General features: G+C 71.9%; 48 protein-coding genes, 1 tRNA gene and 1 pseudogene (2 of these 50 cut by a window edge). 36 read left to right on the plus strand and 14 right to left on the minus strand.

The window, feature by feature from the left end; all coding sequences use genetic code 11:
• On the minus strand, positions 1–433 hold the 5' portion of the coding sequence (locus tag BIV03_RS14755; protein WP_071296225.1) for an ABC transporter substrate-binding protein. It extends 1,103 nt beyond the left edge of the window; the window shows 433 of its 1,536 coding nt (coding positions 1–433); the start codon lies at positions 431–433; the stop codon falls past the left edge of the window.
• 57 nt (positions 434–490) lie between these two features.
• Positions 491–1,438: an alpha/beta fold hydrolase gene (locus BIV03_RS14760; protein ID WP_071296226.1), complete on the minus strand. Its 948-nt coding sequence runs from the start codon at positions 1,436–1,438 to the stop codon at positions 491–493.
• Positions 1,439–1,502: 64 nt separating this feature from the next.
• On the opposite strand from BIV03_RS14760, the gene BIV03_RS14765 reads away from it, so the two are divergent.
• Positions 1,503–2,399, plus strand: a complete 897-nt coding sequence (locus tag BIV03_RS14765; RefSeq protein ID WP_071296227.1) for a siderophore-interacting protein — start codon at positions 1,503–1,505, stop codon at positions 2,397–2,399.
• Positions 2,396–3,223, plus strand: coding sequence for an ABC transporter ATP-binding protein (locus BIV03_RS14770; protein WP_217637400.1), 828 nt, complete (start codon positions 2,396–2,398; stop codon positions 3,221–3,223). Before BIV03_RS14765 ends, BIV03_RS14770 begins: the two co-directional genes overlap by 4 nt.
• Before the next feature lie 366 nt (positions 3,224–3,589).
• Here BIV03_RS14770 and BIV03_RS14775 read toward each other — a convergent pair whose 3' ends face one another.
• The 5 genes from BIV03_RS14775 to BIV03_RS20260 all read right to left on the minus strand — a co-directional run bounded on the left by BIV03_RS14775 (position 3,590) and on the right by BIV03_RS20260 (position 9,042).
• Positions 3,590–3,946, minus strand: a complete 357-nt coding sequence (locus tag BIV03_RS14775; protein WP_175475885.1) for a Fe-S oxidoreductase — start codon at positions 3,944–3,946, stop codon at positions 3,590–3,592.
• 2 nt (positions 3,947–3,948) lie between these two features.
• The gene (locus BIV03_RS14780; protein ID WP_071296229.1) at positions 3,949–5,352 is read right to left on the minus strand and encodes an NAD(P)/FAD-dependent oxidoreductase; all 1,404 of its coding nucleotides are present in this window, start codon (positions 5,350–5,352) and stop codon (positions 3,949–3,951) included.
• 88 nt (positions 5,353–5,440) lie between these two features.
• Positions 5,441–6,262: an arginase family protein gene (locus BIV03_RS14785; protein ID WP_071296230.1), complete on the minus strand. Its 822-nt coding sequence runs from the start codon at positions 6,260–6,262 to the stop codon at positions 5,441–5,443.
• Between the two features lie 45 nt (positions 6,263–6,307).
• Positions 6,308–7,033 (minus strand): PspA/IM30 family protein, encoded by a 726-nt coding sequence (locus tag BIV03_RS14790; RefSeq protein ID WP_070416310.1) that lies wholly within the window; start codon positions 7,031–7,033, stop codon positions 6,308–6,310.
• 56 nt (positions 7,034–7,089) lie between these two features.
• The gene (locus BIV03_RS20260; protein WP_175475887.1) at positions 7,090–9,042 is read right to left on the minus strand and encodes a YgcG family protein; all 1,953 of its coding nucleotides are present in this window, start codon (positions 9,040–9,042) and stop codon (positions 7,090–7,092) included.
• 274 nt (positions 9,043–9,316) lie between these two features.
• On the opposite strand from BIV03_RS20260, the gene BIV03_RS14800 reads away from it, so the two are divergent.
• Positions 9,317–9,520 carry a hypothetical protein gene (locus BIV03_RS14800; protein ID WP_022905704.1) on the plus strand — a complete coding sequence of 68 codons (204 nt, stop codon included), beginning with the start codon at positions 9,317–9,319 and terminating at the stop codon, positions 9,518–9,520.
• A gap of 24 nt (positions 9,521–9,544) precedes the next feature.
• The gene (locus BIV03_RS14805; protein ID WP_071296231.1) at positions 9,545–10,108 is read left to right on the plus strand and encodes a 4'-phosphopantetheinyl transferase superfamily protein; all 564 of its coding nucleotides are present in this window, start codon (positions 9,545–9,547) and stop codon (positions 10,106–10,108) included.
• Here the strand turns inward: BIV03_RS14805 and map are convergent.
• Positions 10,092–10,859, minus strand: a complete 768-nt coding sequence (gene map / locus BIV03_RS14810) for a type I methionyl aminopeptidase (protein WP_071296232.1) — start codon at positions 10,857–10,859, stop codon at positions 10,092–10,094. The two genes, BIV03_RS14805 and map, sit on opposite strands and share 17 nt — an antisense overlap.
• 45 nt (positions 10,860–10,904) lie before the next feature.
• On the opposite strand from map, the gene BIV03_RS14815 reads away from it, so the two are divergent.
• A complete protein-coding gene (locus tag BIV03_RS14815; protein WP_071296233.1) occupies positions 10,905–11,201 on the plus strand; it encodes a helix-turn-helix domain-containing protein in 297 nt (98 codons plus the stop codon).
• A gap of 25 nt (positions 11,202–11,226) precedes the next feature.
• Here BIV03_RS14815 and BIV03_RS14820 read toward each other — a convergent pair whose 3' ends face one another.
• The 5 genes from BIV03_RS14820 to BIV03_RS14840 form a co-directional block, all read right to left on the minus strand.
• Entirely contained in the window at positions 11,227–12,618 is a 1,392-nt protein-coding gene (locus BIV03_RS14820; RefSeq protein WP_254790916.1) for a M1 family metallopeptidase, read from the minus strand.
• A complete protein-coding gene (locus BIV03_RS14825) occupies positions 12,543–16,469 on the minus strand; it encodes a Pls/PosA family non-ribosomal peptide synthetase (RefSeq protein WP_071296234.1) in 3,927 nt (1,308 codons plus the stop codon). The genes BIV03_RS14820 and BIV03_RS14825 overlap by 76 nt, the downstream gene beginning before the upstream one ends.
• Positions 16,470–16,514: 45 nt before the next feature.
• Positions 16,515–17,576 carry a Gfo/Idh/MocA family protein gene (locus BIV03_RS14830; protein WP_071296235.1) on the minus strand — a complete coding sequence of 354 codons (1,062 nt, stop codon included), beginning with the start codon at positions 17,574–17,576 and terminating at the stop codon, positions 16,515–16,517.
• Positions 17,577–17,712: 136 nt separating this feature from the next.
• Positions 17,713–17,784 (minus strand) — tRNA-Arg (locus BIV03_RS14835).
• A 299-nt stretch (positions 17,785–18,083) separates the two neighbouring features.
• Positions 18,084–18,659, minus strand: coding sequence for a hypothetical protein (locus tag BIV03_RS14840; protein WP_071296236.1), 576 nt, complete (start codon positions 18,657–18,659; stop codon positions 18,084–18,086).
• A gap of 59 nt (positions 18,660–18,718) precedes the next feature.
• Here BIV03_RS14840 and argS point away from each other — a divergent pair, with 59 nt between their 5' ends.
• The 9 genes from argS (at position 18,719) to prmC (ending at position 30,648) form a co-directional block, all read left to right on the plus strand.
• Positions 18,719–20,389, plus strand: a complete 1,671-nt coding sequence (gene argS / locus BIV03_RS14845) for an arginine--tRNA ligase (protein WP_070416303.1) — start codon at positions 18,719–18,721, stop codon at positions 20,387–20,389.
• 210 nt (positions 20,390–20,599) lie between these two features.
• Positions 20,600–21,355: an LmeA family phospholipid-binding protein gene (locus BIV03_RS14850; RefSeq protein ID WP_071296237.1), complete on the plus strand. Its 756-nt coding sequence runs from the start codon at positions 20,600–20,602 to the stop codon at positions 21,353–21,355.
• A gap of 58 nt (positions 21,356–21,413) precedes the next feature.
• Positions 21,414–22,817 (plus strand): diaminopimelate decarboxylase, encoded by a 1,404-nt coding sequence (gene lysA, locus BIV03_RS14855; RefSeq protein WP_071296238.1) that lies wholly within the window; start codon positions 21,414–21,416, stop codon positions 22,815–22,817.
• A gap of 44 nt (positions 22,818–22,861) precedes the next feature.
• Positions 22,862–24,169 carry a homoserine dehydrogenase gene (locus BIV03_RS14860; RefSeq protein WP_071296239.1) on the plus strand — a complete coding sequence of 436 codons (1,308 nt, stop codon included), beginning with the start codon at positions 22,862–22,864 and terminating at the stop codon, positions 24,167–24,169.
• Between the two features lie 44 nt (positions 24,170–24,213).
• Positions 24,214–25,293 carry a threonine synthase gene (thrC, locus tag BIV03_RS14865; protein ID WP_070416299.1) on the plus strand — a complete coding sequence of 360 codons (1,080 nt, stop codon included), beginning with the start codon at positions 24,214–24,216 and terminating at the stop codon, positions 25,291–25,293.
• 32 nt (positions 25,294–25,325) lie between these two features.
• Positions 25,326–26,285: a homoserine kinase gene (gene thrB / locus BIV03_RS14870; RefSeq protein WP_071296240.1), complete on the plus strand. Its 960-nt coding sequence runs from the start codon at positions 25,326–25,328 to the stop codon at positions 26,283–26,285.
• Between the two features lie 161 nt (positions 26,286–26,446).
• Positions 26,447–28,654: a transcription termination factor Rho gene (gene rho, locus BIV03_RS14875; protein WP_071296241.1), complete on the plus strand. Its 2,208-nt coding sequence runs from the start codon at positions 26,447–26,449 to the stop codon at positions 28,652–28,654.
• 3 nt (positions 28,655–28,657) lie between these two features.
• The gene (gene prfA, locus BIV03_RS14880; protein ID WP_070416296.1) at positions 28,658–29,740 is read left to right on the plus strand and encodes a peptide chain release factor 1; all 1,083 of its coding nucleotides are present in this window, start codon (positions 28,658–28,660) and stop codon (positions 29,738–29,740) included.
• A 74-nt stretch (positions 29,741–29,814) separates the two neighbouring features.
• Positions 29,815–30,648: a peptide chain release factor N(5)-glutamine methyltransferase gene (gene prmC, locus BIV03_RS14885; RefSeq protein WP_254790924.1), complete on the plus strand. Its 834-nt coding sequence runs from the start codon at positions 29,815–29,817 to the stop codon at positions 30,646–30,648.
• A gap of 33 nt (positions 30,649–30,681) precedes the next feature.
• On the opposite strand, the gene BIV03_RS14890 is transcribed toward prmC, so the two are convergent.
• Positions 30,682–31,329, minus strand: a complete 648-nt coding sequence (locus BIV03_RS14890; protein ID WP_254790918.1) for an HAD family phosphatase — start codon at positions 31,327–31,329, stop codon at positions 30,682–30,684.
• A gap of 37 nt (positions 31,330–31,366) precedes the next feature.
• Between BIV03_RS14890 and BIV03_RS14895 the strand changes: the two genes are divergently transcribed.
• The 22 genes and pseudogenes from BIV03_RS14895 to BIV03_RS14995 all read left to right on the plus strand — a co-directional run.
• Positions 31,367–32,041: an L-threonylcarbamoyladenylate synthase gene (locus tag BIV03_RS14895; RefSeq protein ID WP_070416294.1), complete on the plus strand. Its 675-nt coding sequence runs from the start codon at positions 31,367–31,369 to the stop codon at positions 32,039–32,041.
• A complete protein-coding gene (locus tag BIV03_RS14900) occupies positions 32,038–33,264 on the plus strand; it encodes an MraY family glycosyltransferase (protein ID WP_070416293.1) in 1,227 nt (408 codons plus the stop codon). Before BIV03_RS14895 ends, BIV03_RS14900 begins: the two co-directional genes overlap by 4 nt.
• On the plus strand, positions 33,261–33,740 hold the full coding sequence (locus tag BIV03_RS14905; RefSeq protein WP_229085036.1) for a hypothetical protein: 480 nt from the start codon (positions 33,261–33,263) through the stop codon (positions 33,738–33,740). The genes BIV03_RS14900 and BIV03_RS14905 overlap by 4 nt, the downstream gene beginning before the upstream one ends.
• A 152-nt stretch (positions 33,741–33,892) precedes the next feature.
• On the plus strand, positions 33,893–34,705 hold the full coding sequence (atpB, locus tag BIV03_RS14910) for a F0F1 ATP synthase subunit A (protein ID WP_070419070.1): 813 nt from the start codon (positions 33,893–33,895) through the stop codon (positions 34,703–34,705).
• A 67-nt stretch (positions 34,706–34,772) separates the two neighbouring features.
• Positions 34,773–35,009 carry an ATP synthase F0 subunit C gene (gene atpE, locus BIV03_RS14915; protein WP_070416292.1) on the plus strand — a complete coding sequence of 79 codons (237 nt, stop codon included), beginning with the start codon at positions 34,773–34,775 and terminating at the stop codon, positions 35,007–35,009.
• 9 nt (positions 35,010–35,018) lie between these two features.
• The gene (locus BIV03_RS14920) at positions 35,019–35,582 is read left to right on the plus strand and encodes a F0F1 ATP synthase subunit B (protein WP_070416291.1); all 564 of its coding nucleotides are present in this window, start codon (positions 35,019–35,021) and stop codon (positions 35,580–35,582) included.
• A 2-nt stretch (positions 35,583–35,584) separates the two neighbouring features.
• Entirely contained in the window at positions 35,585–36,379 is a 795-nt protein-coding gene (locus tag BIV03_RS14925) for a F0F1 ATP synthase subunit delta (protein ID WP_070416290.1), read from the plus strand.
• Positions 36,380–36,486: 107 nt separating this feature from the next.
• Entirely contained in the window at positions 36,487–38,115 is a 1,629-nt protein-coding gene (gene atpA, locus BIV03_RS14930) for a F0F1 ATP synthase subunit alpha (RefSeq protein WP_070416289.1), read from the plus strand.
• On the plus strand, positions 38,116–39,018 hold the full coding sequence (locus BIV03_RS14935; protein ID WP_071296243.1) for a F0F1 ATP synthase subunit gamma: 903 nt from the start codon (positions 38,116–38,118) through the stop codon (positions 39,016–39,018).
• 47 nt (positions 39,019–39,065) lie between these two features.
• A complete protein-coding gene (gene atpD, locus BIV03_RS14940) occupies positions 39,066–40,520 on the plus strand; it encodes a F0F1 ATP synthase subunit beta (RefSeq protein WP_022905457.1) in 1,455 nt (484 codons plus the stop codon).
• Position 40,521: 1 nt separating this feature from the next.
• Entirely contained in the window at positions 40,522–40,785 is a 264-nt protein-coding gene (locus BIV03_RS14945; protein ID WP_022905458.1) for a F0F1 ATP synthase subunit epsilon, read from the plus strand.
• Positions 40,786–40,790: 5 nt separating this feature from the next.
• Entirely contained in the window at positions 40,791–41,555 is a 765-nt protein-coding gene (locus BIV03_RS14950; RefSeq protein WP_071296244.1) for a YaaA family protein, read from the plus strand.
• A 109-nt stretch (positions 41,556–41,664) separates the two neighbouring features.
• Positions 41,665–42,222 (plus strand): hypothetical protein, encoded by a 558-nt coding sequence (locus BIV03_RS14955; RefSeq protein ID WP_139202004.1) that lies wholly within the window; start codon positions 41,665–41,667, stop codon positions 42,220–42,222.
• A 54-nt stretch (positions 42,223–42,276) separates the two neighbouring features.
• Complete coding sequence (locus tag BIV03_RS14960; RefSeq protein ID WP_071296245.1) at positions 42,277–43,185, plus strand: hypothetical protein; 909 nt, start codon at positions 42,277–42,279, stop codon at positions 43,183–43,185.
• Between the two features lie 3 nt (positions 43,186–43,188).
• A complete protein-coding gene (locus BIV03_RS14965) occupies positions 43,189–44,010 on the plus strand; it encodes a PP2C family serine/threonine-protein phosphatase (protein WP_070416284.1) in 822 nt (273 codons plus the stop codon).
• 129 nt (positions 44,011–44,139) lie between these two features.
• Entirely contained in the window at positions 44,140–45,552 is a 1,413-nt protein-coding gene (locus tag BIV03_RS14970; RefSeq protein WP_071296246.1) for a serine/threonine-protein kinase, read from the plus strand.
• Positions 45,549–51,401: an Ig-like domain-containing protein gene (locus BIV03_RS14975; protein ID WP_071296247.1), complete on the plus strand. Its 5,853-nt coding sequence runs from the start codon at positions 45,549–45,551 to the stop codon at positions 51,399–51,401. Before BIV03_RS14970 ends, BIV03_RS14975 begins: the two co-directional genes overlap by 4 nt.
• 98 nt (positions 51,402–51,499) lie before the next feature.
• On the plus strand, positions 51,500–52,471 hold the full coding sequence (locus BIV03_RS14980) for a MoxR family ATPase (RefSeq protein ID WP_070416281.1): 972 nt from the start codon (positions 51,500–51,502) through the stop codon (positions 52,469–52,471).
• Positions 52,468–53,883 (plus strand): DUF58 domain-containing protein, encoded by a 1,416-nt coding sequence (locus tag BIV03_RS14985; RefSeq protein ID WP_083403467.1) that lies wholly within the window; start codon positions 52,468–52,470, stop codon positions 53,881–53,883. The genes BIV03_RS14980 and BIV03_RS14985 overlap by 4 nt, the downstream gene beginning before the upstream one ends.
• Positions 53,880–56,378, plus strand: a complete 2,499-nt coding sequence (locus BIV03_RS14990) for a transglutaminaseTgpA domain-containing protein (protein ID WP_071296248.1) — start codon at positions 53,880–53,882, stop codon at positions 56,376–56,378. Before BIV03_RS14985 ends, BIV03_RS14990 begins: the two co-directional genes overlap by 4 nt.
• Positions 56,375–56,443, plus strand: a pseudogene (locus tag BIV03_RS20310) (zinc-ribbon domain-containing protein); the annotation flags it as partial. The gene BIV03_RS14990 and the pseudogene BIV03_RS20310, both read left to right, overlap by 4 nt.
• 3 nt (positions 56,444–56,446) lie before the next feature.
• On the plus strand, positions 56,447–57,671 hold the 5' portion of the coding sequence (locus BIV03_RS14995; RefSeq protein WP_071296249.1) for an FHA domain-containing protein. The gene runs 560 nt beyond the window's last position; the window shows 1,225 of its 1,785 coding nt (coding positions 1–1,225); it begins with the start codon at positions 56,447–56,449; its stop codon lies beyond the right edge, outside the window.

Genomic DNA, 57,671 nt, shown 5'->3' on the forward strand with positions numbered 1-57,671 from the left:
GCGCGGAGTCGACGTACGAATCGTTCGACTTGACCTGCTGCAGCGACCAGACGACGTCGGCCGCGGTGACGTCCTTGCCGTCCTGGAACGTGGTGCCGTCGCGCAGCGTGAACGTGTACGTCAGGCCGTCGTCCGACACCGCGTGCTTCGACGCCAGCACGTCGCGGACGTCACCGTCCGCCGTACGGCCGACGAGCCCCTGGTAGACGTTGTCGATGAGCACCTGGTCGAGTGCGGCACCGGACTGCGTGCGGATGTCGAGGCTCGTCGGTTCGAGGACGAGACCGACGCGGACGGTGGCGTCGGTGCCGCCGTCCTCGTTCGAGGATCCGGAGCAGCCGGTCAGCACGAGGGCCGAGGCGACGGCCACCGCGGTGGCGGCGAGGGCCGCGCGGCCGAGGCGGGAGGTGCTGCGGGCGGGGAGCGGACTCATGGGTGGTGGGTTCCTTCCGGCGCGGTGGCGACGGTCGTCGCGCGCGCTTGCACGAGGTTAGCGGCGGCCGGGGTGCTCCGGCGACGGTTCTTCGATCCGGTGCAACAAACCGTTACGTTCCGCCCATGCCCGGATCGCCGTGGCCAGTTCGAGGGGCGCCTGGTTCTGCACCGCGTGCCGGGCCTCGACCGTGACGATCTCGGCGTCGGGCAGGCGCTCGGCGAACTGCGCGTGCAGCTTCGGTGACACGTAGCCGCGGTCGCCGCGGACGAGCAGGATCGGGACGTCGAGGGCCTCGAGGTCCGGCCACGCGTCCGCGAACCGCCCCACCGACGAGGTGCGTCCGGCGGGGAGGTGCGGGAAGTGGTGGCGTCGCACGAGCCGCCCGTCGGCCCCGAGCCGTGTGGTGTGCCGGGCCTCGCGCAGGAGCACCGCGCGGTCGTCGCCGACGCGGGCCTCCACGGCGCGGTCGACGACCTGTTCGAGCGACGTGAACGGCTCCTCGGCCTCGAGCGCGCGGGCGATCCGGTCGACGGCCCGCTGGGCGAAGTCCGGTGACATGTCGACGAGCACGAGTCCGGTGACGCGTTCCGGCGCGGTCGCTGCGAGCCGGGCGGCGAGGATCGCGCCGAGGGAGTGCCCCACGACGATCCCCGGCCGGACCCCGAGCGCGTCGAGGGCCGCGAGCACGCTCGGTGCCGTCGCGCCGGCCCCGTAGTCCGCGTCGTCGCGCCACCCGGACCGGCCGTGGCCGGGCAGGTCCACGGCGACCGCCGGCTCGCCGACGGCGAGCGCGGTCTGGTCGAAGCTGTGGGCGTCGATGCCGAGCCCGTGCAGGTAGGTGATCCGCGCCTCCTGGCCGTCCGCCGTGTCCCAGCGGATCGCGGCGAGCTCCTGTCCGTCGGTGGTGCGGACCACCTGCCTGGAGGCGCGCATCGGCGCCGTCACGCCGCTCGCGTGGGCGAGGTCGGCCAGGTCTGCGAATTCGTCGTCGGCATCGGGCACGGGGACGATCCTCGCACCGTGCGGACCCTTGGGTCTCTTAGGTAAGGCATGCCATACTTGCCGCGTGGCAGCCCGGTACCGTGTCTTCTCCGTCCGCGTGGCAGCCGTCACGTCCCTCACCCCGCACTTCGTCCGGGTGACCCTGACGGGCGACGCCCTCGCCGAGTTCTCGTCCGTCGGCCTCGACCAGCGCATCAAGATCGTGCTGCCGATCCCCGGGCACGGCTTCACGGACCTGCCCGACGGCGAGGACTGGTACGGCGCCTGGCGTGCCCTGCCCGACGCGGTCCGGAACCCGCTCCGCACCTACACGGTCCGCTCCTTCCGACCGGACGCCCGTGAGCTCGACATCGACTTCGTCGCGCACGGCGACACCGGACCCGCCTCGCGCTGGGTCTCGGAGTGCCGGGTCGGCGACGAACTGCGCATCGTCGGGCCGGCGGTGCCGTCGTCGCCCGCGGAGCTCCCGACCGGTGCGGCCGAGTTCGACCCCGGTGCCGCGAACCGGATCCTGCTCGCCGGCGACGAGACCGCCGCCCCGGCCATCTGCGCCATCCTCGAGGCGCTCGACGTCGCCACCGTCGGCCACGTCTTCATCGAGGTGCCGACCGACGCCGACCGGCTGCCCGTGTCCGCGCCCGCCGGGGTCGAGGTCCGCTGGATCGCCCGGAACGGCGCCTCGCACGGCGTCCGGATGACCGACCAGGTGCACGCCTGGGCGTCGACCGTCGCGGCGGGGCCGTCGTGCGGCGACGCGGGGGAGCTCGTCGACGTCGACGTCGACGAGCAGGTGCTCTGGGACATCCCGGCCGGCGACGAGCCGCGACCCGTCTACGCCTGGATCGCGGGCGAGGCCGGGTGCGTCAAGGAACTCCGCCGGCACCTCGTGCGCGGTGTCGGGCTCGACCGGAAGCAGGTCGCGTTCATGGGGTACTGGCGGCACGGCAAGGCCGAGAATTGAGCGCTTCCGTCGACGGTGCCGGCGCTGCGTCGTCTGTGCCGGCGACCGCGCTCGGGGCCCGGGGGCTGACGCTCGCGTACGACGACCGGGTCGTGGTGTCCGCGCTCGACGTCGACATCCCGGACGGTGAACTCACCGTCATCGTCGGGCCGAACGCGTGCGGCAAGTCGACGCTGCTGAAGTCGTTCGCGCGGACGCTCAAGCCGACCGCCGGCACCGTGTACCTGGACGGGTCGCCGATCTCGTCCCTCCGCCCGAAGGCCGTCGCGCGCCGCGTCGGGATGCTCCCGCAGACCCCGATCGCGCCGGACGGCATCACCGTGCGCGACCTGGTGTCCCGGGGGCGGTTCCCGCACCAGGACCTGCTGCACCCCTCGTCGGGGTCGGACCGGCGGGCCGTGCAGGCCGCGCTCGAGCAGACGTCGACCGTGTCGCTCGCCGACCGCAGCGTGGACGAGCTGTCCGGCGGGCAGCGACAGCGGGTGTGGATCGCGATGGTGCTCGCGCAGGAGACCGACATCGTCCTGCTCGACGAGCCCACCACGTTCCTGGACATCGCGCACCAGTACGACGTGCTCGAGCTGGCCTCGGCGTTGCACGCGGCCGGTCGGACCGTCGTCGCGGTGCTGCACGACCTCAACCAGGCGGCGCGGTACGCCACGCACGTGATCGCGATGCGTGACGGGTCGATCGTGGCGTCGGGGCCGCCGGCGTCGGTCGTGACGGCCGACCTCGTCGAGGACGTGTTCGGGCTGCCGTGCGTGGTCGTCGCCGACCCCGAGACGGGCACGCCCCTCGTGGTGCCGCGGCGCCCCGCCGCCTGACGCGCGGCGCGCCGCGCGGCGCGCTGCGCGGCCGCGGGCGCGCCCGTGCCCGGTCAGGTCGCACGAAGTGCCGCTCGCGCGCCGCGGGCGGCACTTCGTGCGACCCGGGCGTCACGCCCGCGGCGTGTCGTGCGACTTCGAGACGGACGTGACCCGTCGCGGTGGGCGCGCACCGTTCCGGACGGGAGGCACGGTGCGGGACCGTCCCGCGCCTCCCGTCGGGGTGTCGGCCAGCTCCACCCCCGCGAGGTCGCGAGAACTGCCGCTCGCGCGCCCGGCGCGCGGCACTTCGTGCGACCTCGACGCCACGCGCGCGGCGTGTCGTGCGACCTCGGGGCGGGCGCGCGGGCGGGCGGGCGCCGCGCGTCAGCGGTAGTTGCCGTCCTCGAGGCCGGCCTCGATCTCGAACCGGTTCCGCAGCGGATCCTGCCCGGCCAACGCGTACACGATCGGCATGAGCATCCCGTACCGCCGCCACTGGTCGACGTGCACCCGCTCGTGCCGGAGCACCCGGTCGCCGTCGTTGTCCCGCGTGAGGTAGACCGACCCCACGCACGTGCCACCGCGGCGGAACACCCACCGCGGCAGCCCGGTGCACACGATCAGCCCGTCGACGACCCGCACCTTCCCGGTGGAGAGCGGGACGCCGACGGCGATGCCGACCGCGGTCGCGAACGCCCACCCCGCCCGGGACACGGGGGAGTCGAGCAGGGGGTTCCGCACCGCTACTCCGGGCGGCCGTAGGTCTCGAGCAGTCGCAGCCAGATCTCGTTCATCGTCGGGTAGGCGGGGACGGCGTGCCAGAGGCGGTCGACCGGGACCTCGCCCACGACGGCGATCGTCGCGGCGTGCAGCATCTCGGCGACGTCCTGGCCGACGAAGGTCACGCCGACGACGACCCCGCGGTCCTCGTCGACGACCATCTTCGCCCGCCCGGTGTAGCCGTCCGCCTGCAGCGAGGCGCCGGCGACGTTGCCGAGCTCGTACTCGACCGCCCGGACGTTCAGCCCCTGCTCGCGGGCCTTGGCCTCGGTCAGGCCGACGCTTGCGACCTCGGGATCGGTGAAGGTGACCTGCGGGACCGCAGCGTGGTCGGCGGTGGCGACGTGCGCACCCCACGGTTCGGTGTGCAGCGGCGTGCCCTGGTGCCGGGCGGCGATCGCTTCGCCCGCGGCACGCGCCTGGTACTTGCCCTGGTGGGTGAGGAGCACGCGGTGGTTGACGTCGCCGACGGCGTAGAGCCAGTCGGTGCCCTGTACGAGCATCGTGTCGTCGACCTGCAGCCAGTCGCCCGCGGTCAGCCCGACGGACTCGAGGCCGAGGTCCTTCGTGGTCGCGGCGCGTCCGGTCGCGGCGAGGACCTCGCTCGTGATGACCGTCGAGCCGTCGTCGAGCGTCGTCGTGACGAGGCCGTGCTCGTCGCGGTCGACGCGGGTGGGGTTCACGCCGGTGCGGACGTCGACGCCCAGTTCGCGGAGGGAGTCGGCGACGAGCTCTCCCGCGAACGGCTCCATGCCGCCGAGCAGGCCGTGCCGTGCGACGAGCGTGACCTTCGCCCCGAGGGACGCCCACGCGGTCGCGAGCTCCGAGCCGGAGACACCGCCGCCGATGACGAGCAGGCTCTCGGGCACGGTCTGCGCGCTGGTGGCCTCACGCGTGCCCCACGGCGTCGCGTCGGCCAGCCCCGGGACGTCGGGGAGGGTGTGCAGCGAGCCCGTGACGACCGCGATCGCCGCGGCTGCCGTGTACGTCGTGCCGTCGACCTCGATCGTCTTCTCGCCGGTGATCCGGGCGTGGCCGCGGATGAGGTCGATGTCGGCGGACTCGAGCCACGAGACCTGGCCGTCGTCCTTCCAGTCCGAGGTGAAGGAGTTCCGTCGGGCGAGCACGTGCGCCGCGTCGAGGTCGCCCGTGACCGCCTGCTTCGCACCGTCGAGTCGCTTCGCCGCTGCGAGCGCGTGCCCGCTGCGCAGCAGGGCCTTGGACGGCATGCACGCCCAGTAGGAGCACTCGCCGCCGACGAGCTCGGCCTCCACGATGGCGACCGACAGGCCGCGCTTCTTGGCGTAGTCCGCCACGTTCTCGCCGACTGCGCCGGCGCCGATCACGATGAGGTCGTAGTCCGTCATGTCGCCGAGCGTACGCGGATCGGCATGGGTCATGCCGGGCGCGGTGCGTACCCGTGGAGAACGGGTCCGCGGGGGAGCGCGGGGACCATCAGACGGTGCGGGACGCGCTCGTCAGTGCGCCGACCGCACGCAGGATGACGCCGAGGTCGTCGACCGCGCGGTCCGGGTCGACCGGCGCGAACCCGGTGAGGGCCGCCCCCGCCAGCCGTCGTCCGCGCGTGGCGGCCTGGATGCGTTCGACGAGTCCGGCGCCGTCCAACCCGAACGGGACGGGCTCGAGCAGCCCGTCGACCTCTGACGGGTCGAGGACGTCCAGGTCGACGTGCACGAACACCGCCTGGGCACCGGTGGCGTCCACCGCTGCCGCGATCGCGTCCGGGGTGGCGGCGTCGACGTCGAGGTGGACGATGCCGGCACGGTCGAGGGCACCTGCCTCGGCGTCCTCGACCCCACGCACGCCGGCGACGACGACGGACGACGCCGCCAGGGTCGGAAGGGCCGGGAACAGGTCGTCGGGGCGGTCCACGAGGATGCGGAGCACGGCGGTCTCGGCGGCGACGGGCTGGGCGCGGTTGAGAGCCCGGAAGCCGCTCGACCCCGCGATCCGCACGAAGGCGGTGTCCGGTCCGAGCCCGACCGTGGCACCGAGCACGCTCGCACCGTCACCGCCGACGACGAGGACCGGCTCGCTCGACACCGTGGTCTCCTCGGCGACGCGTTCGGCCACCGACAGCACCGAGGTGTACCGGGCGACGGCCGTCTCGAGACGATCGCCGGCGCCCGCCGGGACGTCGACCACGGTGGTCGACGCGCGCGGGAGGTCGGCCGCGATCGCCGCGGCTCCGTCCCCGAGGCGCATCGCACGGGACGACGCCGAACCCTGCCACTGACCGACCACGAGGAACTGCATCGTGCCAGTCTGTCAGGCGGGGTCCGGCGTCGTCCGAGGAGCGCGTCAGATGCTCGACGAACCGCCGGACTTCAGGGCGGCGAGCCGTGCCTCGACCTCGGCGTCCTTGCCCACGTCCTCGAGGCTCTCGAACTGCGAGTCGAGGCTCGACGACTGCAGCTCCTGCTGGCCGAGGACCTTCGCCTCTTCGCGGCGCACCTTCTCCTCGAAGCGGCCGAGGTCGCTCGTCGGGTCGAGCACGTCGATGTTGCCGAGCGCGTCGTTGACCTTGGACTGCGCCTCGGCCGTCTTCGACCGGGCGACGAGGTTGTCGCGCTTCGAGCGGAGCTCCTCGAGCTTCTGCTCCATGCCGGCGAGGCCCGACTTGAGCTTCTCCACCGCCTCGTTCTGCGAGGCGAGGTTCGGCTCGGCGTCCTTGACCTCCTGCTCGGCCGCGATCTGCTTGCCGATCGCGATCTTGGCGAGGTTGTCGAACTTGTCCGCCTCGGCCGTCTTGCCCTCGGTGCGGTACTTGTCTGCAGCGGAGGAGGCGTTGGCGGCCTTCTGGCCCCACTCCACCGCTGCCCGCTTGTCCTCTTCGTGGTCCTGCTCGAGCAGTCGGACGTTGCCGATCGTCTGCGCGATCGCCGTCTTGGCGTCCGCGATGTTGTTCGTGTAGTCCCGCACGAGCTGGTCGAGCATCTTCTGGGGATCCTCGGCGTCGTCGATGAGCTGGTTGATGTTCGCCCGGACGAGGGTCGAGATCCGCCCGAAGATCGTCTGCTTTGCCATTGCTGTTCCCTTTCGTGGAAGGACTGGTGTGGTGCTGTTGGTCTGTGGTGCCTGGTCTAGAAGCGGCCGCCGCCGGAGAAACCGCCCCCGCCGCCTCCGCCGCCCCCGCCGCCCCCGCCGAAGCCGCCGCCGCCCCCGAAGCCGCCGCCTCCGCCGAAGCCGCCACCCCCGAAGGAGCCGCCGCCGTAGCTGCCGCCGCGACCGCCGAGCAGGCCACCGAGCACGATGCCGGTGACGAGGCCGCCGAGCTGCGCGCCGTTGCCGCCACCGCCGCCGAAGCCGCCGCCACCGCCCCAGCCGCCCATGTCGTCGTTCGCGGCGTCCATCGCGGCCGCCGCGTACTGCTCGGCCGCACGCGCTGCCTGGAGCGCCTGCCCCGGGTCCGTCGTGGCGAGCTGGACGGCGTCGTCGAGTGCTCGTTGCGCCTCGGACAGCCGCGTCCGCGCCGTCGGTCCGACCCCGCCACGGTGCAGGGAGATGAACTCCCGCGCCTGGCTGATCCGGTTCCGGGCGTCGCGGAGCGCGTCGTCGAGCGCACGGGACGCCCGACGCTGCTGTTCCTCGGCGCCACGGGCCGCGGCGATGGCCTGGTCGATCTCGGTGTTCGCCTTGGTGAGGGCGTCGACCGCGGTGATCGGGTCCTTCGGGTCGAAGCCCTGCCGCAGCACGGTCTCGGCACGGGTGACCGCGGCGGCGAGTTCCGGCCCGCCGACGGTGAGGGTGCGCGCCGCGGCGACGTCGCCCTCGATGTCGACGCGCATCGCCTCGGCGCGTGCGGTGGCCTCGGCGAAGCTCGCCTCGGCAGCGCTCGCGCTCGACGTGAGCTGCTGCACCTGCGCGAGGGCGTGCTGGGCGTCGCGCACGGCGACGACCGCCTCGCCCTTGTCGCCCGCGGCGATCGCTGCGGTGGCCGCCTGGGACCGTTCGGTCGCGTAGGCGAGGACCTGCTCGGCCTGGTCGACGCTGTCCGACACGGTCGCGAGGGTCCGGCCGGTGTACGCCGAGCGGACCCGGTCCAACGAGGCGCTCGCCTGCTGGACCGATGCCGGGGCGGCGGCGACGGCCTGCGCGAGCGCGGCAGCGGCTTCCTCGACGCCGTCCTCGAGCGAGCGGAGCTTGTCGAACGACTCCGTCTGCTCCTCGATCGAGGCGTGCGCCTGCTCGCAGATGGCGATGATCTGGTTCGCCCAGTCGGCGCGCTGCTGCGGGGAGTCCGGGATCTCGTCGTCGAGCTGCTGCTGGAACGTGAAGGCCTTGCGCACGGCCTGCTGCGCCGCGGCGACCGCCTCGGCGAAGGGCTTCGCGGCGTCGGCCCCGAACTGCGCGGTGGCGAACCCGACCTCTTGCTCGGCGGTGCGCAGCTCGTCGTCGATCGTCACGAGGGCGCCACCGGCGGTCCGCTCGAGGTCGGCGAGGGACGCTTCCTGCGCCTTCGTCGCGGCGGCCGTCCGGCGCTTGTTCCGCGTCCGGATGACGAGCACCACGACGACGACCGCGACGACCACGACGGCGAGGAGGATCCACAGCCAGGTGAGGTCCGGCGGCGCCTGGGTGTCGGCGAGGCCGTTCGCGAAGGCCAGCGCGGCACCGGACCAGTCGCTCTGCTTGAGGGCCGGCAGCAGGTCGTCGTCCACAGCGGTCTTGACGTCGGACTTCGAGATGCTCGTCTCGTTCGTCTGCTGGACGTCGTAGTTCCGGTCGTCGACGGCGACCGACAGCAGGATGCCGTCGGAGTCGATCTGGTTCGCCGACATCGTCGCGGCGCCCCACTCGGTGTGGTCCGACGGGTTCGTGAACGTCGGGACGAAGACGACGTAGAGCTGGGTCTTCGTGTCCGTGTAGAGCTGTTGCACGGCGTTCTCGATCCGGGACTGCTGCGAGGAGCTGAGCACGTCGGCTTCGTCGAGGACGTACGCGCCACCGAGGTCGACCGGCGCGGTCGCTCGCGCCGTCGCCGCCGGCGCCAGCACGAGGAACACGGCCAGGAGTGCCGCAGCGATGCGTCCCACCAGCCCCGGCGTCCCCCTGTCGGTCCTCGTCCTGCCCGTGGCCGATCCGCCCTGGACCGCTCGCATCCGTCCTCCGTCCGTCGCCGTGGTCACGGTCCGAGTACCCCCGGAACCGCGCCCCGGAGCGCTGTTGCCCGGAGTCTATCCACGCCGCGCAGCGCTCGGACAGACTCCGGGCGAACCCTCGTGGAACCCCGGGCCTGTGCAGGTGTTGTACCCCGGACCGGGGTATGCTCGGGGAGCGTTCGACGACGAACGAGACAGGGGAACTGCAATGGAGCGAACAACCAGCACCGAGGTCGTCCCACTCGAGGACGGCTACCACCGTGTGTCGACGCCGGCGAGCGGTGTCATCGGCTTCGTGCGCGAGCACGACGGTCGCTACGAGGTCCTCCGCGGACGGGTGCGCCAGGCGACCCGGTCCGAAGGGCTCTACAGCACGATGAACGTCGCGCTCATCGCGCTCACCCACGCCTGAACCACCCGACGTAGGCTCGCCTGCGTGAGTCTCCCGCGCCTCCAGACCGTCGTGGTGACGATCCGGCGGTCCGGCGGCAGTCCCGACGCGGACCGGGAGGCGCTGATCACCGCCGTCGCGTCGGCGGCGGGTGTCGACGTCTCCGCCGTGCGCGCGGGGCGCGTCTGCCCGCACTGCGCCGCGACGGACCACGGCCGCCCCTGGGCCGAGGTCGACGGCTCCGCCGTCGGCGTGAGCCTCGCACGGACCACCGACCTCGTCGCACTGGCCGTCGGACCACCCGGGATCGGCGTCGACCTCGAGCGCGTGTCGCGGGTCGCGGCAGCCCCGCTCGACGCCTTCACGCCCGGTGAGCTCGCCCGGTCCGTGGACGACACTGCCCGGGCGGCCTGCTGGGCGGTGAAGGAAGCCGTCCTCAAACGTGACGGCCGAGGACTCCGGGTGGACCCGACCCGCGTCGACGTCGACCTGGGCCGGGGCACGGCGGTCCTCGACGGGGTGGTGCAGCCGGTCACGGTGCTGTTCCCCGCGGTCGACGTGGTGCTCGCGGTCGCGGCGGGAGGGGCTCCGGTCAGCGTGGGAGCGTGAGGACCTCGACGCCATCCTCGGTGATCGCCACCGTGTGCTCGGTGTGCGCGGTGCGTGCTCCCGTGGCGCTGCGGAGCGTCCAGCCGTCCGGGTCGGTGACGAGCACGTCGGTGTCCGCCATCACCCACGGCTCGAGCGCGAGGAGCAGCCCGGGGCGGAGGGTGTAGCCGCGTCCGGGGCGCCCGGTGTTCGACACGTGCGGGTCCTGGTGCATCGTCGAGCCGATGCCGTGGCCGCCGAACTCGACGTTGACGGGGTAGCCGGCGCCCTCGAGCACCGTGCCGATGGCGTGCGACAGGTCGCCCGTGCGGACCCCGGGGCCGGCGGTCTCGATCGCTGCGGCGAGAGCGCGCTCGGTGGCGTCGATGAGGGCCAGGTCGGCAGGGTCCGGTGTGCCGACCACGAAGCTGACGGCGGCGTCGGCGGCGATGCCGTCGAGCGAGACGGCCAGGTCGAGCGTCAGCAGGTCGCCGTCCTGCAGGGTCCGGTCGTGGGGGAGTCCGTGCAGGACGGCGTCGTTGACGGCGGTGCACACGTGGTGGCCGAACGGCCCGCGTCCGAACGACGGGGCGTAGTCGACGTAGCAGGACTCGGCGCCGGCGTCCTCGATCATCGCCTTCGTCCACCGGTCGATCTCGAGCAGGTTCGTGCCGACGCGGGTGCGGTCGCGCAGGGTCTGCAGGATCGTGCCGACGAGGGCTCCGGTGGCGCGGGCCCGGTCGACCTCGGCCGGGGTGAGGATCTCGATCATGGGATGATCATACCGGTACTGGAAGACCGGTATTAGTGTAGGCACATGGTCCGTCTCCCGCTCAGCCCCGCCGAGGTCGCCCGTGGTCGGCGGCTCGGAGCGCTGCTCCGTCGTGCCCGCGGGGAGCGCTCGATGCTCGACACGGCGCTGCGGGCCGGGATCTCGCCGGAGACGCTGCGGAAGATCGAGACCGGGCGCATCGCGACGCCGGCGTTCTCGACGATCGCGTCCGTCGCCGGGGTCGTCGGGCTGTCCCTCGACGCGGTGTGGGCCGAGGTGAACGGTACCCCGGAGACGCCCGACGTCGGCGGCGCTCCGGACCTGGTCGAGACCGCGAGCTGACGCGCGCGACGCCGCCGACGGTTCCCTAGAGCGCGGGGACGGTGGGCTCGTCGAGCCAGGGAGTCGTCACGGCCCGGACGGCGTCGACGTCGGTCCCGGCTGCGTCGGCGAACGCGGCGTGCACGTCCTCCGGTGCGACCGACCCGTACCGGTGTCGCTCGGTGATCGTCCGGAGCCCGGCGAAGAACGCGTCGTCGCCGACCGACCGGCGGACGGCGTGCAGGGCCAGAGCGCCGCGCTTGTAGACCCGGTCGTCGAACATGTCCTTCGGACCCGGGTCGGCCACGACGAGGTCCTCGGGCTGCTCCAGGAGCCCGTTGCGGTACGTCGCCGCGAGGGTGTCCGCCGAGTCGCCGCCGCGGTGCTCCGACCAGAGCCACTCGGCGTAGCAGGCGAAGCCCTCGTGCAACCAGATGTCCTTCCACCTGGTGACCGTCACGGAGTTGCCGAACCACTGGTGCGCGAGCTCGTGTGCGATGAGCCGGTCGGTGCCGTGCTCGCCGTCGACGTGGTTCCGCCCGAAGACCGCCAGGCCGTGTGCCTCGAGCGGGATCTCGAGCTCGTCGTCGGTCACCACGACGCCGTACGACGCGAACGGGTACGGCCCGAACCGGTCCGCGTACAGGTCGAGCATGTCCGGCACCCGTCCGAAGTCCGTCTTCGCGGCCGTACCGAGGTCGGCGGGGTGGTGCAGCGTGACGGGGGTGTCCGAGCCGCGGAGCCTCGTCGTGCGGTAGCGCCCGATCTGCACCGTCGCGAGGTAGGTCGCCATCGGCTCGGTCGTGGCGTACGTCCACGTCGTGCCGGCGCGGGCGCGCTCCTTGCCGAGCAGCTCGCCGTTCGCGACGACGTCGTAGGCGGCCTCGGCGGTGATCTCGAACCGGTAGGTGGCCTTGTCGTCCGGTCGGTCGTTGCACGGGAACCACGACGGGGCGCCGGTGGGCTGCGCGGCGACGATGACGCCGTCGGTGAGCTCTTCCCAGCCGATCTGGCCCCACGGGCTGCGGAGCGGGTGCGGTGTGCCGCGGTACCGCACGTGGACGGTGAAGTCCGTGCCGGCGGCGACCGGCTCGGCCGGGGTCACGGTGAGCTTGTGCGTCGCGGCCGTGTGCTTCTTCGCCCGCTTGCCGTCGACGTCCACCCGGTCGACCGTCATGCCGTGCAGGTCGAGGACGACACGGTCGAGGTCCTCGTGCGCCCGGCCGGTGATCGTCGCGCTGCCCTCGAGGCGGTTCGTCGCGACGCGGTACTCCAGACGGAGCTCGTAGTGGTGGGCGCTCCAGCGTCGGTCGCCGCTGTGCGGGGTGTACGGGTCGGCGTCTGGGTTCGTCGAGGCGGGCTTCACGGTGCCGTCGAGTCTGCCACGGCGACGTGCTCGACGGACGACCGCGCCGGCACCGGCGGCGCCGATGTCCACGGAGCGATCGGGTTGCCGGACCAGTGCGTCCCGCCGGGCACCTGCTCGCCGCGCATCACGAGGGACGCCGGCCCGACGGTGGCGCCCGGTCCGATGCCCGCCGCCGGCAGCACCACGCTGTGCGGCCCGAGCGTCGCACCCGGGTCGAGGCGGACCTCGTCGAGCTGCATCACCCGGTCGTGGAACAGGTGCGTCTGCACGACCGTGCCGCGGGCCACGGCGGCTCCGGACCCGATCGTCACGAGGTCGGCCTCCGGGAGCCAGTACGTCTCGAGCCAGGTGCCGCGGCCGATCGTCGCCCCGAGACTGCGGAGCCACGCCGCGAGGGCCGGCGTCCCCGTCGCCTGCTCGGCGAACCACGGCCGCGCCACGGTCTCGACGAACGTGTCCTGCACCTCGTTCCGCCACACGAACGACGACCAGAGCGGGTGCTCGCGGGCGGCGATCCGGCCGACGAAGGACCACTTCGCGATCGTCGACACCACGGCCGCGACGGCACCGGCGACGATGAGCACCGGCCCGGCGAGCAGCACCGTCCACCCGATGCCGACTGCCGTCCAGAGCGCGAGCAGCGTGCCGACGACCCCGAGCGCGATCCCCGCGGACACCATCGGGGCGACCAGGCGCAGGAGTTCCCAGCAGCCTCGAGCGACCTTGAGGGACCGCGGCGGCCGGAACGTGCGCTCCTCGTCGAACTCCGCCGTGGCGCGACGGAGCCGCACCGGGGGAGAGCCGAGCCACGACGATCCGCGCTTCGCCTTCTTCGGGACGGCGGACAGCACCGCGACCAGGGCCTCGCGCGGCACCGAACGTCCGGCGCCGGTCATCCCGCTGTTGCCGAGGAACGCCCGCCGCCCCACCTTCGACCGACCGATCCGCACCCGACCGCCGCCGAGCTCGTACGTCGCCACCATCGTGTCGTCGGCGAGGAACGCCCCCGAGGCGATCTGCGTGAGCGCCGGGATGAGCAGGACCGTCGAGATCTCGGTGTTCCGTCCCACCCGCGCCCCGAGCAGTCGGAGCCAGAGCGGGGTCACGAGCGACGCGTACACCGGGAACAGCAGCGTCCGTGCGCCGTCGAGGATCCGCTCGGTCGTCCACACCTGCCAGCCGATCCGGGAGCGCACCGGGTGCCGACCCTCGTGCAGACCGATCCCGAGCAACCGCACCGCTGCCACGACGAGTGCCGCGTACACGAGCCCCGCGACGACCGTCCCCACCGGTACCCACGCCAGCGCGAGCAGCACGGCCCGCTGGAGGGACGCGACCGGTCCGACGAGGAGCCACACCAGCGCCACACCCGCGGCGACACCGATCACCGGCAACCCGGCCACGGCCAGGGACCCGGCCCCGTACGCCAACAGCCACCGGCGTCGGGACGGGGGCCGCGCCTCCCGGTCGTGCCGAGCCGACCCGACGCGTTCCGCCGGCGACCCCGCCCACCGCTCCCCGTCGGGGACCCGGTCGGCGACCGCGGAACCGGCCTCCACCTCGGCACCGACGCCCACGTGCGCACCCGGCAGCAGCGTCGTCCGGCTGTGCACCACGGCGTCCGCGTCGATCCGGACCCGGCCGAGCCGGAACACGTCGCCGTCCACCCAGTGTCCGGCGAGGTCGACCTCGGGCTCGATCGACGCCCGCTTGCCGACCGTCAGCATCCCGGTCACCGGCGGCAGCGCGTGCAGGTCCACGTCCTTGCCGATCGTCGCGCCCAGGGCCCTGGCGTAGTAGCTGATCCACGGCGCACCGGCCGTCGAGGGGCCGTCCACCGCCTCGGCGATCCGCTCCGCGAGCCAGACCCGCACGTGCACCGACCCGCCACGGGGGTGGTCACCCGGACGCACCCCGACGAGCAGGGCCCGGACGAGGACGACCGTCACGGCCATCTTCCCCGCCGGGGTGACGAACAGGACGAGCGCCACGACGAGCGCCGGCCAGGGCAGCACCGGGACGGACGGCAGCGTCGTCGCGTGCAGCACCGCCGCCACGAGCGCCGTCCACGTCAGCACCCGCAGACCACGGAGCACCTGCAGCGGCAGCCCGAGCACCGTCATCACCACACCCGTCGCCGGCGGGACCGGCCGGACGTCGCGTGGCAACGACGTCACCGGGCCGGAGTCGTCGAGCGCGTCCGCCAGCGCCCCGATCCGCGGGTGGTCGTACACGTCGGCCACCGTCGTCGTCGGGAAGCGATCACGGATCGCCGACACGAGCTGCGCCGCCGTCAGCGACCCGCCGCCGTGCGCGAAGAAGTCGTCGTCGACGCTCGCCACCGGCACCCCGAGGATCGCGGACCACCGCTCGGCGATCCACGCCACCGTGTCCGGGAGCATCGCCGTGTCCGACGACCCCGGCAACGGCCACGGGAGCGCGGCACGGTCGACCTTGCCCGAGGTCCGCGTCGGCAGCGAGTCCACCACCGCGAGCAGCGGCACGAGCGCCGCCGGGAGCTCCTCGCGCAGCCGAGCGTTCGCCGCCGCCACGTCCACCGTCGCACCCGCGACCGGCGCGACGTACCCGACCAGCACCTGGTTGCCCGCCGGCGTCCGCTGCACCACGGCAGCACCCCCGGCCACGTCCGGCAGCCCCTGCAGCGCCGCGTCGATCTCCCCGAGCTCGATGCGACGACCGCCGAGCTTCACCTGGTCGTCCGCACGACCCTGGAACACGAGTCCCTCGGGGTCGTACCGCACCAGGTCACCGCTCCTGTACGCCCGCTCCCACCCGAGCTCCGGGAACGGCGCGTACTTCTCGGCGTCCTTCGCCGGGTCCAGGTACCGCCCGAGCCCGACGCCGCCGATGACGAGCTCCCCGACGCCCCCGGGCTCCACCCGGGCACCCGCCGCGTCCACGACCGCGAGGTCCCAGCCGTCCAACGGCAACCCGATCCGGATCGGCGTGCTCCCGTCGAGCAGGGCACCGCACGCCACCACCGTCGCCTCGGTCGGACCGTACGTGTTCCACACCTCACGCTCGCGGCTCGCGATCCGCGCAGCGAGCTCCGGCGGGCAGGCCTCACCACCGAAGATGACCAACCGCACCTGCTCCAGCGCGTCGTCCGGCCACAGCGCCGCGAGCGTCGGCACCGTCGACACCACCGTGATCCCGTGCGCGATGAGCCACGGCCCCAGGTCCACACCCGTGCGCACGAGCGACCGCGGCGCCGGCACCAGACACGCACCGTGGCCCCACGCCAACCACATCTCCTCGCACGACGCGTCGAACGCCACGCTCAGACCCGCCAGCACCCGGTCGCCCGGACCGATCGGCGCGGCCTGCAGGAACATCCGCGCCTCGGCGTCCACGAACGCCGCAGCGGACCGGTGCGTCACGGCGACGCCCTTGGGCACACCGGTCGACCCGGACGTGAAGATGATCCACGCGTCGTCGTCCTGCCGGGGGAGCTCGGCGCTCGCCGCGGGGTCGGTCACCGGGAGTTCCGCGCCGTCGCGGTCACGCAGGACGCCGCCCACTCCGATCACGCCGACGACGCCGGCCTCGCCGAACACGAGCGTGGCGCGTTCCTCGGGGTCATCGGCGTCCACCGGGACGTACGCCGCACCGGCCGCGAGGACCGCGAGGATCGACACGTACAGGGCGCGCCCGCCGGACGGGATCCGGACGCCCACCCGGTCGCCCCGTCGGACCCCGCGTCGCGCGAGGTCGTCGGCCTGCTCGCGCACCAGTCGCACGAGCGTCGCGTAGTCGATCGTGCCGGCCGGGTCCTCGAGCGCGGTGGCGTCGGGGTGCTCGGCGGCGGTCGCGGTGAGGACGTCGAGCAGGGTCCGTGGTGCCGGGGCATCGGCGCCCCGGGCGAGTTCGTGCTGCGGGTTCCCGGTGGCTGCGGTCATCGAGTCCTCTTCCCGGTCGCGTGCGGGGTCGACCGGCCCGTGATCCTAGGGGGTGGACGTGTCGCGTTCGGAAACACCGGTGGCATCCGCCCGGGGACCGAGCGCGGACCGCGCCGCGTCGAGCGTCGCAGCGAGCCCGATCGAGTCGTCGAGCGAGTGCAGCGGCGACTCCGTGCGCCCCTCGGCGACGTACTGCGCGAGCGCCGCGGTCTGCCAGACGAGGCCCTGTCTGCCACGGAGGCCGCTCTCGTCCTCCCAGTGCGCCGCCTCCGCGCCGTGGTGCAGCGCGAAGGACGCGGGGAACACGAAGTGGTCGGTGTACCGCACGGTGGCCGCGCTCCCCGCGATGACCGCGAGTCCGGGCGTCCACGCCGTCATCGTCGTGGTCACCACGGCCTGCGCGCCGCCGGCCGACGTCGACACGGTGACGGACTGGAGGTCCACCCCGCGTCCGGAGACCGCTCCCGTCGTGCTGCTGGTCACCGGGGCGCCGGTGGCGAACCGTGCGAACCAGTGCCCGTAGACACCGGCATCGAGGAGGGCGCCGCCGCCGGCGGCGGGGTCGAACATGCGGTCGGCGGGGTCGGGGTCGTGCGGCCAGCCGACGTCGACGGACGCGAGCCGGACGTCGCCGAGGGCGCCGTCCGCGAGGAGTCGTGCGACGACGGTGGTCCCCGGGAGGTACCGGGTCCACATCGCCTCCATCGTGAACACCCCGGCACGTCGGGCGGCCTCGGCGAGGGTGCGGGTGTCCGCCTCGGACGTGGTCATCGGCTTCTCGACGAGGACGTGCTTGCCCGCGGCGATCGCGAGGAGCGCGTGGCCGAGGTGCTGCGGGTGCGGTGAGGCGACGTAGACGACGTCGACGGCGGGGTCCGCGACGAGGGCCTCGTACGAGCCGTGCACGCCGGGGATCCCGTGTCGCCGGGCGAAGGCGGCGGCGCGTTCGGGGGAGCGGGAGCCGACGGCGACGACGCGCTGGTCGGAGTTCGCGTGGAGCGTCGACGTGAAGTCGCCCGCGATCTCGCCGGGCCCGATCACGCCCCACCCGAGCCTCGGCCCGCCTCGCAGCGGCGCAACACCAGGTTCCGGGAACACGAGGCTCATGCCCCCGACGCTACCGCGTTGTGCACCCCTGATGGCCCCTGCCCTGACCGCCCCCGGAGGGAAGGTCGGCGAAGCCGACATCGCGGGCAGCCGCCTGAGCGAAGCGAAGTCGCCTGCTTCCGCGGGGATGTCACTGTGCCCCCAGGAGGATTCGAACCTCCGCCCCTGCCTCCGGAGGGCAGTGCTCTATCCCCTGAGCTATGGGGGCCCTGGGTGGAACCAACCGTAGCAGGTCCGCACGGCTGTCCGAGACCACGCGTGTCGACCCCGGTCCTTCCCAGAACGTGCGCGATGGGAAGCGGGATCGGGCGTACTCGGTCGAAAGAATCGACCAGGTATGCCCGTTCCCGCCAGGGTACGCGGGTGACTAGCTGACGGACAGGAGGCGCGGGGCAGGGCCGCACTGCGCCTCCCGTCCGTCTGGTGGGTACGGCGGGCGCGGGGCGCGCTCGGTGCCGGTCTTTCCCAGAACGCGCGCGATGGCAAGCGAGATCGACCCGTGTCGGGTCAGCCGGCCGGCGTCGCGGACGCGCTCGGCTGCACGACGCTCCGCACCGCGTCGACGACCGGCTGCGCGCCGCCGGGCTCGGTGAAGAGGGTGGAGGTCGCGGTGATCCAGTACGGGTCGGCGAAGGCGTCCGCGCGCCCGACGCCGTCGGTGAGCGAGAAGTACCCCTCGACCCGGTAGGTCGGCACGGATCCGCCCCGTTCGTAGAGCGCGTCCTTGAGGTTCGTGAGCGACTTCTCAGGCAGGTCGGCGACGGCGACCGTGATCGTCGTCGAGGCGTCGTCGGTCGCGCTCCAGTGGCACACGCGGCCGCGCTGCTCGGCGATGCGCGCCGCCGGGGTCCCCTTCTCCGGCGTGAAGTCGTCGTCGAGGGTGAACGTCTTCCCGTAGACGGACAGGGCGTCGGCGGGCAGGAGCTCGGCGCACGTCTGTGCGACCCGTTTCCCGATCGGACCCGCCGTGGCGCTCGGCGTGGCGCCGTCCGAGCCGCCGCCGGAGCACGCCACCAGGGCGACGGACGCGGACACGGTGAGGAGGGCGACGCTGATCGCCCGGACGCGGCTGCGGGTGGTCATCCCGACATGATGGTGCATCGACCGGGGAGGACCTGTGCGTCCCGGTAGACTCGACCCTCGTGACTCCTGCCGAACTCTCCGCCGCGTACCTGTCGATCCTGACCGGGATCGTCGAGCGACGAGGCGCGTCCGATACCGTGACCATCGAGGAGTCCCACGCGGCACTCGAACGTCCGAAGAACCGCGCGCACGGCGACTGGGCCTCGAACGCGGCGATGCAGCTCGCGAAGCGGCTCGGCACGAACCCGCGCGAGCTCGCGACGGAGATCGCCGGCGAGCTGACCGAGCTCGACGGCGTGGACTCGGTCGACGTCGCCGGCCCCGGCTTCATCAACATCACGCTCGAGGCCGCCGCTGCCGGCGAGATCGCGCGCACGATCGTCGAGGGCGGCGAGTCCTTCGGGCACGGCGACCTGTACGACGGCGTGCGGATCAACCTCGAGTTCGTGTCCGCGAACCCGACCGGGCCGATCCACATGGGCGGCGTGCGCTGGGCCGCGGTGGGTGACAGCCTCGCGCGGGTGTTCCAGGCGCAGGGCGGCCTCGTCACCCGCGAGTACTACTTCAACGACCACGGCGCGCAGATCGACCGCTTCGCCCGCTCCCTCGTGGCGTCGGCGCTCGGTGAGCCCACGCCAGAGGACGGCTACGGCGGCGCGTACATCGCCGAGATCGCGGCGCGTGTGATCGCGACGCTCGACCCGTCGGTCGACGTCAAGGACCTGCCGCGCGACGAGGCGCAGGAGCTCTTCCGGCGCGAGGGCGTCGACTTCATGTTCGCCGACATCAAGTCGTCGCTGCACGACTTCGGCGTCGACTTCGACGTGTACTTCCACGAGAACGCCCTGCACGAGTCGAAGGCCGTCGAGCGCGCCATCGAGCGACTCCGCTCGGCGGGCGTGATGTACGAGGCCGAGGGTGCCGAGTGGCTCCGGACCACCGACTTCGGCGACGACCGCGACCGCGTCGTCATCAAGTCGGACGGCGAGCCCGCCTACATCGCCGGCGACCTGGCGTACTACCTCGACAAGCGCGAGCGCGGCTTCGAGCGGAACCTCATCATGCTCGGCGCGGACCACCACGGCTACGTCGGCCGGATGATGGCGATGTGCGCCGCGTTCGGGGACGAGCCGGGCAAGAACCTCGAGATCCTCATCGGGCAGATGGTCAACCTGCTCAAGGACGGCGAGCCGATGCGCATGTCGAAGCGCAACGGAACGATCGTCACGATGGAGGACCTCGTCGACGCCGTGGGCGTGGACGCCGGCCGGTACTCGCTCGTCCGGTTCGCCAGTGACACCGCGATCGACATCGACCTCGACCTGCTCACGAAGCGCACGAACGACAACCCCGTCTTCTACGTGCAGTACGCCCACGCCCGCACGCAGTCCGTGGCCCGCAACGCCGCGAACGCCGGGGTGGACCGGTCGGCCTTCGACGCCTCGCTCCTGACGCACGACACCGAGGGGGCCCTGCTCGGCGCCCTGGCGGAGTACCCGCGCGTGGTGCGCCAGGCTGCCGAGCTGCGCGAGCCGCACCGTGTGGCGCGGTACATCGAGCAGCTCGCCGGGCTCTACCACCGCTGGTACGACGCCTGCCGGGTCACGCCCCTCGGCGACGAGGCCGTGACGGACCTGCACCGCACGCGCCTCTGGCTGAACGACGCCACCGGCCAGGTCGTCCGCAACGGGCTGGGCCTGCTCGGCGTGACGGCGCCGGAGCGCATGTAGCGGTCATCGTGCGGCCGGCGCGGAGCGCTGCGCACAACCAAAGTCGCCCCGAACTGCGGAATGCCGTGGTTCGGGGCGACTTCCGTTGTGCGGCGGGCGCTGGGCGCACGCGGCCGGCGCGACCGCGACCGCGCGCCCGTCCGGCCGACGCGCCGGGCGCACGCCGCGCCTCCAGGCTCGCTGCCGGGGCCACCTGGCAAGGTGGGACGCATGTCCGCCGCCACCGTGACCCCCCGGAAGCGCCGTCGCTGGCCCGTCGTGCTGATCGTCGTCGTGGTCGTCCTCGCCGCGCTCGTCGTGATCGCCGAGTTCGTCCTCCGCGGGGTCGTCGACCGCATCATCGCCCAGCAGGTCGAGCAGTCGCTGCCGTCCGGCGCCACCGGTGAGGTCGAGGCGCACGCGAAGGGCATCGTCATCCCGCAGCTGATCAGCGGGCAGCTCGACGAGGTCGAGATCTCCTCCGAGAAGCTCACGATCGACGGCATCCCGCTCGCCGCCGACGTCACCGCGCGTGACGTGCCCGTCGACGGCAAGGGCGACGTGCGCGACGTCGACGGCCACGTCCGGCTCGCGGCCTCGTCCGTGAAGGACCTGTCGAAGTACAGCCCGCTGTTCGACCGGCTCAGCCTGGCCGACGGTGGCGTGGAGCTCTCCGGCAAGACCGCGGTCCTCGGCTACGACATCACCTACGCGGCGAAGGGCGACGTCGCCGCGCAGGACGACGGTAAGGGCATCACGATCACGCCGAAGACGGTGCGGATCACGAACTCGTCGCTCGGCCTCAAGGTGGACTCGATCCCGGGCGTCACGAACGTCCCCGTCGAGGTCTGCACGGCGCAGTTCCTGCCGTCGGGGCTCCTGGTGCGGTCGCTCGACGTCACCGCCTCCGAGGCGACGGTGCGCGTCACGGCCGACTCGCTGCCGCTCAACGAGGCGGGGCTGCAGACGGTCGGTTCGTGCGGTTGAGCACGTGGCTGCGTCACACGGCCAGGAGGCGCGGCTCGGCTCGGTAGGATCGGGTCCCGTGAGCGAGAACCCCCTTGCCCCGCAGCACCTGCGGTTCCCGACGGACGCCTCCGCGCTGACCGCGCGGATCTGGCCCGCCTCCGCGACCCGGACCGACGACGGCGAGCTCGTCGTCGGCGGGATCGCCGCGTCCGACCTGGTCGCGCAGTTCGGCACGCCGCTGTACGTGGTCGACGAACGCGACGTGCAGTCCCGGGCGGTGCGGGTGCGGAACGCCTTCACCGAGGCGTTCGAGCGGATCGGCACCCGGGCGCACGTCTACTACGCCGGCAAAGCGTTCCTGACGACGCAGGTCGCGGCGTGGATGGTCGAGGCCGACCTCCGCGTCGACGTGTGCACCGGCGGCGAGCTCGCGGTGGCCCTGGCCGGGGGAGTCGACCCGGCGCTGCTCGGCTTCCACGGCAACGACAAGTCGGACGCCGAGATCGCCCGCGCGGTCGAGGTCGGCGTCGGCACCATCGTCCTCGACAGCCACGAGGAAGTGCAGCGCGTCGCCCGTGCCGCGGCCGATGCCGGGGTCGTGCAGCGCGTGCGCATCCGGATCAACAGCGGGGTGCACGCGTCGACGCACGAGTACCTCGCCACCGCGCGCGAGGACCAGAAGTTCGGCATCCCCCTGACCGAGGCCGTCACCGCTGCCGAGGCCGTCCGCGCCGAGCCCTCGCTCGCCTTCGTCGGCCTGCACTCGCACATCGGCTCGCAGATCTTCGACGAGTCCGGCTTCCGCGAGGCCGCGCGTCGCCTGATGGACGTGCACGCCACGCTCGTGGCGACCGGTCCGGTGCCGGAGCTCAACCTCGGCGGCGGCTGGGGCATCGACTACACCGAGGCCGACTCGGCGTTCGAGCCGGAGGACGTCGCCGACGCGCTCGCGACCATCGTGGCCGAGGCCTGCGCCGAGCGGGACATCCCGGTCCCCGAGATGGCGGTCGAGCCCGGCCGGTACATCGTCGGGCCCGCGGGCATCACGCTCTACCGCGTCGGCACCATCAAGCCCGTGACGCTCTCGGACGACGAGCAGGAGCCCGCCACCCGGACGTACGTGTCGGTCGACGGCGGCATGAGCGACAACGCCCGACCCGCGCTCTACGGCGCCGACTACACGGCCCGGCTCGCCCGGACGTCCGACGCCCCCGCGGTCCTCACCCGCGTGGTCGGGAAGCACTGCGAGTCCGGCGACATCGTGGTGAACGACGAGTACCTGCCCGGTGACGTGCACCGCGGGGACCTCCTCGCCGTGGCCGCCACCGGTGCGTACTGCTGGAGCCTGGCGAGCAACTACAACCACGTCGGACGCCCGCCGGTCGTGGCGGTCGCCGACGGCGTACCCCGTATCCTCGTGCGTGGCGAGTCGATCGACGACCTCCTCGCCCGCGACACCGGGGTGGTCCCGGGGGCCTGAGCCCCTCGGACGACCCGACTCCCCACGAACAGGACCCGCACCAGATGATCGAATACCGCAACGTCCGCGTCGCGCTGCTCGGAGCCGGCTCGGTCGGTTCCCAGGTGGCGCGGCTGCTCCTCGAACACGGCGACGAGCTCGCCTCGCGCGCCGGGGCCGGTCTCGAGCTCGTCGGGATCGCGGTGCGCGACCTCGAGGCTCCGCGCGACGTCGACCTGCCGAAGGAGCTCTTCACGACGGACGCGGCGTCGCTCATCCTCGGCGCGGACATCGTCGTCGAGCTGATCGGTGGCATCGAGCCGGCGCGGACGCTCGTGCTCCAGGCGCTGCAGTCCGGCGCCGACGTCGTCACCGGCAACAAGGCCCTCCTGGCGACCCACGGCCCGGAGCTCTTCGCGGTCGCCGAGCAGGTGGGCGCGCAGCTCTACTACGAGGCAGCCGTCGCCGGCGCGATCCCGATCATCCGACCGCTGCACGACTCCCTCGCCGGTGACCGCATCGAGCGCATCATGGGCATCGTCAACGGCACGACCAACTTCATCCTCGACCTGATGGACCGCGAGGGCTCGACGTTCGAGGACGCCCTCGCGACCGCCACCGAGCTCGGGTACGCCGAGGCCGACCCGACCGCCGACATCGAGGGCTACGACGCCGCGCAGAAAGCCGCGATCCTGGCGTCGCTCGCGTTCCACACCTCGGTGCCGCTCGCCGCCGTCCACCGCGAGGGCATCACCTCGGTGACGATCGAGCAGGTCCGGGCCGCGCGCAAGGCCGGGTACGTCGTGAAGATCCTCGCGACGGCCGAGCGCCTGACCGACGAGCAGGGCACCGAGGGCGTCAGCGCCCGCGTGTACCCGGCCCTCGTGCCGGAGTCGCACCCGCTCGCGAGCGTGCACGGGGCGAAGAACGCCGTGTTCGTCGAGGCCGAGGCCGCCGGCGACCTGATGTTCTACGGCGCCGGTGCCGGCGGGGTCGAGACCGCCTCGGCCGTCCTCGGCGACCTGGTGTCCGCCGCGCGCCGACACGTCATCGGTGGCCCCGGCATCGCCGAGTCGACCCAGTCCGCGCTGCCGGTGTTCCCGATCGGCACCGTCCGCACGCGCTACCAGATCACGCTGCACGTCACGGATGCCCCGGGTGTCCTGTCGACCGTCGCCGGCGTCCTCGCGAAGCACGGCGTCAGCGTCGAGACCGTCGAGCAGACCGTCGCCACCGGGTCCGACGCGACCGCGACCCTCGTCATCGGCACGCACTTGGCGCGCGAGTCCGACCTCGCCGCGACCGTGGTCGCCCTCCGCAACGAGGACGTCGTCGCCGAGGTCACGAGCGTCCTCCGCGTCGTCGGCGCCTGAGCCGCGCCCGACCGAACTCCAGAACCGACAAGAAGGGGAGCCTCATGGCCCACCAGTGGCAGGGTGTCCTGCGCGAGTACGCCGACCGTCTCGACGTCACCGAGGCGACGCCCGTCGTCACGCTCGGTGAGGGCGGGACCCCGCTCATCCCGGCGCGCCGCCTGTCCGAGCGCACGGGGGCCGAGGTCTACGTGAAGTTCGAGGGCATGAACCCGACCGGGTCGTTCAAGGACCGCGGCATGACCATGGCGATCTCGAAGGCCGTCGAGCACGGTGCGAAGGCCGTCATCTGCGCCTCGACCGGCAACACGAGCGCCTCCGCCGCCGCGTACGCCACGCACGCCGGCATCACCGCCGCGGTGCTCGTGCCCGAGGGCAAGATCGCCATGGGCAAGCTCAGCCAGGCCGTCGCCCACGACGCCCAGCTGCTGCAGGTGCAGGGCAACTTCGACGACTGCCTCGACATCGCGCGCGACCTCGCCGCGAACTACCCGGTGCACCTGGTGAACTCGGTCAACAACGACCGCATCGAGGGGCAGAAGACCGCCGCGTTCGAGGTCGTCGACGTCCTCGGTGACGCGCCCGACTTCCACTTCCTGCCGGTCGGCAACGCGGGCAACTACACGGCGTACTCCCGCGGCTACCGCGAGGACGTGGCCGCCGGTCGGTCGTCCAGGCTGCCGCGCATGTTCGGCTTCCAGGCCGCGGGCTCGGCCCCGATCGTCCGCGGCGAGGTCGTCCGCAACCCGGACACCATCGCGTCCGCGATCCGCATCGGCAACCCGGCCTCGTGGGAGTTCGCGCTCGAGGCCCGTGACGAGACCGACGGCTACTTCGGTGCCATCACCGACGAGGCGATCCTCGCCGCGCACCGCATCCTCTCCGCCGAGGTCGGCGTCTTCGTCGAGCCCGCCTCGGCCATCGGCGTCGCCGGGCTCCTCGAGCGTGCCGACGCCGGCGTCGTGCCGAAGGGCGCGAAGGTCGTCATCACGGTGACCGGCCACGGCCTCAAGGACCCGCAGTGGGCCCTCCGCACGCAGGACGGCGGCGAGGTCACCCCGACGAGCGTCCCGGTCGACACCAAGTCGGTCGCCGACGTGCTCGGACTGGTCGGCGCCGAGTGAGCCCCGACCGCTCGTCCGGACCGGGGGAGGGCATGACCGCCCAGATCGCTGTACCGGCCGGACGGGCGGTCCGCGTACGAGTCCCGGCGACCTCCGCGAACCTCGGACCGGGGTTCGACTCCCTGGGCCTCGCCCTGTCGCTCTACGACGAGGTCGTCGTCCGGGTCCGGCCCGAGCCCGGCGCGACCGTCACGGTCGACGGTGTCGGCGCGGGTGAGGTCGCCACCGACGACACGAACCTCGTCGTCCGCGCCGTGCGCCGCGGGCTCGAGCACGCCGGCGTCGCACAGCAGCCCGGCCTCGAGCTGCACGCGGTGAACGCCATCCCGCACGGCCGCGGCATGGGGTCCTCGGCGGCCGCGATCGTCGCCGGGCTGATGGCCGCGCGCGGGTTGCTCGAGGGCGTCGTCGACCTCGACGCCTCGACCCTGCTCACGCTCGCGACCGAGATGGAGGGGCACCCCGACAACGTCGCGCCGGCGCTGTTCGGCGGGCTGACCATCGCGTGGATGACGGCGGAGGGCCCGGCGTACAAGCGCCTGCTCGTCCACCGCGGTGTCTCGCCGGTGGTCTTCGTGCCGACCTCGACGCTCTCGACGAAGCTCGCGCGCTCCCTGCAGCCGGCGAGCGTCCCGCACGAGGACGCCGCGTTCAACGTGTCCCGCTCCGCCCTGCTCGTCGCCGCGCTCATCCAGAGCCCCGAGCTGCTCCTGGCGGCGACCGAGGACCGGTTGCACCAGGCCTACCGTGCCAGCGCCATGCCGGAGACCGACGCCCTCATCGGCCTGCTGCGGCAGCACGGCCTGGCGGCGGTCGTCTCCGGAGCCGGCCCGAGCCTCCTGGTCCTCGGCAGCGACCCCGCGCAGCGACTCACCGCGGCCGACCTCGTGTCGCGACACGGGGAATCCGACTGGCGGGCGCTCATGCTGGCCGTCGACCTCGGTGGTGCTACAGTGGTGCCGCACTCGGCGCTCCAAGCCGAACCCGCGTAGGCAGCAGGAACTTCCTCGCCATGCTGGGTCCGGTGCGCGGGGGCAATCTCTTTCTGATCACCGAATCCCGGTCCGTCGTCTGAACGGCGGTCGATGCATACCCGTGCATCCGGGACGGTGGAAACTCTCCGCGTTCTGCGGTTCGAAAGGAAACACCGACCTTGACGAACGTCAACGACTCCACCCAGGTGGAGATCCCCAGCGATCTGCGCGCCCTCCGGCTCCCGGAACTCCAGCGCATCGCCTCCTCCCTCGGCATCACGGGGCTCTCGAAGCTCCGCAAGGGTGACCTCATCGCCTCGATCGAGGACAAGCGTCCCGTGACGGACGACGCTCCCGCCGAGCCGGCCGCACCCGCGGTCGAGGCCCCCGTGGCCGAGCAGCCGACGCTGCCGGAGCCGACCGAGGCACCCGCCGCTGAGGCCGTCGCCGACGCACCGGCAGCGACCGAGGCCCCGGCCGAGCAGCCGGCGTCCTCGCGGGCCCGCCGTTCGCGCCGTGCCTCCTCCGGCGGCACCGTGAGCGCCGCGCCGACCTCGGCCGCCGAGCACACCAACCACGGTCAGACCGGCACCGAGGACCTCCTCGCCGGGCTCGACCAGGTCCGCGCCGAGAAGGACGCCCAGGAAGCCGCGCAGACCGGCGGCCAGCGTCGTGGCCGCGGGCAGCGCGACCAGCAGAACGGCCAGCAGGCCGAGCGCACCGAGCGCTCCGAGCAGACGTCGGACCAGGCCGAGCAGCCGACCCAGCAGGACGCCGCGGGCGACCAGCAGGAGCAGTCCGCGCACGGCACCGAGTCGGGCGACCAGAACGACCAGCAGGGCGAGGGCGGCTCGCGCCGCGGTCGTCGCAGCCGTGGTCGCGGTCGTGGCCGTGGCCAGAACGCCGAGAACGGCGAGCAGGGCGGCGACCAGAACGGTCGCGACAACGCCCCGAAGACCGACGCGGCCCAGAAGAACGGCCAGAACGGCCAGGGCCAGCAGGGCGACCAGAAGAACGCCCAGCAGGACGACAAGAACGAGCAGAAGCAGAACGGCCAGCAGCAGAGCGGCCAGCAGAAGCAGCAGAGCCAGCAGGGTCAGCAGAAGCAGCAGCAGGCCCAGCCGAACGCCGACGAGACCGAGGGCGGCCGCAGCCGTCGCCAGCGTGACCGCAAGCGCGGCCGCGGCGGGCAGAACGACGAGTTCGAGCCGGAGATCACCGAGGACGACGTCCTCATCCCGATCGCGGGCATCCTCGACGTCCTCGACAACTACGCCTTCGTGCGCACGACCGGCTACCTGCCGGGCCCGAACGACGTCTACGTCTCCCTCGGCCAGGTGAAGAAGTACCACCTGCGCAAGGGCGACGCGGTCGTCGGTGCGATCAAGCAGCCGCGCGACAACGAACAGCAGAGCCGCCAGAAGTACAACGCGCTCGTGAAGGTCGACTCGGTCAACGGGCAGACCGCCGACGAGGCCGCCGCGCGCGTCGACTTCCAGGACCTCACCCCGCTGTACCCGAACGAGCGTCTCCGCCTCGAGACCGAGCCCTCGAAGCTCAGCACGCGGATCATCGACCTCGTGTCGCCGATCGGCAAGGGCCAGCGCGGCCTGATCGTCTCCCCGCCGAAGGCCGGCAAGACGGTCGTGCTGCAGGCCATCGCCAACGCGATCGCGAAGAACAACCCCGAGGCGCACCTCATGGTCGTCCTCGTGGACGAGCGGCCCGAAGAGGTCACCGACATGCAGCGCACGGTGAAGGGCGAGGTCATCGCCTCGACCTTCGACCGTCCGGCAGAAGACCACACCACGGTCGCCGAGCTCGCCATCGAGCGTGCGAAGCGCCTCGTGGAGCTCGGCCACGACGTGGTCCTGCTCCTCGACTCGATCACCCGTCTGGGCCGCGCCTACAACCTGGCGACGCCGGCCTCCGGTCGCGTCCTCTCCGGTGGCGTCGACTCGTCGGCCCTCTACCCGCCGAAGCGCTTCTTCGGCGCCGCGCGCAACATCGAGGACGGCGGTTCGCTGACCATCCTCGCGACGGCGCTCGTCGAGACCGGGTCGAAGATGGACGAGGTGATCTTCGAGGAGTTCAAGGGCACCGGCAACATGGAGCTCCGCCTCAACCGTCACCTGGCCGACAAGCGGATCTTCCCGGCCGTCGACGTCAACGCGTCCGGCACCCGTCGCGAGGAGCAGCTGCTCTCCGCCGACGAGGTCAAGATCACGTGGCGCCTGCGACGTGCCCTCGCCGGGCTCGACCCGCAGCAGGCCCTCGAGATCGTGCTGCGGAACCTCAAGGAGACGCAGTCGAACGTCGAGTTCCTGGTCCAGGTGCAGAAGTCGGTCCCCACGACCGGTGGGCACCACAACGGTCACCAGGAGTAACGCGTGTTCGAGTCGGTGGCAGGGCTGCTGGCGGAACACGAGGACCTGACGCAGCAGCTGTCGGACCCCGCGCTCCACGCCGATGCGGCCCGGGCGAAGAAGGTGAACCGGCGGTACGCCGAGCTCAACCAGATCAAGTCCGCGTACGAGTCCTGGAAGGCGGCGGGGGACGACCTCGCCGCCGCCCAGGAGCTCGCGCGTGAGGACGAGGCGTTCGCGGACGAGGTCCCGGCGCTCGAGGAGCAGCTGTCGGAGCGCCAGGAGCGTCTCCGCCGGCTGCTCATCCCGCGCGACCCCGACGACGGGCGCGACGTGATCATGGAGATCAAGGGCGGCGAGGGCGGCGAGGAATCGGCGCTCTTCGCGGCCGACCTCCTGCGCATGTACTCGCACTACGCCGAGTCCAAGGGCTGGAAGATCGAGATGCTCGAGCGCACCGAGTCCGACCTCGGTGGCTACAAGGACGTCCAGGTCGCGATCAAGTCGAACGCGACCGATCCGTCCCAGGGCGTCTGGGCGCACCTCAAGTACGAGGGCGGCGTGCACCGTGTGCAGCGGGTGCCGGCGACCGAGTCGCAGGGGCGCATCCACACCTCGACGACCGGCGTGCTCGTCTTCCCCGAGGTCGACGAGCCCGAAGAGGTCCAGATCAACCAGAACGACCTCAAGATCGACGTCTACCGGTCCTCCGGCCCCGGGGGACAGTCCGTCAACACGACCGACTCCGCGGTCCGCATCACCCACCTGCCCACGGGCATCACGGTCGCGATGCAGAACGAGAAGTCGCAGCTGCAGAACCGCGAGGCCGGCATGCGCGTGCTGCGTGCCCGCATCCTCGCGCGCCAGCAGGAGGAGCTCGACGCCATCGCCTCGGACGCGCGCAAGTCGCAGATCCGCGGCATGGACCGTTCGGAGCGCATCCGCACGTACAACTTCCCGGAGAACCGCATCGCGGACCACCGCACCGGGTACAAGGCGTACGACCTGGACCGCGTCATGAACGGTGCGCTCGAGCCCGTCATCCAGTCCGCCATCCAGGCGGACGAAGAGGCACGACTGGCCGCCATCGGCGACCAGGACGCGTGAGCGACGTCCCCTCGGACGGCCTGGAGGCGCGACCCGCCTCCGACACGCCCGTCGCGTTCGCCGCGGACCGCCTCCTGCGCGAGGCGGCCGCGGCGTTCGACGCGGCCGGCGTCCCGACCCCGCAGGTGGACGCGGAGCTGTTGCTCGCCTGGGCGACCGACACCTCGCGCGGCGCCGTGCAGGCCCGGGCGATGACCGGCGGCGCGATCGCCGCCGAGCACGTCGAGCGCTTCCGGCACGCCGTCGCCCGACGCGCCACCCGCGAGCCGCTCCAGCACATCACCGGCGAGGCGTACTTCCGGGCGCTGACCCTGGCCGTCGGACCCGGCGTGTTCGTGCCGCGGCCCGAGACCGAGGGCGTCGTGCAGTTCGGCATCGACGCACTCCGCGCGGTGCCCGTGGCGTCCCCGGTCGCCGTCGACCTCGGGTCCGGCAGCGGCGCGATCGCCATCGCCATGGACACCGAGGTGCCGAACGCGGTCGTGTACGCGGTCGAACGCTCGCCCGAGGCGCTCCCGTGGACGCGGCGCAACATTGATGCCCACGGCGGGACGGTCCGCCTCGTCGAGGGCGACCTCGCCGACGCACTGCCCGAGCTCGACGGCACGGTGTCGGTCGTCGTGTCGAACCCGCCGTACGTGCCCGACGACGCGGTGCCGATCGACCCCGAGGTCCGCGACCACGACCCGGCCGTGGCGCTCTACGGCGGTCCGGACGGACTCGACGCGGTGCGTGCCCTCGCCGACACCGCGTGGCGCCTGCTCGTCCCCGGGGGAGTCCTCGTCATCGAGCACGCCGAGCCGCAGGGCGCCGGCGTGCGTGAGGTCCTGGCGCGCCGGGGGTTCCGTTCCCCGGAGACGCACGTCGACCTGACGGGACGCGACCGCACGACCACGGCGACGCGCTAGGCGGGGTCGAGCCGCGCCTCCTGGACCCGGTGTCTAGACGCCAGCCGTCTCGTGCTGTTCCGCGACGAAGGCGAGGACGGCCTCGCGCAGGTCGGTGTGCTCCTCGACGAGCACCGCGTGGATGCCGACACTCTGCGCGCCCTCGACGTTGATCGGCATGTCGTCCGCGAAGAACGTGCGCTCGGCGGGCACGCCGTGGTGCTCGAGCGCGCGCCGGTAGACCTCCGGCTCGGGCTTGCGCGCCCCGAAGTTGCTCGTGGTGTCGAGGTGCTCGCCGAAGACCGGCGCGAGGGACGGCGCCCAGCGGTGGATCCACCGGCCGGCCAGCGGTCCGTTGTTCGTCAGGAGGCCGACGCGGCCGTGCTCGCTCGCGACGCGAACTGCCTCGATCCGGTCGGGCAGCTCGGTCATCGCGGCGCCGCGGATCCGCGCCCACTCGGTCTCGGGGACGTCGCAGCCCATGGCCTCGGCGAAGGCGGCGAGGTACTCGTCGCCGTCGGCGTACCCGCCTGCCTCGGCGCGCTGCTCGTTGCCGCAGTCCCACCACCGGCGACGGAGCTCCGCGAACTCGTGCCCGGTGAACTCGGCGAGTGCGGCCATCCGCACCTGCCAGTCGTACCGGACGAGGACCTCGTCCATGTCGAAGAGGAACAGGAGGCGGGGCGCAGGGGACTCGTTCACGATGCCACCCATTGTGTCGCACTATCATCGTCGAGTCATGGCATCCCGATACGACTGCACCGACTCCGACGGGCTCCTGACCGGGATGCGGCTCGCACGTGCCGCACTCGGGCGCGGAGAGCTCGTCGTGGTCCCCACCGACACCGTCTACGGCGTGGCCGCGGACGCCTTCAGCGCGGCCGCCGTCCAGCGACTGCTCGACGCGAAGGGACGCACCCGGCAGTCGCCGCCGCCGGTGCTCATCCCCGGACCGCCGACCCTGGACGCGCTCGCGAGCGACATCCCGCAGCAGGTGCGCGACCTCGTCGACGAGTTCTGGCCCGGCGGCCTCACCGTGATCCTCCGTGCGCAGCCGTCCCTCGACTGGGACCTCGGCGAGACACGCGGCACCGTGGCGCTCCGGATGCCGGACTCGCGGATCGCGCTCGAACTCCTGCAGGAGGTCGGTCCGCTCGCGGTGTCCTCGGCGAACACGACGGGGGACCCGGCCGCGATGGACGCCGACCAGGCCGAGGCGATGCTCGGCGACAGCGTCGCGGTGTACCTCGACGGGGGCTCGCTCGAGCCGCACGAGGGGTTCGCGGAGTCGACCGGTTCGACGATCGTCGACGCCACGGGGCTCTCCGACGGCGGGAAGCTCCGGATCGTCCGCCACGGTGTGATCCCGGACGAGGAGATCACCAGGGTCGTCGGAGCCGACCTCGTCGGATGAAGTACTACCTGCTCGCCGGGGCCATCGCGGCCGTGGTGAGCTTCTGCGTCAGCTGGATCGTCTGGAAGCTGGGGCTGAAGTACAAGTGGTACCCGAAGGTCCGCGAGCGGGACGTGCACCGCACGCCGACGCCCCGGCTCGGCGGCATCGCGATGTACATCGGCGTCATCGTGTCGCTGCTCGCGGCGTGGTTCCTCTTCCCGTCGATCGCCGGTACCGACTACTTCCGCTTGGTGTTCTCCGAGCCGGGTCGTGTGCTGGCGGTGCTCGGGGGAGCGACCATCATCGTGGTCCTCGGCGTCGCCGACGACATCTGGGACCTCGACTGGATGACGAAGCTCGCCGGGCAGATCATCGCCGCGGGGATCCTCGCCTGGCAGGGCGTGGCGATCGTGTCGCTGCCGATCGGCAACACGCTCGGGGTCGGGTCGTCCTACATGAGCCTGATCTTCACCGTGCTGGCGGTGGTGCTCGTCATGAACGCGGTGAACTTCATCGACGGCCTCGACGGGCTCGTCGCCGGCGTGGCGATCATCGCCGGCGGCGTGTTCTTCCTCTACACGTTCTTCATCAACCGCGTGGTCGTGCAGACGGAGTTCTTCTTCAACCTGCCGTCACTGCTCACCGCTGTGCTCGTCGGTGCCTGCTTCGGCTTCCTCATCCTCAACTGGCACCCCGCGAAGCTCTTCATGGGGGATGCCGGCGCCCTGCTCGTGGGCTTCCTGATGGCCACCAGCGCGGTCTCGGTCACGGGCAACATCGACCCGGCTGCGGTGCAGACACGCCAGGCGCTGCTGCCGGCGTTCATCCCGATCCTGCTGCCGTTCGCGATCCTCATCGTGCCGATCCTCGACTTCGGGCTCGCGGTCACGCGTCGGCTCAGTGCGGGCAAGTCGCCGTTCTCGGCCGACCGGAAGCACCTGCACCACCGCCTGCTCGACATGGGGCACTCGCACTTCCACGCCGTGCTCATCTTCTACGCGTGGACGGCCACCGTGGCGATCGGCTGCCTGCTGTTCCTCTTCGTGGACTGGTACTGGGTGGTCGTCTTCGTCGCCGTCGGCTTCATCGTCTGCGCCGTCGCCACCTTCGCCCCGCTCGGCCGCAAACGCGCCGAGTTCGCCGCACAGGTCGCCACCCGGTCCACCGCCGTGGTGGACGCCAGCCTCGACCCGCTCGACCGGGCCGCCAACGACCGCTCGATCCCAGGAGACAACTCGTGACCGCACCGAACGCGCTCGACCACGTCCGGCCGGTGTTCCGCCGCATCATCACCTGGGGCGCGCTCCTGGCCGTCGGACTCGCCGTCGTCGGGGGAGTCGTCGGACTGCTCGTCGCCGGCGGTCCCGGGCTCGCCGGTGGCCTGCTCGGAGCCGTCCTCAGCGTGGTGTTCCTCGGGCTGACCGCTGTGAGCGTGCTGGTGGCGCTGCGCGTCTCCAAGGGGCAGATGATCTCCGGCGCGTTCTTCGGGATCGTGATGGGCACGTGGCTGCTCAAGTTCGTCGTGTTCATCGTCGTGCTCGTCCTGCTGCGCGACCGCGCCTGGGTGGACTTCCCGGTGCTCGCGATCGCGATCATCGTCGGTGTCGTCGGCTCGCTCGTGATCGACGTGGTCGCGGTCGCGAAGGCCCGGATCCCGATCGGGGTCAGCCTCCCCGGAGACTCCGCGTCTCCTGAGAAGGACGCGCCCCGCAACTGAGAGCCCGGGAAGCCTCTCGCACCTGATAGGCTTCTCGGAGTCCGCGTCCGGAGCATTGCTCGGAGCGGACGAGCCTCCACAACGTCCACCATCGCGTGCCATGCGTGCGCGCGCCGACACAGGAGACAGCGCTGCTATCCCACGCTCTTCCCCTGTCCCTCACCGCTGCGGGTAACACCGTTGCGGCGGGGAGCAGCAAGGCCGCCGAGTTCCATGGTCCGTCGATCAACGAGTTCTTCCCGGATGCGATCTTCTTCGCCGGGACGCCCTTCGAGATCGACCGACTCGTCATCATCCGGTTCATCGCCGTCGCGGTCCTGCTGCTGATCGGCATCATCGGGACCCGTTCGCTCAAGCTCGTCCCCGGCCGCGGCCAGGCGCTCATCGAGTACGCGTTCGACGTCGTCCGCCGGAACACCTTCGACAACCTGGGTGAGAAGGACGGCAAGCGGTTCCTCCCGCTGCTGGCCACGATCTTCTTCTCCGTGCTGTTCCTGAACCTCACGGGTCTGATCCCGGGGCTCAACCTGCAGGGCACCAGCCGTATCGCGTACCCGATGATCCTCGCGATCGTCGCCTACGTGGCGTTCATCTACGCGGGTCTGCGCAAGCACCCGGGCACCTTCCTCCGGAACTCGCTGTTCCCGCCTGGTGTCCCGTGGTACCTGTACATCATCGTGACGCCGATCGAGCTCGTCTCGACCTTCGTGCTCCGTCCGGTGACGCTGACCCTGCGACTCCTGATGAACATGGTCGTCGGCCACCTGCTGCTCGTCCTCTTCTTCGCTGCCACGCAGTTCTTCTTCTTCGACGCCTCGCTCGGTTTCAAGGCGTTCGGAGTCGGGACGCTCGCGTTCGGCATCGCGTTCAGTTTCTTCGAGATCCTGGTCGCGCTGCTGCAGGCGTACGTCTTCATGCTGCTGACCGCTGTGTACATCCAGCTCGCGCTGGCTGACGAGCACTGACCAACGACCTGAACTGACCCCCAATACGGCACGGCATCCGCCGGGCCGCATCCTGAAAGGAAAACACGTGGACGCAACGACCGTTCTCGCGGAAATCTCCGGCAACATCGCGACGGTGGGCTACGGCCTCGCGGCGATCGGCCCGGCCATCGGCGTGGGCATCGTCGTCGGCAAGACGATCGAGTCCGTCGCTCGCCAGCCGGAGCTCCAGGGCCGCCTGACGACCCTCATGTACATCGGTATCGCCTTCACCGAGGCCCTCGCCTTCATCGGTATCGCGACGTACTTCATCTTCACCAACTAAGGCCTCTCGATGCAGAACGCACTCATCATCGCGGCCGAGGAGACGCACAATCCCCTCGTACCGCCGCTGTACGACATCGTGTGGTCCGCGGTGGCGTTCGTCGTCATCCTGCTGGTCTTCTGGCGGGTCATCATCCCGCGGATCACGAAGATGCTCGACGAGCGCACCGAGGCCATCGAGGGTGGCATCAAGAAGGCGGAGGCTGCTCAGGAGCAGGCCGCTGCCGCGCTCGACGAGTACAACAAGCAGCTCGCCGAGGCCCGTGCCGAGGCATCTCGCATCCGTGAGCAGGCCCGTTCCGACGCGAACGCGATCGGCAACGAGCTCCGCGAGCAGGCGCAGGCCGATGCAGCACGCATCACCGCCAACGCGCAGGCACAGATCGAGGCCGAGCGTCAGAGCGCGCTCCAGTCGCTCCGGACCGAGGTGGGCACCCTCGCCCTCGACCTCGCCTCCGGCGTGATCGGGGAGTCGCTCAAGGACGACGCCAAGTCGACCGCGGTCGTGGACCGGTTCCTCGCTGACCTCGAAGCCTCGCAGGGTTCGTCGGCATCGTCGGCCGGGGAGCGCTGAGCATGCGCAGCGCCACCAGGGAAGCACTGGCGTCGACGAGGGCGGTGCTCGCCGACCTCGGCGGTGCGGCCGACCTCGCCGCCGGTGCCGAGATCCTCGCCGCAGGGCGTGCGATCGCCGGTGCGCCGCAGCTGCTCGGTCTGCTGTCCGACCCGACGGCCGACCCGGCCGGCAAGAAGGTGGTCCTCGACCGCGTCTTCGCCGGCCAGTCGGCCGCGACGCGTGCGGTCCTGACCGCGGTGGCCGGCTCGCGCTGGTCCTCGCACCAGGACCTGCTCGTCGGCATCGAGGACGCGGGCATCCGCGCCGTCGCCGCCACGGCAGCGTCCGGCACGCCGATCGAAGCCGAACTGTTCTCCTTCGAGACCGCCGTCCGTTCGGACGCCGACCTCGAGCTGGCGCTGGGCACCAAGCTCGGCAGCCCGTCGGAGAAGAGCGCCCTCGTCGAGCGGCTGCTCGGCGGCAAGGCATCGGAGCAGACCATCGTGATCCTGTCGCACCTGGTGCAGCAGCCGCGTGGTCGTCGCATCGGTGAACTCGTCCGCGACGCCTCGCGCATCGTGGCCGAGCAGGCCGGCAAGCTCGTCGCGACGGTCATCACCGCGACGCCGCTCACGGACGGCCAGGCGGCTCGCGTCGCCCGTGCCCTCGCGGAGCAGCACGGCAAGGGCATCAGCATCAACCACGTGGTCGACCCTTCGGTCGTCGGCGGGGTCCGGGTGCAGATCGGCGGCGACGTCATCGACGGCACCGTGTCCACGCGGCTCTCGGAGCTCCGGCTCCAGCTCGCCGGCTAGGCGTACCGTCGAAGCCGCTCCTCCCAAGTCCACAACGGGAACTGCCGAGTCAGGCAGCGTCACCCTCTCGGAGCCGAAGGGCCCCGGAAACCAACAAGGAAAATCCCATGGCAGACATCACCATCAGCCCCGATGAGATCCGTGATGCCCTGAAGGACTTCGTCTCGAACTACGAGCCGACGAAGGCCTCCACGGCCGAGGTCGGGCACGTCATCGACGCCGGCGACGGCATCGCGCACGTCGAGGGCCTCCCCGGCGTCATGGCGAACGAGCTCATCCGCTTCGAGGACGGCACGCTCGGCCTCGCGCAGAACCTCGACGAGGACGAGATCGGCGCCATCGTGCTCGGCGAGTTCGCCGGTGTCGAAGAGGGCCAGGAAGTCACCCGCACGGGCGAGGTCCTCTCGGCTCCCGTCGGCGACGGCTTCCTCGGTCGCGTCGTCGACCCGCTCGGCGCCCCGATCGACGGTCTCGGCGAGATCCCGGCCGAGGGTCGTCGTGCCCTCGAGCTGCAGGCGCCCGGCGTCATGTCCCGCAAGTCGGTGCACGAGCCGCTCCAGACCGGCATCAAGGCCATCGACGCGATGATCCCCGTCGGCCGCGGTCAGCGTCAGCTGATCATCGGCGACCGCCAGACCGGCAAGACGGCCATCGCGATCGACACGATCATCAACCAGAAGGCCAACTGGGAGTCGGGCGACGAGGACAAGCAGGTCCGCTGCATCTACGTCGCCATCGGTCAGAAGGGCTCCACGATCGCCTCCGTCAAGGGTGCGCTCGAGGACGCCGGCGCGATGGAGTACACCACCATCGTCGCCGCCCCGGCCTCCGACCCGGCCGGCTTCAAGTACCTCGCCCCGTACACCGGCTCGGCCATCGGCCAGCACTGGATGTACCAGGGCAAGCACGTCCTGATCATCTTCGACGACCTGTCGAAGCAGGCCGAGGCCTACCGTGCGGTGTCGCTCCTCCTGCGTCGTCCGCCGGGCCGCGAGGCCTACCCGGGTGACGTCTTCTACCTGCACTCCCGCCTGCTGGAGCGTTGCGCGAAGCTGTCCGACGAGCTCGGCGCCGGTTCGATGACGGGTCTCCCGATCATCGAGACGAAGGCGAACGACGTCTCGGCGTACATCCCGACCAACGTCATCTCCATCACCGACGGCCAGATCTTCCTGCAGTCGGACCTCTTCAACGCGAACCAGCGTCCGGCTGTCGACGTGGGCATCTCGGTGTCCCGCGTCGGTGGTGACGCGCAGGTCAAGTCGATCAAGAAGGTCTCCGGCACGCTCAAGCTCGAGCTCGCGCAGTACCGCTCGCTCGAGGCCTTCGCGATGTTCGCGTCCGACCTCGACCAGGCGTCGCGTCGTCAGCTGGAGCGCGGTGCCCGTCTGACCGAGCTCCTCAAGCAGCCGCAGTACTCGCCGTACCCGGTCGAGGAGCAGGTCGTCTCGATCTGGGCCGGCACGAACGGCAAGCTCGACGAGGTCCCCGTGGCCGACGTCCTGCGCTTCGAGTCGGAGCTGCTCGACCACCTGCGTCGCAACTCGGATGTCCTGACGACGCTCCGTGAGACGAACCAGCTCAGCGACGACACCGTCGCGGAGATGACCAAGCAGATCGACGAGTTCTCCAAGAGCTTCCAGACGAGCGACGGCAAGACGCTCGGGTCCGAGCAGTTCGAGGCCGCTTCGGCCGACGACGTCGACCAGGAGCAGATCGTCAAGGGTCGTCGCTAGATGGCAGCGCAGGTCCGGGTCTACCGACAGCGAATCAAGTCCGCGAAGACCACGAAGAAGGTCACTCGCGCGATGGAGTTGATCTCGGCGTCGCGGATCCAGAAGGCGCAGGCCCGCATGGCCGCGTCGGGTCCGTACTCGCGGGCCGTGACGCGCGCGGTGTCGGCCGTGGCGACGTTCTCGAACGTCGACCACGTGCTGACCACCGAGCCGGAGTCGTCGACGCGTGCAGCCGTCGTGCTGTTCACGTCGGACCGCGGCCTGAACGGTGCGTTCAGCACGAACGTCCTCAAGCAGGGCGAGGAGCTCGCCTCCCTGCTCCGCAGCGAGGGCAAGGACGTCGTGTTCTACCTGGTCGGGCGCAAGTCCGTCGGGTACTTCGCGTTCCGTGAGCGCGCGTCGGAGCAGCAGTGGGTCGGCAACACCGACCAGCCGGAGTTCTCGACCGCGAAGTCGATCGGTGACGCCGTCGTGGCGAAGTTCCTGCAGGACACGGCCGAGGGTGGCGTGGACGAGATCCACATCGTCTTCAACCGCTTCCTGAGCCTCGCCACGCAGGAGCCGCAGGTCGTCCGGCTGCTGCCGCTCGAGGTCGTCGAGGGGGTCGAGGCGCCGTCGAACGACGAGCCGCTCCCGCTCTACGAGTTCGAGCCGGATGCCGACGCGGTGCTCGACGCGCTGCTCCCGGTCTACATCGAGAGCCGCATCTTCAACGCCATGCTGCAGTCGGCTGCTTCCGAGCACGCCGCCCGGCAGAAGGCGATGAAGGCGGCGAGCGACAACGCCGACTCGCTCATCCGCGACTTCACGCGTCTCGCGAACAACGCCCGACAGGCCGAGATCACCCAGCAGATCTCCGAGATCGTCGGCGGCGCCGACGCCCTCTCGTCGAAGAAGAAGTAGTCCGCGTCGTTCGCGGACAGTTACCCACCCTCAGGAAGGCACCAGCCATGACCGACACCGCAACCACCGCGGTCGAGACGTCGTCGGCGCCCGGTGTCGGCCGGATCGCCCGTGTCACGGGCCCCGTCGTCGACATCGAGTTCCCGCACGACGCCATCCCCGAGATGTACAACCTCCTGTTCACGACCATCACCATCGGTGACTCGTCGCAGGAGATCGGCCTCGAGGTCGCGCAGCACCTCGGCGACGACCTCGTCCGCGCCATCTCCCTGAAGCCGACCGACGGTCTGGTCCGTGGCCAGGAGGTCCGTGACTCGGGCGCTCCGATCTCGGTCCCCGTCGGCGACGTCACCAAGGGCAAGGTCTTCGACGTGCTGGGCAACGTGCTCAACACCGACGAGAAGCTCGAGATCACCGAGCGCTGGCCGATCCACCGCAAGGCCCCGGCCTTCGACCAGCTCGAGTCGAAGACCTCCATGTTCGAGACCGGCATCAAGTCGATCGACCTCCTCACCCCGTACGTGCAGGGTGGCAAGATCGGCCTCTTCGGTGGTGCGGGCGTCGGCAAGACGGTCCTCATCCAGGAGATGATCCAGCGCGTCGCGCAGGACCACGGTGGTGTGTCGGTGTTCGCCGGTGTCGGCGAGCGCACCCGTGAGGGCAACGACCTCATCGGCGAGATGGAAGAGGCGGGCGTCTTCGACAAGACCGCCCTCGTGTTCGGCCAGATGGACGAGCCGCCGGGAACGCGTCTGCGCGTGGCCCTGTCGGCGCTGACGATGGCGGAGTACTTCCGCGATGTCCAGAAGCAGGACGTGCTCCTCTTCATCGACAACATCTTCCGCTTCACGCAGGCCGGCTCCGAGGTCTCCACGCTGCTCGGCCGCATGCCGTCCGCGGTGGGCTACCAGCCCAACCTCGCCGACGAGATGGGTGTGCTCCAGGAGCGCATCACCTCGACGCGTGGTCACTCGATCACCTCGCTGCAGGCGATCTACGTGCCGGCTGACGACTACACCGACCCGGCGCCGGCGACCACGTTCGCGCACCTCGACGCCACGACCGAGCTGTCGCGTGAGATCGCTTCGCAGGGTCTCTACCCGGCGATCGACCCGCTGACGTCGACCTCGCGGATCATGGACCCCCGTTACCTGGGTGCTGACCACTACGAGACGGCCACGCGCGTCAAGCAGATCCTCCAGAAGAACAAGGAACTGCAGGAGATCATCGCCATCCTCGGTGTGGACGAGCTCTCCGAAGAGGACAAGATCACGGTCGAGCGCGCTCGTCGTATCCAGCAGTTCCTCTCGCAGAACACGTACATGGCGAAGAAGTTCACGGGCGTCGAGGGTTCGACCGTCCCGCTGAAGGACACCATCGAGTCCTTCCGCGCCATCGCCGACGGCGAGTTCGACCACGTGGCCGTGCAGGCCTTCTTCAACGTCGGTGGCATCAACGACGTCGAAGAGAAGTGGGCGCAGATCCAGAAGGAGAACCGCTGACATGGCGGCACTCACCGTGAGCGTCGTCTCGGCTGACCGCGAGGTCTGGTCGGGCGACGCCACCATGGTCGTCGCTCGCACGACGGAGGGCCAGATCGGTATCCTCGCGGGACACGAGCCGCTGCTCGCGACCCTCGCGCAGGGACAGGTCCGCATCACCCGAGCCGACGGCTCGACGGTGGCGGCGGACGCCGAGGACGGCTTCCTGTCGGTCGAGCACGACACGGTCACGATCGTGGCGCGGCAGGCCGCGCTGGCGTCCTGACCGGACTGACCGTCCTCCTCCCGCCTTCGGAGACGAAGCGGGAGGGCGGGGACACGGACCGCACGCTCGACCTGCGTGCGCTGTCGTTCCCGGAACTGGCTGCTGAACGGGCCGCGGTGATCACCGCGGCCCGTTCCGTCAGTTCCGAGGAGTCCTCGGCCCGGACGGCCCTGAAGCTCGGCCCGAAGTCGATCGGGGAGCGGTTCCGCAACCTCGAGCTCGACACGTCGGGCACGATGCCGGCGATCGACCGGTACACGGGTGTGCTCTACGACCCGCTCGGTTCGCTCGACGCGGACGCCGCGACGCGTGCGTGGTGGTTCGAGCACGTGGTCGTGCAGTCCGCGATGTTCGGTCCCGTCCGCGGTGGCGATCTCGTCCCGGCCTACCGGCTCTCCCACGACTCGCGGCTCGGGTCTGTCCGGCTCGCGTCGCACTGGCCGGAGCCGTCCGCCCGGGTGCTCGCGGCACACACGGCGGACGGGCTCGTGCTCGACCTGCGTTCCGAGGGGTACCGGCAACTCGGCCCCGTCGCCGGCGCGGTCGTCCCGCGCGTCGTGAGCGTCGACGGATCCGGTCGGCGGAAGGCGTTGAACCACTGGAACAAGACCGCGAAGGGTCGCCTGGTCGCGCTCCTCGCCCGGACGGGCGCAGCGGCCACGACGACGGCCGAGCTGCTCGACTGGGCCGGCGCGCACGGTGTCGTCCTCGAGGAGCACGACGGCTCGTGGGACCTCGTCGCGGAGAGCCTCGAGCCCGCGACGGTCTGATCCCGGTTCCGCCCCGCTCGTCCTCCACAGGACGGGTGGGGCGGGTCGCGTTCCACAGGTGCCCACGTCGGCGGGTCCTGGAGGCGCGGCGTGCGTTTCGATGACGTGCATGATCCCCGTCACGACACGAAGCCACCCCGACGCCGCAGTGCGCTACCCGCGCGAGATCGCGGCCGCCGTCACCCTCCCCGCCGCCTGCGCGGCCCTCGTCGCGCCCGGCGACGCACCGTCGTCGCGTGGTGCGTCGATCGCCGTCGTCACGGCGTGCGGAGCACTGGCGACCCGGCTCGCGGTGATCCGGTTCCTCGCCGAGCCCGGGCCGATCGAGCCCCGTGCGGTGGCCGCCTTCGACCCCTTCTCCGACCCGACACCGCCGGCGCTGTGCGGGTTCGGTCCCGAGCCGGACCGGGCGCGACTCCGGACCGCGGGTGACCGGTGCGCCGATGCCTGGCGGCACTGGCGTGCGGAGGACCCGTCGGCCGACTCGGCTGCCGGCGCCGCGGGGGCGTTGGCCGTGGCGGCGTGGTGCTCCTGGGCGCTCGGGTCCGCCGCGCGGGCACAGACGCGGGCGCAGCACGCCCTCGACACCCGGGCGGACGATCCGTTGGCGGGCCTGGTGCTGCGCTCGGTCCGGGCGGGGAGCGGTCCCGCGTGGGACCGTGGATGACGGTCGGCGGACAGGATCGTCTACGGTTGTCTCGACCACGCTTGGAGGGCTCGGGTGCGCGACGACGACATCGACGACACGGTCGTCCGTCGACCCCGCGCCGCCGCGTCCCACGAACCGGTGCACGCGTCGGTGGACGACCTGTTGGGCGACACCGTGATCCGTCCGGTCCCGCCCGTCCCCGGTGCGTCCCGAGTCCCGGCTGCTCCGGCCACCAACTTGGTTGACGACACCGTGATCCGTCCGGTGCCGCCGTTGCCGCCCGCGCCGGTGGTGGACGGCGTCTCGGAAGCGCAGGACATCGACGACACGGTGATCCGTCCGGTGCCGCCCGTGCCGGGTGCGCCTGCCGCTCCGGCGACCGGTTCCCTCGACGACACGGTGCTGCGGCCCGGTCGTGCGCCGCGCCCGGGGGACGGGTCGATCGACGACACCGTGGTCGGGGCCCGGACGCACCCCACCACCCAGGGCGGGACGCCCGTCGGGGGCGAGCCGCGCCTCCCGTCCGACGTCCCCGCACCGACGACCAGGGTGCCGTCCGTGCGGATCGGCGACCGCGTCATCCGACTCGACCACCCCGTCATCGTCGGCCGGCGGCCCGCGCTGCCGCGGATCCTGCGCGGTCCGGCTCCTGAACTGGTGTCCGTCCCGTCGTCGAGCGGCCAGGTGTCGTCGTCGCACGTGATGCTGCACGCCGAGGGCGAAGCCGCCGTGGTCGACGACCTCCGGTCCACCAACGGGACCGTGGTGCGGCCCGCCGGGTCGGCGCCGTTCCGGATGCCGGCGGGTGCGTCGAACGTCGTGCTGACGGGTACGGTTGTCGAGATCGGTGACGGCAACGTGATCGAGGTCCTCTCGCCACACCTGCGGGTCGCACCGTCGTCGAGGGACCTCCCACCCCTTCCCACGTGGCCGACCGACCCACCCGCCGGCACGCCCCGAACCCCCAGAGAGCGATCCTGAAACGTGACCGAACTCGGCCGAGCAGCGACTGCGCACGCCATCGACGTCCCCGGTGCCGACGGCGCCACCCTGACGCTCTCGTGGGGAGCCGCGACCGACGTCGGTCGGCGCCGTGACCACAACGAGGACAGCTACATCGTCGGGGCGCCCTTCTTCGTCGTCGCCGACGGAATGGGCGGCCACCTCGCGGGTGACCGTGCGAGCGACGCCGTGGTCCGCCGCCTCGAGCAGGCGACGGAGAGCGCGTTCACGACGCGGCAGTCCATCCAGCGGGCGCTCCTGCTCGCCACCGCCGACATCGAGCGCGCAGCGGGCGGCAACGCGATCGGCGCCGGGACGACCGTCACCGGCATCGCGCTCGTCGCCGCGCAGGGACAGCCGGCCGCGCTCGTCTTCAACGTCGGCGACTCCCGGACCTACCGGATCGAGGGCGGCGTCCTCCGACGCGTCACCGTCGACCACTCGGTCGTGCAGGAGATGGTCGACGCCGGCCTCCTCCGCGCCGAGGATGCCGAGCGGCACCCGGACAGCAACGTGATCACACGGGCCGTGGGCTTCGGCGAACCGCCGGAGCCGGACTGGTGGACCCTGCCGCTCCGTGCGGGGGACCGGTACATCGTGTGCTCGGACGGGCTCACCAAGGAACTCGGCGACGCCGGGATCGCCCGGATCGCCGCACGCGTGCCGGCGGCGCAGGACCTCGCCGAGCGTCTGGTGGGCGACGCGGTCGTCGCGGGCGGTCGGGACAACGTGACGGTCGTCGTCCTCCAGGTGGACGACGCCCCGGACGACGGCGACGTGGAGGACACGCTGCCGCGGCACTGAGTGCCCCCCGAACTGGGGGACGGGTGACCTCGGGCTGCGCGCAGTGTGCGGAATGTCGGTCACCCACGGTTCGTACAATGGCATGGCCGTGACGAGAGAGCTGGCCGCTCGGCCGGGGAGGAGGGGACGATGGCGCGACGCCTGCCGTCCACCCCGCCCGTCATCGCGGGCTTCAGCCCCGTGCACGTCCTCGGTTCCGGTGGCTTCGCGGACGTCTTCCTCTACGAGCAGGACATGCCGCGCCGGCAGGTCGCCGTGAAGGTCCTGCTCGACGAGGTCGTGGACGACCGCGTCCGGCAGATGTTCCAGGCCGAGGCGAACCTGATGGCGCGACTCAGCACGCACCCGTCGATCCTCACGGTGTTCCAGGCGAGTGTGGCCTCCGACGGCCGGCCGTACCTGGTGATGGAGCTCTGCTCGTCATCCCTCAGCGAGCGGTACCGCCGTGAGCCGATCCCCGTGTCCGAGGTCCTCGCGATCGGCATCCGCATCGGATCCGCGCTCGAGACCGCGCACCGTGAAGGCGTGCTGCACCGCGACATCAAGCCGTCGAACATCCTGCTCACGGCGTACGGCAACCCGGTACTGTCCGACTTCGGCATCGCGGCGACCATCGGCGAGGCCGACCCCGACGAGCCGATCGGCATGTCGATCCCGTGGTCCGCGCCCGAGGTGCTCATCGACGAGTCCCGCGGCACGATCCAGTCCGAGGTCTACTCGCTGGCGGCGACGGTCTTCTCCCTGCTCGCGGGCCGGAGCCCCTTCGAGGTCCGCGGCGGCAAGAACGGCGCGGCCGACCTCATGGGGCGCATCGACAAGGGCGGTGTGAAGCCCACCGGGCGGACCGACGTCCCGCCGTCGCTCGAGCGGCTGCTCGCATCCGCGATGTCGCGCAAGGTCGCCGGTCGGCCGTCCACCGTCATGGAGCTCGTCCGTGGGTTCCAGCAGGTCGAGGCCGAGCTCGGCATCCCGCAGACCTCGGCGGACGTCGCGGTCGAGGCGTGGGCCGTCGCGACGCCGACACCGCACGGTGACCGGACGATGATCCGCGAGCTGCAGCCCCCGACCCGCGTGGGTGCACGTCGGCGCACGCGCAAGGCGCTGCAGGGCGGATCGGCGGGGGCCGCGGCGCAGAGCGTCGGCACCGTCCACCGCACCGGCTCCGTCACGCGCGCCCGCCGCCGCACGCGGTCGACGTTGGTCTGGGCGACCTCGATCGCGGTCGTGGTGGTCGCCGCACTCGCCGTCGCCACCGTGCTCGTCATCGGTCGCCTCGGCTCCGGCGCGATCCCGGTGGTCGCCGACGTGCGCGCCGAGCCGTCACCGTCGTCCGTGACCTTCACCTGGGCCGACCCGGGCCTGCGCACGGGGGACACCTACGTCATCTCGTCGAACGGTGCGGCGAGCCAGCAGACCGGCACCAGCTTCGTCGTCTCGGGTCAGAAGGGCGACGAGGAGTGCATCGCCGTCGCGGTCAACCGTGACGGCAAGACCGGGGTCGCGAGCGCCCAGAAGTGCGCCACGATCGGGAGCGCCGGGTGATCCGGGCGTTCCTCGCCAAGCACCGGTCCGCAGCGGTGACGGTCGGCGCCTCGGTCGTCGTCGGCGCGGTCGTCGCCACCGCGGCCATCGCGTCGACCGGGTACCACACGCAGCGGGTCGACCTCGGTGACGGCACCGTGTGGGTGCCGTCCGCCGAGTACGGTGCGGTCGGCCGGGCGAACACCGGGGTCCTGCAGCTCAACACCGCCGTCGAGACCGCGAGCGACGACCTGTCCGTCCTGCAGCGCGGCTCCACGGTCTACAGCGTCGACGAGACGAAGGGCACGGTCGCGAAGGTCGACGTGGCCGACGCCACGGTGGCCGACCCGGTCACGCTGCCGGCCGGGACGCCGCAGGTCTTCTTCGCGGGGTCCACGGCGGTCATCGGCAACGGGGACACCGGCGAGCTCTGGGCGACCCCGGCGAAGGACCTCGGCGAGTTCGACGCGTCGACGAAGGCCGACCTGACGCTCGGCGCCGACGCCGTCTTCGACGCCTCGGACGACCACGTCGCCGTCTACTCGCCGAAGACCGGCACCGCTGCACTCGTCGACGTCGGCACCACGCCGACGGTCGCGAAGCGGTGGACGGTGAAGATGGACCGCGCCGACGACTTCCAGGTCGCGTCCTTCGGGGACCACCTGGCCGTGCTCGACCGCAGCTCGGGCCGGATGTCGGTGGACGGTCGCACGGTCGACCTCGGTGACCGCGTCGGCAGTGCACCCGCCCTGCAGCACTCGACGGACAGCTCGTCCGAGGTCGTCGTCGCCGGCACCGCCGGGCTCGTCCGTGTCTCGGCATCCGGCGACGTCAGCAACACTGCGATGCAGGTCTCCGGTCGTGCGGCACGACCGATGGTCGTCGGCTCCTGCACGTACGCGGCGTGGGCCGGCGGGCAGGCGATCGACACCTGCAAGGGGTCCGGCCTGCAGCGACTCGCGAGCACCGCGGGCACCGGGGACCTGCAGATCCTGCACAACGGCGAGACGGTCGTCGCGAACGACCCGCAGAGCGGGCGCTCCTGGGCGATCGACCGGAGCGGACAGCTCATCGACAACTGGGCCGACCTCATCAAGAAGGACGAGGACCAGCAGCAGGAGCAGGTGTCCGACGACGACCCCGAGGTCGAGAAGGACCAGAAGCCGCCGGTGGCGGTCGACGACGACCTGGGCGCTCGTCCGGGACGCACCACGAGCCTCCCGGTCCTGCTGAACGACTACGACCCGAACGGCGACCCGATCGTCGTGAGCGAGGTCGGGAAGATCGACGACGCCGTCGGCGACGTCGCGATCGTCGGCGACGGCCAGCGCCTGCAGATCACGCTGTCCGGCCGCGCCACCGGGACCGTCTCCTTCCCGTACACGATCACGGACGGCAACGGCGGGTCGGACACCGCCACCGTCCGGGTGACCGTCCGCCCCGACTCCGAGAACGACCCGCCCCGACAGGTCCGCGACACCTCGGCCGACGTCGTGCAGAACGGGCACGTCGTCTCGAACGTGCTCGGTGACTGGGTCGACCCCGACGGCGACCCGGTGTACCTCAAGTCGGCGACCGCGGCCGACGGGGACCGTGTGTCGACGACGCCCGACGGGCTGCTGGACTACCGGAACGCGAGCGCGCGGACCGGCGACCGCGCCGTGCAGCTCGTCGTGAGCGACGGGCGTGCGGACGGTCGGGGCTCGGTCACGGTCCACGTGGCGAAGCAGGGCAGCGTGCCGCTCTACGCCGACCCGTTCCCCGTGCAGGGGTACGCGGGCAAGGCGTTCACGGTGGACCCGCTCGACCACGTCCGCGGCGGGAACGGCACCGTCACGCTCACGAGCGTGTCGTCGTCGACCGGCCTCACCATCACCCCGAGCTACGACTCCGGCACGTTCCGCGTGCAGGGCGCCGGCGCGGGGGACCACCAGCTCGAGTACACCGTGACCGACGGCACGAAGACGACGAGCGGCATCGTGCGCGTCACGATCCTCGCGCCGCCGGACGCCTCGACCGCGCCGATCACCACGCCGAAGACCGTGTTCGTCAACACCCTGTCGACGAAGGACACCGACGTCACCGCCACCGACATCGACCCGGCCGGCGGCGTACTGCTCGTGACCGCGCTCGACGGTCCGGGCCGTGGTTCCGGCGTCGAGGCGAGCATCCTCGACCAGCACACCGTCCGGGTCACACTCACCGCGCCGCTCGACGGTCCGGTCTCCTTCGGCTACACCGAGACGAACGGACTCGCCTCGGCGACCGGCACGATAACGGTCGTCGAGATCCCGAAGCCGGACCGGATCCAGCCGCCAGTGGCGCAGCCGGACGCCGCGACCGTGCGGGTCGGCGACGTGGCGAACATCGACGTGCTCGACAACGACACCCAGCCCGAGGGGGAGCCGCTCACGCTGCAGCCCGACCTCGTGCAGAACGTCCCCGGCGACGGTGGCCTGCTGTTCGTCTCGGGCGACCACCTGCGGTACCTCGCCCCGAAGACCCCGGGCAACTACACCGCGGTGTACCGAGTCGCCGGGCCCGACGGCCAGTACGCCGACGCGACCGTCTCGATCTCGGTGCGCGAGCAGGACGCCGCGACGAACAACCCGCCCGTCCCGCAGACGGTGACCGCGCGGGTCGTCGCCGGGCAGTCCGTCCGGGTGTCCATCCCGTTGAACGGGATCGACCCCGACGGTGACTCGGTGCAGCTCGTCGGTGTCGCCTCGAACCCCGACAAGGGGTCCGTCGCCGACGTGTCGTCCGACTCGCTGACGTACGAGGCCGGCGACTACTCCGCTGGCACCGACGAGTTCACGTACACGGTCGTCGACGCGCTCGGCGCCCGTGCGACCGGCACCGTGCGTGTCGGCATCGCGCCCCGCGCGGAACAGGCGTCGAACCCCGTCGCCGAAGCCGACCACGTGACCATCCGGCCCGGCGGCTCGGTGACCGTCCGGGTCCTGCAGAACGACTCCGACCCCGAGGGTGGGCAGCTCACCGTCACGAAGGCCGAGCCCACCGCCGAGTCGGTCTCCGCCAAGATCCTGCAGAAGCAGCAGATCCGGGTCACACCGCCGAAGACCGCGAAGAACGGCGACTACGCGGTGCTGTACACGGTGACGAACGAGAACGGCGGAGCGAGCACGGCCTTCCTCACCGTCACGGTCGACCCCGACGCCCAGCCGCTGCGGCCCGAGGTCGACGACACCACGCTCGACCTGCAGGACATCCTGCACCGGCAGAGCGTCACGGTCGACGTCCTCGAGAACGTCTTCTTCGCCGAGGGGACCACGGCCGACCTGAAGGTCGGTGTCGTCGACGGGTACGGCGACAACGCCCGCACCACCGACGACGGGCGCATCGTCGTCCGGCTCTCCGACGACTCGCAGGTGATCCCGTTCTCGGTCGCCCGCGTCGACCACCCGGACATCGTCTCCTACGGGTTCATCCACGTGCCCGGCTTCGACGACGCCCTGCCGCAGGTCAACCGGACCGCCGGTGCGATCACGGTGAAGAGCGAGGCGACGGTCCGGATCCCGCTGTCGAAGTACGTCGTCACAGCGAACGGGCAGACCGCCAAGATCACCGACCGCGGCACGGTGAAGGCGACGCACGCGAACGGGCAGAGCCTCGTCGTCGACTCCTCGACGCTGCAGTTCACCTCGTCGAAGCTCTACTACGGGAACGCCTCCATCTCGTTCGAGGTCACCGACGGCTCGAACGCCAACGGCGGCAAGGGACGCGTCGCGACGCTCGTGCTGCCGGTCAAGGTCACGCCCCGGTCCAACCAGCCGCCAGCGTTCACCGGCTCCGCCGTCGACATGCAGCCGGGGGAGTCGCGCGTGATCGACCTCAGCAAGCTGACCGACTACCCGTACCCGCAGGACCTCCCCGAGCTCAAGTACTCCGTCGTCAGCAAGCCGAGCGACGGCACCACCGCCACGATCAGCGGGCAGAACCTGACGATCAAGGTCGCCGACACCGCGAAGAAGAACACGACCGCCTCGATCGGCATCGGGGTCGCCGACGACGCCAACGCCGGCCGGTCCGGGGTCGTGAGCGTCGACGTCGTCGCCTCGACGCGGCCGCTCGTGCAGCCCGGGGCGGACAAGTCCGTCACGAAGCGTGGCCAGACGACCACGATCGACGTCCTCGCCAACGACCAACCGACGAACCCGTTCCCTGGCCAGCGGTTGCGCGTCGTGAACATCCGCGGCCTCGGCGGCGGGCTTCCCGGCGGCGTGACCGTCACGCCGAGCGCAGACAAGTCGCGGCTGCAGGTCAGTGTCTCCGACAGTGCGAAGCCCGTCGACACGCACCTGCAGTACCAGGTCGCCGACGCCACCGACGATCCGGACCGGTACGTGTGGGGCGACGTGACGATCTCGGTGCAGGACGTCCCGGACGCACCCGGCGCCCCCACCCGCACCGGCTCGTACGAAGGCGGGCAGGCGACCCTGACGTGGTCGACGCCGCAGGCGAACAACTCGCCCATCACCGGGTACCGCCTGCAGGGCACGAACGGGGTGTCGAAGGACTGCGGTACGGCGACGGTCTGCACGATCAAGGGGCTCGACCCGAAGGGCTCGTACCAGTTCTCCGTCGTGGCCACGAACGCCGTCGGCGACTCGGCCGCCTCCGCGAACTCCGCGCCGATCAGCGCCGACTTCGTCCCCGCGCCGCCCACCGGCATCAGCGTCACCCCGAGCAAGAGCACGCCGAACCAGCTCGACGTGACCTGGAACGCGGTCGCGGCGCCGAACAACGGCAGCGCCGTGGACAACTACGTCGTCTCGATCGAGGGGCCGGATCTCTCGACGACACGCAGCACGGGTACGGCCACGAACACCTCCTTCACGGGGGCGCAGAGCGGGGCGCAGTACACGGTGACGGTGTCCGCCCGGAACGGCGCCGACCGCAACGGGACCGTGGTGCAGTGGAACTCGGCTTCGGCGACCGGCTCGGCCGTGGGCGTGCCGGGCAAACCGACCAACCTCTCCGCCGTGGCGGGGAAGAACCCGGACCGGGACGGCAGGTCGTCGGTCACCATCACGTGGAGCGCCGCCGACCTCGCCGGCGGGACGAGCGGCTCCTACAACGCGTTCCGTGGCGCGCAGAGCGACTGCACCGCCCGAGGCTCGCTCGGCCAGACGAGTCCCGCGAGTGACTCCGGCGTCGGCGGCGGGACGGCGACCTACTCGGTGACCGTCTGGAACGGCTACTTCTGCAACGCGCAGACGACGACCACCCAGACGTACGAACGTCCTTCGGGTACCTCGACCCCTGCGGTGTTCCTCACGTCGGACAGCTCCTCGACCCCGGACGTGGTCGTCGCCGCTCCGACGACCCCGGTCGACCATTACCAGCTGGAGGTGGGCGGCGCTCCGATCACGCTGCAGCCCGGACAACGGTGGAGCGGGGTGCCCGGTGACGGTGCCCGGAACGTCGCGGTCGCGATGACACTGCGCGCGTGCGGGAGCCCCGGCTCGAACTTCTGCACGACGGACGACGGCTCCTCGTACACCGCGAACATCGCCGCGCTCGACGCGACGTCCTCGGTGACGAGCGCGCAGCTGACCAAGTCGATCACGGTGAGCGGGCCGACGTCCTCGGCGGTGTCCGTGCGGTACACCGCCTACTGGTACTCGACCGACGACGGTAGCGGCTTCCCGCGGACGGACTCGTGGGACGCGGGTGCTGCCGCTCCACAGCCGCCGGACGACCTGCTCTTCACCGCGAAGTCGGTCCGAGTACGCGCAGAGGTGACCTTCAACGACAACGGGGCGCTGACGACGAACGGCGACTACTCACCGTTGGCGGCCGTCGCTCCGGCGCCCGCTGACTCCGGAAACGCGGCGGGCAACTGAGCAACTCACGGGACACGCCCTACGCTGCCCAGTAGCGCTCGCCCGATCACTTCCCCCGACGGCAACCGACCATCCCCGAGAACGAGGAACGACACCGCATGAGCATGACCCCGGAGCAGGCCACCTGGTTCGCCGACGTCGCAGGCCGCATCGTGACCAACGTCGAGCAGGTGCTCCTCGGGAAGACGTTCGTGATCCGCCTCGCGGTCACGGCGATGCTCAGCGAGGGGCACCTCCTGCTCGAGGACGTCCCCGGCACGGGCAAGACGAGCCTGGCGCGGGCGATGGCCCAGAGCGTGCAGGGCTCGACGAACCGCATCCAGTTCACGCCGGACCTGCTGCCGGGCGACATCACGGGCATCAGCGTCTACGACCAGAAGACCCAGGAGTTCGACTTCCACCGGGGCCCGATCTTCTCGAACATCGTGCTGGCTGACGAGATCAACCGTGCGAGCCCGAAGACCCAGTCGGCCCTGCTCGAGGCGATGGAGGAGTCCGCCGTCACGGTCGACGGCGTGAACCACCGACTCGCGGCGCCGTTCATGGTGATCGCGACCCAGAACCCCGTCGAGCAGGCCGGCACGTACCGCCTGCCGGAGGCCCAGCTCGACCGCTTCCTCATGAAGGCGTCGATCGGGTACCCGGACCACGCCGCGACGGTGAAGATCCTCGAGACGTCGTCGGCGCCGTCGAGTTCGGTGCCGCTCGCGAGTGTCGTGCCCGCGGCGACGATCACCGAGATGGCGACGCTGGCGCGCTCGGTCCACGTCGACCCGGTGATCGCCGACTACGTGGCCCGACTGGTCGACGCGACCCGGTCGGCGAGCGAGGTCCGGCTCGGCGTCAGCGTCCGCGGTGCGATGGGCCTGATGCGCGCGTCCCGCGTCTTCGCGGCGTTGGCCGGTCGCCACTACGTCACGCCGGACGACGTGAAGGCACTCGCGGTGCCGATCCTCGCGCACCGCCTGGTCCTCGACGCCGAGGCTGAGTTCGACGGCGTCAGCGCCACGAGCGTCATCGCACAGCTGCTGGTCGAGACCCCGCCGCCGGCGGACCGGGCCGGGTCGTGACCGACCGCCGGCCCGTCTCGACGCGCTCGCGCCGTCCGTCCTCGACGCGGTCGCGTCGAGGCACGACGGCCTACGAGCGCACCGGGACGGTCGCCGGCCTCACGAACGTCCGGACGCGCCTGGTGGGCGACCGGGACGGCGTGGCAGCGGACGCGGTCGTCGGTCTCGCCAGGGCCTGGTCGACGGCCTGGAGGCTCGTCAAGCGTGGGTGGGCAGAGGTCTCGTCCGTGGTCACCGGCCTCGGGTGGACGGTCGCGGCGCTCACGCTGGTCGCGTTCGTGCTCGGCTACCGGTTCGGCCTGCGCGAGGTCGTCGTCGTGGGCTTCGCGGGGGCGCTCCTCGTCGTCGTCGCTGCGGTCGCGCTCATCGGCCGTTCGAGGCTCGTGATCCGGATGCGCCTGCCGCAGCACCGGGTGGCGGTGGGCGATGCCGCCGGTGTGGTGGTGACGGCGGAGAACCCGGTGCGGTTCCCCTCGGTCCCGACGACGGTCGAGGTGCCGGTCGGGTCCGGGCTGGTGGACGTGGCGATCCCGTCGATCGGCCCGCGCGGCACGTTCGAGCGCGAGGTCCCGGTCCCGACGGTCCGGCGCGGCGTGCTCGACGTCGGTCCGGTGACCGGTGTGCGAGCGGACCCGGTCGGCCTGGTCCGGCGCGAGATCGTCTGGACGGCCCGGGAGCAGGTCATCGTGCACCCGCGGACGATCGCGATCCCGTCGACGAGCACCGGCCTGGTGCGGGACCTCGAGGGGCAGGCGACGACCGACCTGTCGCCGTCCGACATCGCCTTCCACGCCATCCGGGAGTACATGCCCGGTGACGACCCCCGCACGATCCACTGGAAGTCCACGGCGAAGTCCGGTGCGCTGATGGTGCGCCAGTTCGAGGACACCCGCCGGTCGCACCTCGTGGTCGCCCTCGGCCTCTCGCGTGCCGAGTTCGCCGACGACGAGGAGTTCGAGCTCGCGGTGAGCGCAGCAGCGTCGCTCGGCGCACGCGCGATCCGCGACGGCCGCGAGGTCACCGTGGTGGTGTCGGAGCGGACGCCGGAGTTCGCCAAGCGCCCCGTGTACGCCGTGCACCCGCTGCCCACGGTGACGCCCACCCGCCTGCTCGACGACTTCGCGTCCGTCGGACTCGCCGACGCCTGCCTGCCGATCGCCGAGGTCGCGCGCATCGTCGGCACCGACACCGCGGGCATCTCCGTGGCCTTCCTGGTGGTGGGCTCGACGGTCGAGCTGCCGGCGCTGCGACTGGCCGCGACGCGGTTCCCGGTCGGCGTCGAGGTCGTCGCGGTGATCTGCGAGCCCGAGGCCCAGCCCCGGTTCCTGCGTGTGGCGGGCCTGACGGTGATGACGATCGGCTACCTCGACGACCTCCGCCACGCACTGCACCGATCGGCGTCGGCCGCATGAGCGTCGCAGCGGGCCCGGACACCCGGGCACGGAAGACGGTCCGGCGCGATGCCCGCCGTGTCGCTCGCCGCCTCTCACCCTTCCGGCTGGTGGGTGGCACGCTCGCGGTGTGGCTGGTCCTCGCCGTCGCGAGCGTCGCCTGGTGGCCCGTCTACCGCGACGACGCGATGATCGTCGCCGCCGTCACCGCGGTGGTGTTCGGCACGCTCGTCGCGCTCCTGGGCACGGTGTTCCGGCTGCCGACCGCGGTCGTCGCCGTCGCCACGGTCGCAGCGTTCGCGCTCACCGGCGTGCCGGCAGCGGTGCCGGGTGAGGCGAACGGGATCCTGCCGACCGGCCAGGGGCTGGTCGACCTGTTCGCCGGCGTCGCCCTCGGCTGGAAGCAGCTGGTGACCATCAGCCTGCCGGTCGGCTCCTACGAGTCGTTGCTCGTGCCATACTTCGCGACGTTGCTCGTCGCCACGGTGACCGGCGTGAGCGTGGCGACCCGCGCCTCCAGGCAGGAACTCGCCAGCATCCCGGCGCTGGTGGTCTTCGCGGCCGGTGTGGTCGTCGGACCCGGTCGTCTCGACACGTCGATCGTGACGGCCGTCGCGCTCACCGGGATCGCGCTGGTGTGGGCGCTGACGGTGCGGCACGCGCGGCGTGCCGTCGCCGTCGCGACGACCATCGGGTCCCGCGTGCCGGTGGCGCGTTCGGTGATCCGGCCGGCGCTCGTCGGGACGGGGACCATCGTCGCCGCGGCGGTCGTCGCGACCGGACTGGGGCTCGTCGCTCCGCCGTCCGTCGGCCGGACCGTCGCCCGGACCGACGTGGTGAAGCCGTTCGACCCGCGGGACTACGTCAGTCCGCTCAGCGGCTTCCGCGCCTACGAGGAGGACACCGCGTCGAACACGCCGCAGCTCACGGTCACGGGGCTGCCGGAGAACGGGTTCGTCCGGATCGCCACGCTCGACACCTACGACGGGGTCGTCTACCGCGTCGGCGGGTCGGACGGATCGACGGCGTCCGGGACCTTCGAGCGCGTCCCGACCTCGGTCGACGTCCGGGGCGTCGAGGGGACGACCGTGCGCGTCGGCGTCCGGGTCGACGGGTACAGCGGGGTGTGGCTGCCGACGGTGGGTGACCTCGAGCGGGTCGACTTCACCGGGTCCGGGGCCGAGCAGGAGCGTGGCGCGTTCTTCTACAACGGCTCCACCGCGACCGGAGCGGTCGTCGGTGGTGTCGGTGAAGGAACCCGGTACGACCTGACCGCCGTCGTGCCGGACCAACCGACGGACGAGCAGCTCGCGTCCGCACGCCCGGGGAGCGCCTCGGTGCCGACGCCGCGGTCGGTCCCCGACGCGGTGCGGGACACCGTGGACGCCTACTCCGACGATGCCGACACCGACGGTGCGAAGCTCGTGGCGATGGTGCAGGCGCTCAAGCGCAACGGGTACGTCAGCCACGGCGTCGGCGACGACCGAGCGAGTCGTTCCGGGCACGGTGCCGATCGCATCCAAGAGCTCCTGACGTCGCCGCTGATGATCGGCGACCAGGAGCAGTACGCCGCCGCGGCGGCGCTGATGGCGGACCAGCTCGGCTTCCCGGCGCGCGTGGTCATGGGGTTCACCGCCGGCGGCGACGCGGGCGGCGGAGCGGGCCGGAGCGCGACCTCGGGCGGGACGACGACGTTCCGCGGGTCCGACGTCACCGCGCGGGTGGAGGTCGACACGGCGCAGTGGGGGTGGGTCATGATCGACCCGAACCCCGCCGTCCGTGAGATCCCGGACGAGCAGCAGCAGACGCCGCAGCCGGTCACGCGCCCGGAGACGGTCGTGCCGCCGCCCCCGGCCGAGCAGCAGGACCAGTCGCAGCAGGCGCCGCCGCAGAGCGACCGCAACACGCCGCCGGTGCAGCCGCTCTGGTTGCAGATCCTGCTCGCCGTGCTGCCGTGGGCGCTCGCGGTGCTGGGGCTCGCCGCGCTCGTGCTGCTGCCGTTCGGCGTCATCGTGCTGCTCAAACGGATCCGTCGTCGTCGCCGGCGCCGAGCCCCGACGCCACGTGCACGGATCGTCGGGGCGTGGGACGAGTACCGCGACGCCCTGGTCGACCGGGGTCACGACGTCGCGCGGGCAGCGACCCGCCGCGAGGCCGTCGTGGGAGCTCCGGGGGAGGGCGGCACCGGACTCGCGGCGTTGGCCGACCGGTCCGTCTTCGGGCCGAGCGAGGCCGACGGCACCGCTGCCGACCGGATGTGGTCGGCGACGGACGACGCGATCACGAGCCTGCGGGCCGGTCGGACCCGCAAGGAACGGATCCGCGCGGCGGTGTCCCTGCGCTCGCTCCGCGTCGTGGACGCCACCCGGTCTGCGCGGGCATCGGTCGCCTCCGCGGTGACGGTCCGGGGCGGACGCTCCACAGGTGGCCAGGGAGCCGCTGGAGGGCGCGACTACGATGGCGTGCAGGCCGGCGAGCGTCGTGGACGGCCGAGTGAGGACAGGCGGAACACGTGATCAGATGCGAACACTGCGGATCGACGCTCCCGGACGGAGCCATCTTCTGCGGTGAGTGCGGACGCGCCGTGACCGCTGCGGCGAGTCGGCGCCCGGTCGCGACGCCCCCCGTCGAGCAGGCACCGCCGCCCCCGCTCCAGCAGCCGGACCTGCACGGACGCCGTCAGGACCCGGCGGCCGAAGCCTGGCTGCCCGAATCGACCCTCGACCCCGCGACCCGTGCCTGGCTGACGGGTGCGGACCGTGGCGGCGAGCAGCAGCCCGCGGCCGTGCCGGTCGAGCGTCCCGACGACTTCACGCCCCGGACGGCACCGAGCCACGTGCACGGGAGCGGTTCCGGGCTGACCGACTGGTCCGGGCAGCAGCCGGGTGGGGTCGGCCCGTCGGAGCCCGCCCGTCCGGCGGAGCCGTCGGAGCCGTCCCAGACCGACGAGCCGATCGCTCCGCGTGCGCCCGAGGTGCCGTTCACCCCGCAGCCGCCCGAGCCGCCGCTCGACCCGGACGCGTACCCGTCCGACGCCGACGCCGTCGCCGACGCGGACGCGAAGTCCGTCTCGTCGCCAGAGGGGGAGGACCCCGAGGTCACCCGCATCGCCGAGCGCCCAGCCGCCCAGCGCTGGGCGCCGCCAGCAGAGCAGGCCGCTGCACCGGCGCCGTCCGGGCCCTCGTGGTGGGTCGGACGATCCACGGCTGCGAACGACTCCGCTGCGGACGCCGCGGACGCGACTCCCGACACCGCCGGTGCTCCGGACGCGGTCGTCTCCCCGCCGCAGCCCGGTGACACCGCGGTCGTCGAGCCCTTGGTCGACCGACGCCCGCCGCGCCCGGCACCGCTGGTCACTCCGGGCTCGCAGGCGACGACGTGCCACGTGTGCGGGCACCGTCTCGAGCCCGACGACATCTTCTGTGCTGAGTGCGGCGCCGTGCGGCCCGCAGTGACCGCGGCGTTCACCGGACCCATCGTGCCGCTCCCGATGGACCGACCCGACTGGGCGGCGGACGACGCCGCCGAGACTCCCGACGACGCGGTTGACGCTCCGGACGACGCGGCGGACGCTCCGGATGACGAGGTCACCGACGACGACGTCGCCGAGGTGTCGGACGACGCTGCTCCGGACGTCGTGCGCGACGACGATGCGCTGCCGGAGCCTGCGGTCGCCGACGACGGCGCCGAGGGCTCCGCCGGTGTGCTCCCCTCGTGGGTGAACGGTGGCGGCGACGGTGCACCGGCCGGCGACACCCCGCCCCGACCGCGCGGTCTGCACGCGGCCCCGGAGCCCGAGTCACCAGCCG

The organism is Curtobacterium sp. MCBA15_016 (genome assembly GCF_001865105.1).
Lineage (GTDB): Bacteria > Actinomycetota > Actinomycetes > Actinomycetales > Microbacteriaceae > Curtobacterium.

Excerpts from the sequence above, each read along its gene's own strand:
- BIV03_RS14800 (WP_022905704.1), top strand. The coding sequence starts at position 9,317 with ATGGAGCGAACAACCAGCACCGAGGTCGTCCCACTCGAGGACGGCTAC.
- map (WP_071296232.1), bottom strand. The coding sequence starts at position 10,859 with ATGATCGAGATCCTCACCCCGGCCGAGGTCGACCGGGCCCGCGCCACC.
- thrB (WP_071296240.1), top strand. The coding sequence starts at position 25,326 with ATGACCGCCCAGATCGCTGTACCGGCCGGACGGGCGGTCCGCGTACGA.
- atpA (WP_070416289.1), top strand. The coding sequence starts at position 36,487 with ATGGCAGACATCACCATCAGCCCCGATGAGATCCGTGATGCCCTGAAG.
- BIV03_RS14900 (WP_070416293.1), top strand. The coding sequence starts at position 32,038 with ATGAAGTACTACCTGCTCGCCGGGGCCATCGCGGCCGTGGTGAGCTTC.
- BIV03_RS14945 (WP_022905458.1), top strand. The coding sequence starts at position 40,522 with ATGGCGGCACTCACCGTGAGCGTCGTCTCGGCTGACCGCGAGGTCTGG.
- BIV03_RS14860 (WP_071296239.1), top strand. The coding sequence starts at position 22,862 with ATGATCGAATACCGCAACGTCCGCGTCGCGCTGCTCGGAGCCGGCTCG.
- BIV03_RS14840 (WP_071296236.1), bottom strand. The coding sequence starts at position 18,659 with ATGACCACCCGCAGCCGCGTCCGGGCGATCAGCGTCGCCCTCCTCACC.
- thrC (WP_070416299.1), top strand. The coding sequence starts at position 24,214 with ATGGCCCACCAGTGGCAGGGTGTCCTGCGCGAGTACGCCGACCGTCTC.
- BIV03_RS14970 (WP_071296246.1), top strand. The coding sequence starts at position 44,140 with ATGGCGCGACGCCTGCCGTCCACCCCGCCCGTCATCGCGGGCTTCAGC.
- atpD (WP_022905457.1), top strand. The coding sequence starts at position 39,066 with ATGACCGACACCGCAACCACCGCGGTCGAGACGTCGTCGGCGCCCGGT.
- BIV03_RS14955 (WP_139202004.1), top strand. The coding sequence starts at position 41,665 with ATGATCCCCGTCACGACACGAAGCCACCCCGACGCCGCAGTGCGCTAC.
- BIV03_RS14935 (WP_071296243.1), top strand. The coding sequence starts at position 38,116 with ATGGCAGCGCAGGTCCGGGTCTACCGACAGCGAATCAAGTCCGCGAAG.
- BIV03_RS14825 (WP_071296234.1), bottom strand. The coding sequence starts at position 16,469 with ATGACCGCAGCCACCGGGAACCCGCAGCACGAACTCGCCCGGGGCGCC.
- BIV03_RS14850 (WP_071296237.1), top strand. The coding sequence starts at position 20,600 with ATGTCCGCCGCCACCGTGACCCCCCGGAAGCGCCGTCGCTGGCCCGTC.
- BIV03_RS14790 (WP_070416310.1), bottom strand. The coding sequence starts at position 7,033 with ATGGCAAAGCAGACGATCTTCGGGCGGATCTCGACCCTCGTCCGGGCG.
- BIV03_RS14990 (WP_071296248.1), top strand. The coding sequence starts at position 53,880 with ATGAGCGTCGCAGCGGGCCCGGACACCCGGGCACGGAAGACGGTCCGG.
- BIV03_RS14895 (WP_070416294.1), top strand. The coding sequence starts at position 31,367 with ATGGCATCCCGATACGACTGCACCGACTCCGACGGGCTCCTGACCGGG.
- BIV03_RS14785 (WP_071296230.1), bottom strand. The coding sequence starts at position 6,262 with ATGCAGTTCCTCGTGGTCGGTCAGTGGCAGGGTTCGGCGTCGTCCCGT.
- BIV03_RS14920 (WP_070416291.1), top strand. The coding sequence starts at position 35,019 with ATGCAGAACGCACTCATCATCGCGGCCGAGGAGACGCACAATCCCCTC.
- BIV03_RS14830 (WP_071296235.1), bottom strand. The coding sequence starts at position 17,576 with ATGAGCCTCGTGTTCCCGGAACCTGGTGTTGCGCCGCTGCGAGGCGGG.
- BIV03_RS14980 (WP_070416281.1), top strand. The coding sequence starts at position 51,500 with ATGAGCATGACCCCGGAGCAGGCCACCTGGTTCGCCGACGTCGCAGGC.
- BIV03_RS14815 (WP_071296233.1), top strand. The coding sequence starts at position 10,905 with ATGGTCCGTCTCCCGCTCAGCCCCGCCGAGGTCGCCCGTGGTCGGCGG.
- BIV03_RS14925 (WP_070416290.1), top strand. The coding sequence starts at position 35,585 with ATGCGCAGCGCCACCAGGGAAGCACTGGCGTCGACGAGGGCGGTGCTC.
- BIV03_RS14780 (WP_071296229.1), bottom strand. The coding sequence starts at position 5,352 with ATGACGGACTACGACCTCATCGTGATCGGCGCCGGCGCAGTCGGCGAG.